Annotated in this window: 58 protein-coding genes and 2 pseudogenes (1 of these 60 cut by a window edge); 31 read left to right on the forward strand and 29 right to left on the reverse strand. The window is 65.1% G+C overall.

Annotation, left to right across the window (positions count from 1 at the left end):
* The 7 genes from PY310_RS16610 to PY310_RS16640 form a co-directional block, all read left to right on the forward strand.
* Window positions 1-180, forward strand: a 180-nt coding sequence (locus PY310_RS16610; protein ID WP_275215577.1) for a hypothetical protein, incomplete at its 5' end; no start/stop codon positions are given.
* Between the two features lie 143 nt (window positions 181-323).
* Window positions 324-524, forward strand: a complete 201-nt coding sequence (locus PY310_RS16615) for a hypothetical protein (RefSeq protein WP_275215578.1) — start codon at window positions 324-326, stop codon at window positions 522-524.
* 174 nt (window positions 525-698) lie between these two features.
* Window positions 699-1,052: a type II toxin-antitoxin system RelE/ParE family toxin gene (locus PY310_RS16620; protein WP_275215579.1), complete on the forward strand. Its 354-nt coding sequence runs from the start codon at window positions 699-701 to the stop codon at window positions 1,050-1,052.
* On the forward strand, window positions 1,052-1,357 hold the full coding sequence (locus tag PY310_RS16625; RefSeq protein WP_275215580.1) for a helix-turn-helix domain-containing protein: 306 nt from the start codon (window positions 1,052-1,054) through the stop codon (window positions 1,355-1,357). The genes PY310_RS16620 and PY310_RS16625 overlap by 1 nt, the downstream gene beginning before the upstream one ends.
* 793 nt (window positions 1,358-2,150) lie before the next feature.
* The gene (locus PY310_RS16630; RefSeq protein ID WP_275215581.1) at window positions 2,151-2,972 is read left to right on the forward strand and encodes an amino acid ABC transporter substrate-binding protein; all 822 of its coding nucleotides are present in this window, start codon (window positions 2,151-2,153) and stop codon (window positions 2,970-2,972) included.
* Window positions 2,973-3,008: 36 nt separating this feature from the next.
* Window positions 3,009-3,674 (forward strand): amino acid ABC transporter permease, encoded by a 666-nt coding sequence (locus tag PY310_RS16635; protein ID WP_414004280.1) that lies wholly within the window; start codon window positions 3,009-3,011, stop codon window positions 3,672-3,674.
* On the forward strand, window positions 3,661-4,446 hold the full coding sequence (locus tag PY310_RS16640; RefSeq protein ID WP_275215582.1) for an amino acid ABC transporter ATP-binding protein: 786 nt from the start codon (window positions 3,661-3,663) through the stop codon (window positions 4,444-4,446). Before PY310_RS16635 ends, PY310_RS16640 begins: the two co-directional genes overlap by 14 nt.
* Here PY310_RS16640 and PY310_RS16645 read toward each other — a convergent pair.
* A complete protein-coding gene (locus tag PY310_RS16645; protein ID WP_275215583.1) occupies window positions 4,443-4,589 on the reverse strand; it encodes an NAD(P)-binding protein in 147 nt (48 codons plus the stop codon). The two genes, PY310_RS16640 and PY310_RS16645, sit on opposite strands and share 4 nt — an antisense overlap.
* A gap of 154 nt (window positions 4,590-4,743) precedes the next feature.
* On the opposite strand from PY310_RS16645, the gene PY310_RS16650 reads away from it, so the two are divergent.
* Complete coding sequence (locus PY310_RS16650; protein ID WP_275215584.1) at window positions 4,744-4,866, forward strand: hypothetical protein; 123 nt, start codon at window positions 4,744-4,746, stop codon at window positions 4,864-4,866.
* A 205-nt stretch (window positions 4,867-5,071) separates the two neighbouring features.
* On the opposite strand, the gene PY310_RS16655 is transcribed toward PY310_RS16650, so the two are convergent.
* Together PY310_RS16655 and PY310_RS16660 are read right to left on the reverse strand one after the other, a co-directional pair.
* The gene (locus PY310_RS16655) at window positions 5,072-6,115 is read right to left on the reverse strand and encodes an LLM class flavin-dependent oxidoreductase (protein ID WP_275215585.1); all 1,044 of its coding nucleotides are present in this window, start codon (window positions 6,113-6,115) and stop codon (window positions 5,072-5,074) included.
* 46 nt (window positions 6,116-6,161) lie between these two features.
* Entirely contained in the window at window positions 6,162-6,836 is a 675-nt protein-coding gene (locus tag PY310_RS16660) for an NADPH-dependent F420 reductase (RefSeq protein ID WP_275215586.1), read from the reverse strand.
* A 96-nt stretch (window positions 6,837-6,932) separates the two neighbouring features.
* Between PY310_RS16660 and PY310_RS16665 the strand changes: the two genes are divergently transcribed.
* From PY310_RS16665 to arsA, 6 genes and pseudogenes are all read left to right on the forward strand, one after another.
* Complete coding sequence (locus PY310_RS16665) at window positions 6,933-7,436, forward strand: MarR family winged helix-turn-helix transcriptional regulator (protein ID WP_275215587.1); 504 nt, start codon at window positions 6,933-6,935, stop codon at window positions 7,434-7,436.
* 216 nt (window positions 7,437-7,652) lie between these two features.
* The gene (gene ppk2, locus PY310_RS16670) at window positions 7,653-8,588 is read left to right on the forward strand and encodes a polyphosphate kinase 2 (RefSeq protein ID WP_275215588.1); all 936 of its coding nucleotides are present in this window, start codon (window positions 7,653-7,655) and stop codon (window positions 8,586-8,588) included.
* Window positions 8,589-8,875: 287 nt separating this feature from the next.
* Window positions 8,876-9,184 (forward strand): hypothetical protein, encoded by a 309-nt coding sequence (locus PY310_RS16675; RefSeq protein ID WP_275215589.1) that lies wholly within the window; start codon window positions 8,876-8,878, stop codon window positions 9,182-9,184.
* A gap of 960 nt (window positions 9,185-10,144) precedes the next feature.
* Window positions 10,145-11,440: pseudogene (locus PY310_RS16680) on the forward strand (MFS transporter).
* Between the two features lie 192 nt (window positions 11,441-11,632).
* On the forward strand, window positions 11,633-12,025 hold the full coding sequence (gene arsD / locus PY310_RS16685) for an arsenite efflux transporter metallochaperone ArsD (RefSeq protein ID WP_275215590.1): 393 nt from the start codon (window positions 11,633-11,635) through the stop codon (window positions 12,023-12,025).
* Between the two features lie 8 nt (window positions 12,026-12,033).
* Entirely contained in the window at window positions 12,034-13,797 is a 1,764-nt protein-coding gene (arsA, locus tag PY310_RS16690; RefSeq protein WP_275215591.1) for an arsenical pump-driving ATPase, read from the forward strand.
* 112 nt (window positions 13,798-13,909) lie between these two features.
* Here arsA and PY310_RS16695 read toward each other — a convergent pair whose 3' ends face one another.
* From PY310_RS16695 to PY310_RS16705, 3 genes are all read right to left on the reverse strand, one after another.
* Complete coding sequence (locus PY310_RS16695) at window positions 13,910-14,395, reverse strand: GNAT family N-acetyltransferase (RefSeq protein ID WP_275215592.1); 486 nt, start codon at window positions 14,393-14,395, stop codon at window positions 13,910-13,912.
* A gap of 35 nt (window positions 14,396-14,430) precedes the next feature.
* Window positions 14,431-14,781, reverse strand: a complete 351-nt coding sequence (locus tag PY310_RS16700; RefSeq protein WP_275215593.1) for an ArsR/SmtB family transcription factor — start codon at window positions 14,779-14,781, stop codon at window positions 14,431-14,433.
* Between the two features lie 109 nt (window positions 14,782-14,890).
* On the reverse strand, window positions 14,891-15,631 hold the full coding sequence (locus tag PY310_RS16705; RefSeq protein WP_275215594.1) for an aquaporin: 741 nt from the start codon (window positions 15,629-15,631) through the stop codon (window positions 14,891-14,893).
* 45 nt (window positions 15,632-15,676) lie between these two features.
* Between PY310_RS16705 and PY310_RS16710 the strand changes: the two genes are divergently transcribed.
* From PY310_RS16710 to PY310_RS16725, 4 genes and pseudogenes are all read left to right on the forward strand, one after another.
* A complete protein-coding gene (locus PY310_RS16710) occupies window positions 15,677-16,351 on the forward strand; it encodes an arsenate reductase/protein-tyrosine-phosphatase family protein (protein WP_275215595.1) in 675 nt (224 codons plus the stop codon).
* Window positions 16,352-16,460: 109 nt separating this feature from the next.
* A complete protein-coding gene (locus tag PY310_RS16715) occupies window positions 16,461-16,883 on the forward strand; it encodes an arsenate reductase ArsC (protein ID WP_275215596.1) in 423 nt (140 codons plus the stop codon).
* A 69-nt stretch (window positions 16,884-16,952) separates the two neighbouring features.
* Window positions 16,953-17,159: a hypothetical protein gene (locus PY310_RS16720; protein WP_275215597.1), complete on the forward strand. Its 207-nt coding sequence runs from the start codon at window positions 16,953-16,955 to the stop codon at window positions 17,157-17,159.
* 153 nt (window positions 17,160-17,312) lie between these two features.
* A pseudogene (locus PY310_RS16725) lies at window positions 17,313-19,281 on the forward strand (APC family permease).
* A gap of 26 nt (window positions 19,282-19,307) precedes the next feature.
* On the opposite strand, the gene allB reads toward PY310_RS16725, so the two are convergent.
* Window positions 19,308-20,651: an allantoinase AllB gene (allB, locus tag PY310_RS16730; RefSeq protein WP_275215598.1), complete on the reverse strand. Its 1,344-nt coding sequence runs from the start codon at window positions 20,649-20,651 to the stop codon at window positions 19,308-19,310.
* Window positions 20,652-20,860: 209 nt separating this feature from the next.
* On the opposite strand from allB, the gene arr reads away from it, so the two are divergent.
* Window positions 20,861-21,280, forward strand: coding sequence for an NAD(+)--rifampin ADP-ribosyltransferase (arr, locus tag PY310_RS16735; RefSeq protein WP_419095509.1), 420 nt, complete (start codon window positions 20,861-20,863; stop codon window positions 21,278-21,280).
* Window positions 21,281-21,364: 84 nt separating this feature from the next.
* Here the strand turns inward: arr and PY310_RS16740 are convergent, their stop codons facing one another.
* The 14 genes from PY310_RS16740 to PY310_RS16805 all read right to left on the reverse strand — a co-directional run bounded on the left by PY310_RS16740 (window position 21,365) and on the right by PY310_RS16805 (window position 35,960).
* Window positions 21,365-22,285 (reverse strand): NmrA family NAD(P)-binding protein, encoded by a 921-nt coding sequence (locus PY310_RS16740; protein ID WP_275215600.1) that lies wholly within the window; start codon window positions 22,283-22,285, stop codon window positions 21,365-21,367.
* 127 nt (window positions 22,286-22,412) lie between these two features.
* The gene (locus tag PY310_RS16745; protein WP_342755758.1) at window positions 22,413-23,321 is read right to left on the reverse strand and encodes an NAD(P)-dependent alcohol dehydrogenase; all 909 of its coding nucleotides are present in this window, start codon (window positions 23,319-23,321) and stop codon (window positions 22,413-22,415) included.
* Window positions 23,322-23,729: 408 nt separating this feature from the next.
* A complete protein-coding gene (locus tag PY310_RS16750; protein WP_275215601.1) occupies window positions 23,730-24,470 on the reverse strand; it encodes an SDR family oxidoreductase in 741 nt (246 codons plus the stop codon).
* Window positions 24,471-24,523: 53 nt separating this feature from the next.
* A complete protein-coding gene (locus tag PY310_RS16755; protein WP_275215602.1) occupies window positions 24,524-25,558 on the reverse strand; it encodes an AAA family ATPase in 1,035 nt (344 codons plus the stop codon).
* A gap of 66 nt (window positions 25,559-25,624) precedes the next feature.
* Entirely contained in the window at window positions 25,625-26,392 is a 768-nt protein-coding gene (locus tag PY310_RS16760) for an SCO1664 family protein (RefSeq protein ID WP_275215603.1), read from the reverse strand.
* Window positions 26,392-26,946 carry a DUF3090 domain-containing protein gene (locus tag PY310_RS16765; RefSeq protein WP_275215604.1) on the reverse strand — a complete coding sequence of 185 codons (555 nt, stop codon included), beginning with the start codon at window positions 26,944-26,946 and terminating at the stop codon, window positions 26,392-26,394. Before PY310_RS16765 ends, PY310_RS16760 begins: the two co-directional genes overlap by 1 nt.
* A gap of 23 nt (window positions 26,947-26,969) precedes the next feature.
* A complete protein-coding gene (locus tag PY310_RS16770) occupies window positions 26,970-27,662 on the reverse strand; it encodes a histidine phosphatase family protein (RefSeq protein ID WP_275215605.1) in 693 nt (230 codons plus the stop codon).
* 110 nt (window positions 27,663-27,772) lie between these two features.
* Window positions 27,773-29,578 (reverse strand): glycoside hydrolase family 15 protein, encoded by a 1,806-nt coding sequence (locus PY310_RS16775; protein ID WP_275215606.1) that lies wholly within the window; start codon window positions 29,576-29,578, stop codon window positions 27,773-27,775.
* On the reverse strand, window positions 29,575-30,243 hold the full coding sequence (locus tag PY310_RS16780; RefSeq protein WP_275215607.1) for a hypothetical protein: 669 nt from the start codon (window positions 30,241-30,243) through the stop codon (window positions 29,575-29,577). Before PY310_RS16780 ends, PY310_RS16775 begins: the two co-directional genes overlap by 4 nt.
* Window positions 30,244-30,287: 44 nt before the next feature.
* Window positions 30,288-31,394 carry an enolase C-terminal domain-like protein gene (locus PY310_RS16785; RefSeq protein ID WP_275215608.1) on the reverse strand — a complete coding sequence of 369 codons (1,107 nt, stop codon included), beginning with the start codon at window positions 31,392-31,394 and terminating at the stop codon, window positions 30,288-30,290.
* Window positions 31,395-31,397: 3 nt separating this feature from the next.
* Complete coding sequence (locus tag PY310_RS16790) at window positions 31,398-33,188, reverse strand: thiamine pyrophosphate-requiring protein (protein ID WP_275215609.1); 1,791 nt, start codon at window positions 33,186-33,188, stop codon at window positions 31,398-31,400.
* 2 nt (window positions 33,189-33,190) lie between these two features.
* Window positions 33,191-34,846, reverse strand: coding sequence for a GMC family oxidoreductase (locus PY310_RS16795; protein ID WP_275215610.1), 1,656 nt, complete (start codon window positions 34,844-34,846; stop codon window positions 33,191-33,193).
* Window positions 34,843-35,496, reverse strand: a complete 654-nt coding sequence (locus PY310_RS16800; protein ID WP_275215612.1) for a gluconate 2-dehydrogenase subunit 3 family protein — start codon at window positions 35,494-35,496, stop codon at window positions 34,843-34,845. Before PY310_RS16800 ends, PY310_RS16795 begins: the two co-directional genes overlap by 4 nt.
* Window positions 35,493-35,960 (reverse strand): hypothetical protein, encoded by a 468-nt coding sequence (locus PY310_RS16805; protein WP_275215613.1) that lies wholly within the window; start codon window positions 35,958-35,960, stop codon window positions 35,493-35,495. Before PY310_RS16805 ends, PY310_RS16800 begins: the two co-directional genes overlap by 4 nt.
* A gap of 127 nt (window positions 35,961-36,087) precedes the next feature.
* On the opposite strand from PY310_RS16805, the gene PY310_RS16810 reads away from it, so the two are divergent.
* Window positions 36,088-36,588, forward strand: a complete 501-nt coding sequence (locus PY310_RS16810; protein WP_275215614.1) for a MarR family winged helix-turn-helix transcriptional regulator — start codon at window positions 36,088-36,090, stop codon at window positions 36,586-36,588.
* 128 nt (window positions 36,589-36,716) lie between these two features.
* Here PY310_RS16810 and PY310_RS16815 read toward each other — a convergent pair whose 3' ends face one another.
* The 4 genes from PY310_RS16815 to PY310_RS16830 all read right to left on the reverse strand — a co-directional run bounded on the left by PY310_RS16815 (window position 36,717) and on the right by PY310_RS16830 (window position 41,006).
* Window positions 36,717-37,712: an aldose 1-epimerase family protein gene (locus PY310_RS16815; RefSeq protein ID WP_275215615.1), complete on the reverse strand. Its 996-nt coding sequence runs from the start codon at window positions 37,710-37,712 to the stop codon at window positions 36,717-36,719.
* Window positions 37,709-38,782, reverse strand: a complete 1,074-nt coding sequence (locus tag PY310_RS16820; protein WP_275215616.1) for a glucose 1-dehydrogenase — start codon at window positions 38,780-38,782, stop codon at window positions 37,709-37,711. The genes PY310_RS16815 and PY310_RS16820 overlap by 4 nt, the downstream gene beginning before the upstream one ends.
* Before the next feature lie 135 nt (window positions 38,783-38,917).
* Window positions 38,918-40,381, reverse strand: a complete 1,464-nt coding sequence (locus PY310_RS16825; RefSeq protein WP_275215653.1) for a GntT/GntP/DsdX family permease — start codon at window positions 40,379-40,381, stop codon at window positions 38,918-38,920.
* Between the two features lie 79 nt (window positions 40,382-40,460).
* Window positions 40,461-41,006, reverse strand: a complete 546-nt coding sequence (locus PY310_RS16830; protein WP_275215617.1) for a gluconokinase — start codon at window positions 41,004-41,006, stop codon at window positions 40,461-40,463.
* A 179-nt stretch (window positions 41,007-41,185) separates the two neighbouring features.
* Here PY310_RS16830 and PY310_RS16835 point away from each other — a divergent pair, with 179 nt between their 5' ends.
* The 4 genes from PY310_RS16835 (at window position 41,186) to PY310_RS16850 (ending at window position 45,167) form a co-directional block, all read left to right on the forward strand.
* The gene (locus PY310_RS16835) at window positions 41,186-41,791 is read left to right on the forward strand and encodes a DUF1326 domain-containing protein (protein WP_275215618.1); all 606 of its coding nucleotides are present in this window, start codon (window positions 41,186-41,188) and stop codon (window positions 41,789-41,791) included.
* Entirely contained in the window at window positions 41,792-42,559 is a 768-nt protein-coding gene (locus tag PY310_RS16840; RefSeq protein ID WP_275215619.1) for a DUF2182 domain-containing protein, read from the forward strand.
* A 66-nt stretch (window positions 42,560-42,625) separates the two neighbouring features.
* Window positions 42,626-44,083: an MFS transporter gene (locus tag PY310_RS16845; RefSeq protein WP_419095513.1), complete on the forward strand. Its 1,458-nt coding sequence runs from the start codon at window positions 42,626-42,628 to the stop codon at window positions 44,081-44,083.
* A gap of 52 nt (window positions 44,084-44,135) precedes the next feature.
* Complete coding sequence (locus tag PY310_RS16850) at window positions 44,136-45,167, forward strand: NADPH:quinone reductase (protein ID WP_275215621.1); 1,032 nt, start codon at window positions 44,136-44,138, stop codon at window positions 45,165-45,167.
* A gap of 28 nt (window positions 45,168-45,195) precedes the next feature.
* On the opposite strand, the gene PY310_RS16855 is transcribed toward PY310_RS16850, so the two are convergent.
* Window positions 45,196-45,441, reverse strand: a complete 246-nt coding sequence (locus tag PY310_RS16855; protein WP_275215622.1) for a hypothetical protein — start codon at window positions 45,439-45,441, stop codon at window positions 45,196-45,198.
* A gap of 61 nt (window positions 45,442-45,502) precedes the next feature.
* Window positions 45,503-46,288 (reverse strand): isocitrate lyase/PEP mutase family protein, encoded by a 786-nt coding sequence (locus tag PY310_RS16860; protein WP_275215623.1) that lies wholly within the window; start codon window positions 46,286-46,288, stop codon window positions 45,503-45,505.
* 281 nt (window positions 46,289-46,569) lie between these two features.
* On the opposite strand from PY310_RS16860, the gene PY310_RS16865 reads away from it, so the two are divergent.
* The 5 genes from PY310_RS16865 (at window position 46,570) to PY310_RS16885 (ending at window position 51,833) form a co-directional block, all read left to right on the forward strand.
* Window positions 46,570-46,851, forward strand: coding sequence for a DUF3311 domain-containing protein (locus PY310_RS16865; protein ID WP_275215624.1), 282 nt, complete (start codon window positions 46,570-46,572; stop codon window positions 46,849-46,851).
* Complete coding sequence (gene mctP / locus PY310_RS16870; protein ID WP_275215625.1) at window positions 46,848-48,542, forward strand: monocarboxylate uptake permease MctP; 1,695 nt, start codon at window positions 46,848-46,850, stop codon at window positions 48,540-48,542. Before PY310_RS16865 ends, mctP begins: the two co-directional genes overlap by 4 nt.
* A 160-nt stretch (window positions 48,543-48,702) precedes the next feature.
* Window positions 48,703-49,377, forward strand: coding sequence for an acetate uptake transporter (locus tag PY310_RS16875; protein WP_275215626.1), 675 nt, complete (start codon window positions 48,703-48,705; stop codon window positions 49,375-49,377).
* 6 nt (window positions 49,378-49,383) lie between these two features.
* Window positions 49,384-51,363, forward strand: coding sequence for an acetate--CoA ligase (gene acs / locus PY310_RS16880; RefSeq protein WP_275215627.1), 1,980 nt, complete (start codon window positions 49,384-49,386; stop codon window positions 51,361-51,363).
* A gap of 338 nt (window positions 51,364-51,701) precedes the next feature.
* Entirely contained in the window at window positions 51,702-51,833 is a 132-nt protein-coding gene (locus PY310_RS16885; RefSeq protein ID WP_275215628.1) for a hypothetical protein, read from the forward strand.
* Window positions 51,834-51,859: 26 nt separating this feature from the next.
* On the opposite strand, the gene PY310_RS16890 is transcribed toward PY310_RS16885, so the two are convergent.
* The gene (locus PY310_RS16890) at window positions 51,860-53,155 is read right to left on the reverse strand and encodes an MFS transporter (RefSeq protein ID WP_275215629.1); all 1,296 of its coding nucleotides are present in this window, start codon (window positions 53,153-53,155) and stop codon (window positions 51,860-51,862) included.
* A 330-nt stretch (window positions 53,156-53,485) separates the two neighbouring features.
* Here PY310_RS16890 and PY310_RS16895 point away from each other — a divergent pair, with 330 nt between their 5' ends.
* Entirely contained in the window at window positions 53,486-53,911 is a 426-nt protein-coding gene (locus PY310_RS16895; protein WP_275215630.1) for an NAD(P)/FAD-dependent oxidoreductase, read from the forward strand.
* A complete protein-coding gene (locus PY310_RS16900) occupies window positions 53,902-54,063 on the forward strand; it encodes a hypothetical protein (protein WP_275215631.1) in 162 nt (53 codons plus the stop codon). Before PY310_RS16895 ends, PY310_RS16900 begins: the two co-directional genes overlap by 10 nt.
* Before the next feature lie 105 nt (window positions 54,064-54,168).
* Here the strand turns inward: PY310_RS16900 and PY310_RS16905 are convergent, their stop codons facing one another.
* On the reverse strand, window positions 54,169-54,709 hold the end of the coding sequence (locus PY310_RS16905; protein WP_275215632.1) for an MBL fold metallo-hydrolase. 860 nt of this gene lie beyond the right edge of the window; 541 of the gene's 1,401 nt are visible here — the last part of the coding sequence; its start codon lies beyond the right edge, outside the window; its stop codon occupies window positions 54,169-54,171.

Raw genomic sequence — 54,709 nt, forward strand, 5'->3', positions numbered from 1 at the left:
AAAGGCAGATTGGTCCAGTACGTCGGCCGGGTAATCCGGCCGTACCCAGGGAAAACTGTGGCGACAGTTCACGACTACTATGACGAATCAACACCCGTACTGGCCGCGTCCCTGAACAAGCGGGCTCTGGGCTACGTCTCGCTCGGGTTCCCTGATCCGCGCAAGCTCAAAAGCAGATAACATCGTCCCCAGGACCGTAGGCGGCGGTGTCTGCGTTGCCACAACTCCTCGGAACCGAATTCTCGAGAGGTCACCGTCGGGCAGCCGGACACGTCTCACGCCAGTGAACTACCCGATACCGCTTAGTATCATCGAACGTGGACATGAACCTGCGTGTTTCAGTCGACGGTGACTGCCGTCCGGATGAGCCTACTGCCAAAGCGCACACCTCCAGGTCGGCGCTTCTTGGCCAAGTTGCCGGTTCGGACGTCCAAGGTCACCGGCACAGGCAGGAAATCAGCGCGGGCCTGGACTTCGTAATGCGCCACGACGCCGGGCTGCTGAAGCGCGTGGAGGATGCCTGAGTTCTCGCTTCGAATACGACGACATCGTCGCCTTGCCAGATCTTCTTCTCTGCGACGCACTGCCTGGCCACAACCGTCATGGGTGTGACGGCTCGTCCCTACTGGACGTCCAACAAGTGGCGGCCGCAATATAGCACTTGAGTTGTAGAACACCTGAGTTGTATTATGGACTCGATGTGGAATGTTGACGTGGGATTAGTTGAGCCATGGTTGTTAGGTCTTGACGAAGACTCGTATGAGCAGATTATTGCTGCTTTAGAGCTTCTCGCCGAGCGCGGACCTCAACTTGGTCGTCCATTGGTCGACACGGTGGTTCGTTCACGGCATAAGAATATGGAGGAGCTGCGGCCGGGGTCGAGCGGGCGGTCGGAACTGCGAATCCTGTTTGCCTTTGATTCGGAGCGGCGGGCGATCCTGCTTGTCGCGGGGGAAAAGGCGGGCAACTGGAGCAAGTGGTACAAGACGAACATTCCGGTTGCTGATGACCTGTTCGATGATCATCTGAGGAATCTGAAAGGAGGGGCATAGTGGCGAAGTCCGTGGAGGAAGTACTGGCAAAGCGTCCGGTGGACCGGGCAGCTGTGAATGCCCACAAGAAGCGCATGGTCGATGAGGTCCGGGCCTACCGGCTTCGGGAGCTCCGCGAGGCCGCTGAACTTACGCAGGTCGAGCTGGCTGGGCGCCTTCATGTCAGCCAGAACAGGGTTTCCCGCATCGAGCACGGTGACATTGATCGTGCCCAGGTCGATACTTTGCGGAAATACGTCGAGGCGCTCGGCGGCCGGCTTCGTGTCGAGGTTGAACTCGGCGACGAACGAATCCAGATCGCCTGACGAAGCGACTTGGAGCGATCCGCGACGGCAGCCGTCTGCCCGGACAGCGAGGTCTAAAAGGTGGGAAAAAAGGGGTGTGCACAATGTGCACACCCTGGGGGTCGGACTGGGTCGTATATTGGCCGGATCGGGCCAAATTCAGCATGGTTACGGGAGTTCCCAGTGTTTGCAAGGGCCGGAGTCCGGTTCGAGTCCCAACTCGGGCACGCATAACCCCCTCCGTCAGAGGGGTTTTTGCTTTAATGTGTGGACATTGACCCTTCGCGGGTCCCTCTGGTCCCTCTGACGTTGGCCGCAGTCTGTTCCCTGGCGCCGTCGTCAGGGTCCTGGTGCTGTCCTCAATCGTCAAGGGTCCAATCAGTCCAGATGATGCTCGGAGACTGGGAAACCTAACGCCACGCCCTGAAGCATTCCACAAGAGCGGATTTCGGCATTTGCCTCCGGGCGAAAACATCCGATGCCGTTAGAAAACGTCCGTAAACGTTGGCCGCTAGGCCTCCTGGATGATGATTGGGTGGCAGGTGGGACGGTTGGTTGTCGTGCACGAGGCGAATGGTCCGCATGACCGGGATGCCGTTGCCGGCGGCGCATCAGCGGGAAACACCGATCGGCGGCCCCCGAACATTCGGAATCATTGAAACGCGGCAGTCGTCAAGGTTGTCTCAAACCAGGGCGTCACACTGGGTCATGTGCGGGGTGTATCCAGTCGTCGGCCTTGCTATCGTCAAAGGATATTGCCGCCGCGTGGCCAGGTGGCTGCCAACCCCCTTGCCGCCCTCGAAGAAGGACCTTCATGAAGCACATGCGACTTTCCGTAATCGGCCTCATCGCAGCTGCGGGACTAGCGCTGTCCGGATGCGGGTCGGCGTCCACGGGTCCTTCCAGTTCCGCGCCGGCAGGCGGAACTGACACGTCTTTGAGCGACGTGAAGAGTGCAGGTGTGCTTAAGGTCGGCACGGAGGGCACTTACAAACCCTTCTCGTTCCACGCCAATGGCAGCGGGGACCTGACGGGGTATGACGTGGAGATCATCACGGCCGTCGCAGGCAAACTTGGCGTCAAGCCGTCGTTCCAGGAGACACAGTTTGACGCCATCTTTGCCGGGCTCGAAGCCAAGAGGTTCGACGTCGTCGCCAACCAGGTTTCGATCACGGACGAACGCAAGGCCAAGTACGATTTCTCCACCCCATATACGGTGAGCACGGGCGTAATCGTCACCAAGTCCGACAACAACAGCATCAATTCCTTCGATAGCCTCAAGGGCAAAACCACGGCCCAGTCGCTGACGAGCAACTGGTACAAGCTTGCCCAGCAGAGTGGCGCCAACGTGCAGGCCGTTGAAGGCTGGGCGCAGGCGATCACGCTGCTCAAGCAGGGGCGCGTCGATGCGACCATCAACGACAAGCTCACGTATTTGGACCAGCAGAAGACCTCGCACGATGACAGCATCAAGATTGCTGCCGAGACCACGGACAAGTCGCTGAGTGCCTTCGCGTTCCGCAAGGGCTCAACCACACTGACGGACGCTGTCAATAAGGCGTTGACCGACCTGCAGACCGATGGCACCCTGACAAAGATTTCGCAGAAGTACTTCGACGCCGACGTCACCAAGTAGCGGGATGGTAGCCGTCGAAGAACGCTGCGCCAGACCATGACGATCAACTGGGAGCTCGTCTGGGGTTCCTTGGGACCCATTCTGACTGGCGCGATTACTGGCACGATTCCCGTGGCGCTGGCGTCGTTCGGCCTGGGCCTGCTGCTCGCCCTACTGGTGGCCCTGATGCGGCTAAGCCGCAATCCAGCCCTTTCCGCGATTGCGCGGATCTACATTTCCGTCATCCGCGGCACCCCTCTCTTGGTCCAGCTGTTTGTCATCTTCTATGGGCTGCCGTCGATTGGCATCACCATCAGTCCCTGGCCGAGCGCGATCATCGCTTTCTCACTGAACGTGGGCGGCTACGCCGCAGAGGTGATCCGCGCAGCCATTTTGTCCGTTCCCAAAGGACAGTGGGAGGCCGGACACACTATCGGCATGTCACGCCGCCAGTCGCTGGTGCGGATCATCCTGCCGCAGGCCGCGCGGGTGTCAGTCCCGCCCTTGTCCAACACCTTCATCAGCCTGGTTAAGGACACATCGTTGGCTTCGCTGATCCTCGTCACTGAACTGTTCCGCCAGGCACAGCAGGTTGCGGCTTTCAGTCAGGAATTCATGCTGCTGTATCTGGAAGCAGCCGTTATCTATTGGATAATCTGCCTGGTCCTCGCCGGCGGACAGTCTGTCCTCGAAAAGAGATTGGACCGCTATGTCGCCCACTGAGTCCAATCTCCCGGAAGCTGCCACCCTCCTGACTGTGCGTGGACTTCGCAAGGCATTTGGTCGACATGAGGTGCTCAAATCCATCGACATGGACGTACGCCGGGGCGAAGTGGTCACGCTGATCGGGCCGTCCGGTTCGGGTAAGACGACGGTCCTCCGATGCCTAAACGGCCTGGAGGTTCCCGACGGCGGTATCGTCGAGTTCGCCAATGACCTCACAGTGGATTTTTCGTTGCCGGTGCCGAAGAAGCAGCTTTCCTCCATGAGGGACCGCAGCGCAATGGTCTTCCAGCATTACAACCTGTTTCCGCACAAGACTGCCCTCGAAAACGTCATCGAGGGCCCGGTTCAGGTCCAGAAGCGCCCCAAGGCCGAAGCCATTGAAGAGGCCAGGGAACTGCTGGCCCGGGTCGGGCTGGCGGACAAGGAAGGCAGCTATCCCTTCGAGCTGTCCGGCGGCCAGCAGCAGCGTGTCGGCATCGTACGTGCCCTTGCCCTGCGACCGCAGCTCCTCCTGTTTGACGAGCCGACGTCCGCGTTGGACCCAGAACTGGTCGGCGACGTCCTGACGGTCATCAAGGAGTTGGCGGACGAGGGCTGGACCATGGTGGTGGTCACTCACGAACTCGCCTTTGCTCGCGAGGTCGCTGACGAGGTGATCTTCATGGCCGATGGAGTGGTCGTCGAACGCGGTCACCCGGACACAGTGCTACGCGATCCACGGGAAGAGCGCACCCGCCAGTTCGTGGACCGGCTTCTGAATCCGTTCTAACCACGGCGATCGAGACCGTCCTGGACGTGGAGGGCAGCTCCTGTGCGCCCGGTGTCATCCGAGCGTTCGAGCAGGGTGACGTGGACACCGGTCCTGGAGAGCGCCGATGCAGTCAGGACCTCTGCGAGGGTCGCGCCGACCACGGGGAGGCTGTGCAGACATCACGGCGCAGAATGGGTGGGCGGCGGGTCGGCGGCCGCAAGAAGCAACAAAAGCACGAGAGCCACGAGAGCATGGCCGCGCATGCTTTATGGGCACCCTTGGCCTACTTAGCCTGCTATTCATTATCGACCCCCTATGGTGAAGCCCCCAATGATGAGCTGCAGCAAAGAACTCCTCACGATTGATTCGGGCACGGGAACCGTGGACGCTTTCGGCGAGACCATGACCCGCCTGGGCACACAATACGCCCAGAACTAGCTCCGCCGCGGTGTCCGCGCCGTTTTCTTGCAGGCCGTAACGCACAGCCCGGCAGCCCATCGGTTGAGCTTTGGCGCGCCAACCGGGCGTCCCTGGCATCTATCACGGCGGCTGCGAGGAGACGGCCATGGACGCGGGGGGACTATCCAGTGATCCTTACAGGCTGGCTCCACGGTGCGATCCGGCACTGTCCGCCCGGTCATTTCTATGGCTTCTTTAGGAGGCGTTCGACGCGGGGTTTGACCTCGGTGGCGAGCAGGGTCAGGGATTCGAGGAAGTGGTCGTGGGGGAGGCTTCCGATGTCCATTTGGAGGAAGTGGCGCATGTGGCCCATGTGGCCGTGCAGGTCAACGATGCGTTGGGCGATTTCGTCGGGGTCTCCGACGTAGTAGGCGCCGGGGAACTCGGCCTGTGCCAGGAACTGGCGTTTGTCCGGGGCGGGCCAGCCGCGGAGTTTGCCCATCTCGATGTTGAGGTTGTACCAGCCGGGATAGAACCGTTCCAGGGCTTCCTTTTTGGTGGGGGCGATCAGGCCGAGGGTGGCCACGGAGACCTTGATGTCCTCCCCGGTGTGTCCGGCTTTCGCGGCGGTGGCCCGGTAGAGGTCTGCCAGGGGTGCGAACCTGGAGGGTGCCCCGCCGATGATGCCGTAGGAAATTGGCAGGCCGAGCTCCCCGGCGCGGACGGAGGATGGTGCGCTGCCGCCGGTTGCCAGCCAGAGGGGCAGCTTGCCCTTGACCGGGCGCGGCACCACGGCAAGGTCGTGGAGGGCTGGCCGGACGGTCCCGGACCAGGTCACGTTCTCGGTCTTGCTGTTGTTGATGGTCATCAGCAGGTCGAGTTTTTCGGCGTAGAGCCTGTCGTAGTCCTTGAGGTCGTAGCCGAACAGCGGGAAGGTCTCGATGGAGGATCCGCGGCCGGCGGTGATTTCCACCCGGCCGCCGCCGGAGACAGCGTCAGCGATGGCGAACTGCTGGAACACCCGGACCGGGTCATCGGTGCTGATGATGCTCGCGCCGCTGCCGAGCTTGATCCGCTTTGTGGCGGCCGCTGCTGCGGCAATCACGGTTCCCGGGGAGGAGGCGGGCATGTCCAGGGTGTGGTGCTCGCCGATTCCGAAGTAGTCCAGCCCGTTCTGGTCCGCGAGCACGATGGCCTCGTGGAGGTTGCGGATGGCTTCGGTGGTGGACCGGAGGCTTCCGTCGGGGTTTCGCTGGGTGTCGCCGAAGCTGTAGGCGCCGATTTCCATGGTTCTCCTAGATGCAGTGCTGGGGGCGGGTTTGTTGGGGCCGGAGTCAGAGGCGGACGGGTTCACGGTCCGCGGACAGGATGGACCGCAGCTGTTCCGCGGTGTGGCTGCCGTTGAAGATCTCGGTGCCGGGTTGGAAGCTGCGGCCGGCTTCCAGCGGCCCCGCATCCACCGCGTCGTAACCGATCCGGTTGATGAACCGGCTCACGAGGTCCTTCGCGCCTTGGTGATCACCGGCCAGGGCGAGGGCCCGCCGGCCTTCGTAACCGGGTTCCTGCCCGTCCACTTCGAGATCGTGGTAGCCGATGTGATTGAGCGTCTTCACAATGTTCGAGCCCGCCAGATAGTCCTGGACGATTTCGCTGCTCGTCCTGTCGTCGTTCTCGAAGTCGTCAATCTCGCCGTCCACCGGTGCCCAGTAGTTCATTGCCTCGATGACTGTCTTGCCGCCCAGGAGGTCAGGGTCGAGGGTGCGGCATTTGTGGAGCGGCACCGCCACCACCACGATGTCGGCATCGGCGGCCTCAGCAGCCGTGACGGCCACCGCGCCAGGGGTCATGATCTGCACCATGAGGGCGATATCCTCGGCTGGCTTGGAAGTGGCGACCATAACGCCGTAACCGGCCTTGAGAGCCTGGCGCCCGACGGCGGTTCCCACCCTTCCGGCGCCGAGGATCCCGATGGTCCGGGGTTCTGCCGAGTGATTCTGCGGAGCGCTCATGCTGCCGGTCCTTCCTATACCAAACTATGTTGTTTAACAGACTATATTCCCGACAGAACATCTGTACAACTTCACGGTTGACGGTAGGATGAGTGAATGACCGAACGCACGCAGACCCACCCCGGGAGCACCGTCACGGCCGTTCCGGGCGATCTGGGCTGGCATCTGGGAATGGTGCTGCGCGGTTACCAGACCCGTTTCGAGGACGCCGTTGATCAGATGCCCGCCGGCATCCGCGGCTTCCAGGTGCTCTCCGCCGTCGTACACAAAGACCCGCCGAACCAGCAGGCGCTCGGGGCGCACCTCGCCATCGACCGGACCGTCCTGACCTACTTGCTCGATACCCTGGTGGCCGCCGGCGTCGTGGAACGTGTCCCCGACCCGGCCGACCGCCGGGCCCGGAAGATTATTGCCACCGACGGCGGACGGGACATACTGGCTGCCTGCGAAGAGCGCGTGGCCGCGGCTGAGGCAGACCTCCTTGCCGGCCTGGAGCAGGAGGACGCCCAGACCATACGCATCCTGATTGGCCGGCTGGCCCGAAACGTCCACCGTGCACAGCCCGGGGCAAGCCCCTGCGAGGCCATGGATAACCTCTAAAACACAGGTGAACTGGCTATCCACAGTCGTTGCCCTTGACGCCGGAATCGTGGACCTGGAGTAGGCCGCCCCCGTAGCCCAGGCCTCCAATTGAGGGTTGAGCATGCTGACCCGATGGCATCAGTTACGACTGTGATGAGTCACGCCGGGCGACACACGGATGTAGAGCCGGCGATCTAAAACAAAGGCTTCGCAAGGCCAGAAAGGGGCCGATAAATGGCGCTGGAAGACGGGCAATGGACACCGGAAGATCAGGGTTGGGTGCGGGAGAACCTCCGGGAGGCGATCGACCATCTGGTGGAGTTGGGATACACGGTACGCGGCGGGCAGGGCGAAGACCCGGAGCTGATCCATCCCGGCGGTTCGGCGGTGGAGACGTGGCGGGAGGACTACCCGTACGACGCACGAATGTCCCGGGAAGAGTACGAACTGGAGAAATACCGGCTGCAAGTTGAGCTGCTGAAGTTCCAGTACTGGGGCCAGGACCTTGATCTGAAGCATGTGATCGTTTTCGAGGGCCGCGACGCAGCCGGCAAGGGCGGAACAATCAAGCGCTTCACCGAGCACCTGAATCCCCGCTCGGCCCGTGCGGTGGCGTTGAACAAACCATCGGACCGCGAACAAGGGCAGTGGTATTTTCAGCGCTACATCCAGCACCTGCCCACGGCCGGGGAGATCGTGATGTTCGACCGCTCCTGGTACAACCGGGCGAACGTCGAACGGGTCATGGGTTTCTGCACCGATCAGGAGTACAACACGTTCATGGACCAAGCGCCGCTCTTCGAGAAAATGCTAGTGAACTCCGGGATCCACCTCACTAAGTTCTGGTTCTCGGCGACCCGCCACGAGCAGCGCACCCGCTTCGCGATCCGGCAGATCGACCCGGTACGGCGTTGGAAGCTCTCCCCGATGGACCTGGCCTCCCTGGACCGGTGGGAGGACTACACAGAAGCCAAGGAAGCGACATTCCTCCGCACCGACACGGACCAATCTCCGTGGATCACCATCAAGTCCAATGACAAGAAGCGCGGGCGGATCAATGCCATGCGCTTCTTCCTCAACCAGTTCGACTATGAGAACAAAGACACCTCGGTGGTCTACGAGCCGGACCCTCTGATCGTCCGCCGCGGCCGCGACGCCGCCGGCGACTAAGATGCGAGGTCGTGGCAGTCACCTCCAAGTGGCTGCCTGCTCGGCGAATGCCAGCCCTGAACCCTGGACGTGGTGATCGTACGGAAATGAAACCGACCGGTTTTTCCCCATCAGCACCAAAGCGACAACTTCCGAGGTCGCCGCGAAGGGTGACGGAACGGAATGCGCCGACGCCGGCATCGCCGCAGGGTACCTGGCCACTTCGGCGCGCATGGAACGACTTCGTTTCCTAGCACCGGACCTATGCTTAGGTTAACGCTTATCCGTTCCGCCGAAGGAAAAATCGAATGTCTCGCATCATTTCGACCGGCCTGGCCAAGACCGGTCTCCTGCTCGGCTACAAGGTCGCCCGCGATACAGGCAACAGGCAGGCTGGCGGTGCCATTTTGGCAGCCTGCGGTTTGGCCGCGTTCATGGTTTGGAAAAACGACGCTGGCGCGGGCCGGGCTGCCGGTCTCACGGGCATGTATATTACGGCCTTTGGCGCGTCCCACCCCCTGGCGAAGAAGATCGGCGCATGGCCGGCAGTATTCACCGTCACCGGGGTCGTGGCGCTGGCCTCGATGATCTTTGGCGGGCCCCGCAAGGATTCCTAGTATTACGGGCTCGCTAGCTGCACTCAGTTAGCAGTTTGGTTACATCGACTGATGGGTGGTCGTCCTCCGAGGGCGCTGACTTGCGGTCCTCGAGGCGGCAGGGTCAGCTGGGCCGTTGGCGGTCCGTGCTCACTTTCCGGAGGCCGCAGGGCGGCCTTTCATATCGGAGCGAACTCCAGCGCCAGGCTCAACCGACCCACCCTGACGGCCCGTTTACACAGCTTGGATGGGGCGCGGAACTGGGCGCAAAGGAGGGTGTGCACGAAGTGTGGACAACATTCCTTCGCTGGTACCTTTTGACGCTGTCCGCGGTCTGCGCCAGGCGCCGTCGTGCCTGTTCGGTTGTGTGGGTGGCCGGGTTAGGGTCCTGGCTGCGTGGGCGGCTGCGGGCGACATGACTTCGCGGCCCGGATCGTAGGTTTCCTAGGACGTTCCGGTTTCAGTGGGAATGCCAGCTCCATCGGATGCCGTGCACAGTCATGATGACAGCCATGGATGGAGGCCAGAATCGCGTTCAGGCGTGAAAGTCAAGGGTGGAGCAGACGCCGGTTTGAGTCCTTGACAATTTCTATGACGTGCCTCACTCTGTTGCTTACTGCGAAACTCATTGCTCCATGCGGAACAAATCAAAGCGGTGCCCCGGTGGGTCGCGACCAGTCCCTGAAGCTTAGAAGAGTGCGGTATGCACCAATGCCACTCTTTGAACCTCGCTCCCAGGGAACGGCGCCACCTGTCTCGACGCATCGAACCTGCCAGCCCATGCCCGGTCAGGCGAGGCAAAACTGAGGCATCCGCAACACTCAGTAAAGGGATTACTTCATGACAAGCACACGTGACGTCAGCGCTGAAAAACGTAGCGAAAGCCCCAAGCCGACCGTCGAGACCTCCATATCAAAAGAGACCTGCTCCAAGTTCAAACGCCGCTTCATGGTGCGGCTTGTCGCCGTCTTCATCGGTGGGATGTTCCTCGACGGTTACATCCTCGGAATCATCGGCCCCGTCAGCGGGCTCATGCGGTCAGAGCTCCAGCTCGACGCACTATCTCTGGGCATGATCGCTGCTGGCCCGCTGGTTGGCATCTTCGTCGGCTCCCCGCTGGCCGGCTGGGCTACTGACAAGTTCGGACGCAAGCCCATGTTCCTCGTGGACATGGGCCTGTTCCTGGTCGCCTCAGGGGCGCAGTTCTTCGTAACCTCCGGCGACGGAGCCGTGATCCAGCTGGCCGCCATCCGGTTCTTCATGGGCGTCGCGATCGGCGGCGAGTACTCAATCGGTGGGCCATTGCTGTCATAGTTCTCCCCTCCAAAGCTCCGCGGGCGATTGCTCGGGCTGACTCTGATCGCCTGGTACGTCGGTTTCATGATGGCATTCATCATCGGCACGCTCCTGCACGACGCCGGCACCCCATGGCGCCTCGTAATCGGCACGAGCACGATACTCGCCTTCGTCCTGTTCCTCGCCCGCCTGGGCCTCCCCGAATCACCGAGCTGGCTCATTACGAAGGGACGGCATGAGGAAGCGCTCGCGATCGCACGCAGATATGTCGAATCGCCACAGATGCACGACAGCATCACGGGAGAAATGGATCTGAGGCTGATCCAGGAGGCCCAAGCCGCGCAGAGCGGGACCAAAGTCAAGGGCGCCTCCTTCGGAATGCTGTTCTCGAGGCAGTACTGGCGCACCACCCTCTTCACCTCAGGTTTTTGGTTCTGCGCGGTCACTCCCTACTTCGCAATCGCGACTTTCGCCGACGACGTGCTCAACCAATTCGGCTTCGGCGGCTGGACCGGTGGTGTCGGACTGTCCGCACTTGCGGCCGCCGGTGTTGTCACCACAGTACTTCTGATTGACAAGCTCGGCCGCCGGATCCTCACCGTGCCCGGGCAGTGGCTCTGCGCAGGCATCCTGCTGATCATCGGAGTCTGGGCAAACGCACCAGCGATCCTCGTGCTCGTTCTGTTTCTCGCTTTCTCCTTCTTCAATGCCAGCTACACCACGATGACCCAGGTCTATCCGGCCGAGGTGTTTCCTGGCCACCTGCGCGGCATCGGTATGGGCTTCGCCGCGGCCTTCAGCCGCAGCGGAGCCGCACTCGGCACCTTCGCCCTGCCATGGGCGATCAGCAACATCGGCCTGGGCCCAAGCATGGTCGTAGCCGCCGCCGTCGCATTACTCGGCGCAGTCCTCTCGCAATGGCTCGCCCCTGAGACGAAGGGGCGCACCCTCGCCGAAATCTCAGCAGACTTCTCGCACTGACACCGGCACTGCACGGTGCCAAATCGGGCGAAATTGTGCGCCCGGCTACGTCGCCTCCCCGCCTTTCATGTATCGATGAATGTCGATATGCTTAACGCTGATGATGTCCCTGCTCGGGGCCGACCGCCTGAATGGGTGGCACTCCGTGTTTCGCTGTCGAATCGAACCGCCATGAAAGCCAAGGAGAACACTATGCCTGCTATCCGCATCTACGAGTCCGCCCTCTGCTGTGACACCGGGGTCTGCGGTCCTGACGTGGACCAGTCCCTGGTGGAGGTAACCGCGGATGTGCGTCACCTCCAGGGCCTCGGAGCCGACATCGCCCGCCACAACCTCGCCAGCGAACCGACCGCCTTCGCAGAGGACGAAACGGTACGCGGCTTTATGCACGTGGTTGGATCCAAGGGCCTTCCGCTCACCATCGTCGACGGAGTCACGGTTGCCACCGGCACCTACCCCAGCAGGGAGCAGTTGCTGACGTTGGCCGGACTGGGCCAAGCCGCGGTTGAGCCGCAGTCCCGTCCGGAACTTGGCCTGACTGAAAAGTCCGGAGGCTGCTGCGGCGGCTCGACGAGCTGCTGCTAGGTCCCGGCATGAAGTTTCTCGAGAACTCGCCCCGGTTCCTGTTCTTCACCGGCAAGGGCGGCGTCGGCAAGACCTCCGTAGCGTGCGCATCAGCGCTGACCCTCACCAGGTCCGGCAAGAAAGTCCTGCTGGTCAGCACCGACCCCGCGTCCAATGTCGGGCAGGTCTTCGGCATGACCATAGGGAACACCGTCACACTGCTTCAGGATGTGCCGGGCTTATCGGCACTGGAAATTGACCCGGAGCAGGCCGCCGAGGCTTACCGGGAACGGATCATCGCGCCGGTCCGGGGCCTCCTGCCTGAATCTGAGCTGGTCAGGATCGCGGAGAGTCTCTCGGGCTCCTGCACCACGGAGATCGCTTCCTTCGATGAATTCACAAATCTGCTCGCCGACGACAGCTCCTACGGGGACTATGACCACATCGTCTTCGACACCGCCCCGACCGGCCACACCATCCGGCTCCTGCAGTTGCCCGGTTCGTGGACCGATTTCTTGGCCGCCGGCAAGGGAGACCCCTCCTGCCTGGGCCCCCTGTCCGGACTGGAAAAGCACAAGCAGGTCTACGCGAAGGCCGTCCAGGCCCTCACAGACCCGGCGCGGACCCGGCTTGTTCTGGTGGCCCGAGCGCAGACCTCGTCACTGAGCGAAATTGAGCGGACTTACCTCGAACTCAACCAGATCGGGATCGGGGGAGGGTACGTCGTCGTCAACGGCGTCCTGCCCGAAGTGGCGGGGGATGAGGATCTTGCGCAGGCGCTGCGCGCCCGGGAAGCGGCTGCCATCGCAGCTATTCCTGACGCGGTCGCCGGGCTGCCCCGCGATGTATTGGATCTGAAGCCGGGCAACATGGTCGGCATTGCGGCACTGGAATCCCTCTTCGCGGCCACGTCCGTCGCTGATATCACGGACGAAGCCACGCTGACCTCCGAGATTGAGGACGCCCCGCTGGCTGCCCTGGTGAACGAAGTGGAGCTCGACGGCCACGGCCTCGTGATGTGCATGGGCAAGGGCGGGGTCGGAAAGACCACGGTTGCGGCCGCCATCGCGGTCGCCCTGGCCAAACGCGGACATGTGGTCCACCTGACCACAACTGATCCCGCAGCCCACCTGACAGAGACACTCCACGGTTCCATCCCGCGCCTGACGGTTTCGCGCATTGATCCCGAAGCGGCCATCCAGGAGTACCGCCACCATGTCATGGAGACCAAGGGCCGGAATCTGGACGACGACGGGCGCGCTGCACTGGCCGAGGACCTTTTGTCGCCCTGCACCGACGAGGTGGCGGTGTTCCGGCAGTTCTCCAAGGTGGTCCAGGAATCCCGCCGGCACTTCGTGGTGATTGACACGGCACCGACCGGCCACACCCTGCTGCTCCTGGACGCCACCGGCTCGTACCACCGGGAAATCGCACGCCAAGTCGGGGACACTATGGGTTTCGTGACGCCCCTGATGCGGCTGCAGGATCCGGCACAGACCAAGGTCGTCCTCGTCACCCTGGCGGAAACGACGCCCGTGCTCGAAGCCGAAGAACTCCAGGGTGACCTGGAGAGGGCCGGAATCCACCCGTGGGCGTGGGTCATCAATAACTCGATTGCCGCCGCGCACCCGCAGTCCCCGTTCCTGCAGGCCCGCGCGGCGAGCGAAATGGAACAGATCACCAAGGTCCACACCCTGACGGACCGGACGGCGCTTATTCCGCTGCTGCCCGAAGAACCCACAGGCGAAAACAGGTTGTCGGCGCTGACCGCGCTCAGCTCACAGCCCGCCTGAGACGGATCCAGCCCCCGCCCACACACGTACTCGGCGTCGGACCCGCCGTCCTGCACTGAGTTTTCGTCGCCCGGTGAGTCCTTCGCCTTGCCGCCTGTTGGCAACACAAGAGCTAAGGGACCTGCGTGCGCCGTTCGATCAGGATGGTGTCCCGCCATTGCCCGGCGGCAGGGCCCTGGGCCATCCGGGCAATCTTTTCCCGCCGTCCGACCACCCTGAAGCCGTAGGCAGGGTGCAGCCTGAGGCTCGGCTCGTTCTCCGGGAAAACGCTCGCCTGGATGGTCCAGATGCCGTCCTCTTCCGTCGACGCGATCAACGCCTGGAGCAGGAGTGTTCCTATCCGACGGCCGCGGGCCGCAGCTGAAACGTAGACGGAGTGCTCCACGACACCGGAGTAGACGGGGCGGGAGGACACAGCGGAAACAGCAGCCCAGCCAAGAATCCCGTCGCGGGGCGCCTCAGCCACCAGGCGGTGGGAAGCAAGCCGCGAGGCATCGAAACCGCGCCAATCCGGTGCCTCGACCTCGAACGTGGCCTGGCCCGTTGCGATTCCCTCCATGTAGATCCGCCGGACCTCTGGCCAGTCGGATTCCCGCATGGGCCGGACAATAACGTCAGGGGCCGGATTCTGATTCACAGGGACGCCAGCAGGCCGGCCGTCTGCTCCAGGGCGCCGGGAACGAGGGAGTAGTAGGCCCATGTGCCGCGCTTCTCGCGATGCAGCAGGCCGGCGTCAACCAGAATCTTCAAGTGATGGGAGACCGTGGGCTGGCCCAGATCCAGTGCGTCGGTGAGATCGCAGACGCAGGACTCCCCGGACGCCTCGGCCTTAACCATGGAGAGTAGGCGGAGCCGGTTCGGGTCGGCCAGGGCCTTGAAGACCAGAGCTTTCTGCTTAGCTTCCTCGGCGCCGAGAACGGGCATTCCCGCAGGGGCGCAGCAGGATTCATCCGTGGCGGGTACGAGGACAGGCAGAGAGGTCATGTGACTATTATGCCTTGATATTGACAGTCATCAATATACTGCTACGTCAACGAGTGCCCTTTCGTACCCATCTCGACGGGACGGCAGGGTCGCCAGCAGCCGCCGAGCGTTACCGGTTGGCCGCTTCGGAACTTCGCGGGATAACGACGTCATCCGCGTTGCGGGAAGCGGTCGGGAACAGGATGGCGAGGAGGCCGACGCCGACGGCCGCGCCGACGAGCTGCGCGATGACGAAGCCGGGCACTGAGGCGGGTGCGATGCCGGCGAAGGTGTCACTGAAGATCCGGCCGACAGCCACGGCGGGGTTCGCGAACGATGTGGAGGAGGTGAACCAGTATGCGGCGCCGATGTAGGCGCCGACGGCGGGGGCTGCGAGGGCGCCCCGTTTGGTGGCGGCCAGGGCGAAAATCAGCAGCACCAGTCCTGCGGTGGCGACGACCTCGCCCAGGAGGTGCCCGCTGGTGGTGCGGTCCTTGACCGAGATCGAAGTGGCCACCTCGAACATGGCGTTCGCAATGACGCTTCCACTGATCCCGCCCACCGTCTGGGCAACTACGTAGGTGCCGAGGTCCGGCAGGGTCAGTCCGGTGCCGCTGCGCCGGCCCAAGACCCAATCCACCAGGGACACCACCGGATTGAAGTGGGCGCCGCTGACGGGACCGAGCACCAGGATCAGGACCGTCAGGCCCAGGACCGTGGCAGTGCTGTTCTGGAGTAGCTGCAGGCCAATGTCGTTAGGGGAGAGCTGCTCGGCGGCGATCCCGGAGCCGACAACGATCATCACCAGCAAACTGGTGCCGAGCAGCTCGGCGACGGCACGGCGCCATAGCGGCAGTTGTTGAGAAGTCATACCAACAGCTTGACGGAAAGAATTAACTCAGTCAAAATTGAATCAATGGATACTGACTCAGTTGGTGACTTCCGCGCCCGCGTCGCCAAACACGCGGCCCTCGCCGATCCCGCACGGCTGCGCATCGTGGACCTGCTGACCCTGAGCGACCTCTCCCCGACGGAACTGCAGGCCGAGCTCGGCATGCCCTCGAACCTGCTGTCCCACCACCTGCGCACCCTTGAAGCCGCGGGCCTGGCCACCCGCCACCGATCGGAGGCGGACAAGCGCCGCAGCTACATCCGGCTCGCGACCGGCGCTCTGGACGGGCTGACTCCCGGCCGTGAACACGGAGCCCGCCGCGTCCTGTTCGTCTGCACGCGCAACAGCGCCCGGTCCCAGCTGGCCGTCGCCCTCTGGAACCAGGCCAGCGGGATCCCGTCGATTTCGGCAGGAACGCACCCGGCCGAATGCATCGCCGGGGGCGCCTTCGAGGTCGCCCGCCGCCACGGCGTCCACCTTGCAGACGTTCCCCCGCGCCGCCTTGATGAAGTGGCTGTTGCTGGCGACTTCGTCGTAACCGTGTGCGACAACGCCCACGAGGAACTGTCCGGCCTCAAGGGCATCCACTGGTCCGTGCCGGATCCGCTCCGGCTGAATACGGAGGACGCTTTCGAAGACGCCTTCACCAACATCAGCCGGCGCATCAGCGACCTCGCCCCCCGATTGCACGCAGCCTAAACCTCACCGCCCCATATGTTGACAAGCATCAATGTTCAGTCGGTAAATGTGGTGCGGGCATGACCTCACCCCAACCGATCCACACCCAACTGATTCCAGGAGAAATACCGTGAGCACCGAAAACGCCAAGAAGCCTTCCGTCCTGTTCGTCTGCGTCCACAACGCCGGCCGCTCCCAGATGGCCGCCGCTTTTCTGACCACCCTCGGGGAGGGCCGGATCGAGGTCCGTTCCGCCGGATCTCAGCCTGCGGACACGGTCAACCCGGCCGCCGTCGAGGCCATGGCCGAGCTCGGCATCGACATGTCCGCTGAAATCCCGAAGGTCCTCACCACGGAGGCCGTGAAGGAATCCGACGTCGTTATCACCATGGGCTGCGGCGACACGTGCCCGATCTTCCCGGGCAAGCGCTACGAGGACTGGGAACTCGCAGACCCGGCCGGCCAGGGCGTGGACTCCGTCCGACCGATCCGCGACGACATCAAGGCCCGCATCGAGGAGCTCATTGCCTCCCTGACCCCGGCCGCCACGTAGGGTCGCCGGGATGAGATTGGCCCGCCCGGGCTCTGTCGTCGTTCGCTGACGTTCAGCTAGTCTTTTCCGATGGCTGACATGGAATTCAAGAAGCGCTTGGATCAGGTCGATGGGCTGTACAACGAGCTCTACGAGTTGCGGCAGCGTGGTGATGATGCCGGCAAGGAAGAAATTGTGTTGGCGGAGATGCGTTTGGATAACGCTTGGCGGGAGCTGTACGCCTTCATGGAGCTACCGCTTTCGCCAGATGCCCAGACAGGCGACATTTCCGAGTAACAAGGACTCCTGCGCGAGGCGTCCTGTCGTGCGACTGATGCCGACCCGTGCGGACTGAGCCTTACTCAACTCCTGGAGCGGCTACTAGAATTATGCGGATTACGTGCTTCAAATCCCCCTGGTCAAGTCTGAACCTCTGACAGAAAGACCGCCATGACGACCGCTTCTGGCCCCGGCACGCCGGCCTACGTTGCCCTGAAGCAGCGGGGCGCCGGGGACCGCAAGCCTCTGGTCCGCTGGTTGCTCGCCAACCAGGTCGCACCTGCCGGTCCCGAGGCCGAGGACGGCCACAGACCCAACGCCTGGTGGAAAGTCATGTGCCTGACCGGCGTCGACTACTTCTCCACTCTGTCCTACCTGCCCGGCATCGCCGCCCTGGCCCTCGGAGCCCTGTCCCCGCTAGCCACCCTGCTGATCGTGGCCCTGACGCTGCTGGGCATGCTGCCCATGTACCGCCGGGTTGCGCAGGAGAGCCCGCACGGGCAGGGCTCCGTCGCCATGCTGGAGAAGCTGCTGCCCTTCTGGCGCGGCAAGTTCTTCGTTCTGCTGCTGCTCGGCTTCGTCGCGACCTCGTGGATCATCACCATTACGCTCTCCGGCGCCGACGCCACGGTGCACCTGTTGGAGAACCCGATGATGCCGGAAGGCCTGAAAGGCAGCGCTGTGATCATCACCGTGATTCTGCTGCTGATCCTGGGCGGGGTGTTCCTGCTCGGATTTAACGAGGCCGTCGGCGTCGCCATCCCGCTGGTGGCCGTCTACCTGCTGCTGAACGCCGCCGTCGTCGCCGCCGGATTTGTGCACATCTTCTCCGAACCGAGCCTCATCTCCGGCTGGACCGACCGCCTGCTGGCCAGCTCGAGCGGCGGCCCCATGGAGCTGATCGGCCCGGCCGTCATCGCGTTCCCGCTTCTGGTCCTGGGCTTGTCCGGTTTCGAGACCGGCGTGTCCATGATGCCGCTAATCAAAGCCACCGGGGACACCCCGAAGGAGGTCATGGCCTCCCGGGTCCGGAACACCCGCAAGCTGCTCACCACCGCCGCCCTCATCATGAGCGTCTACCTCATGTCCACCAGCTTCCTCACCACGGTCATGATCCCGGCCAACGAATTCCAGGCCGGCGGCCAGGCCAACGGCCGCGCCCTGGCTTTCCTCGCCCATGACCTGTTCGGCGCCGGGTTCGGGACCGTGTACGACATTTCCAGCGCCCTGATCCTTTGGTTCGCCGGGGCGTCGGCCATGGCCGGACTGATCAACATCGTGCCCCGCTACCTGCCCGCCTACGGCATGGCACCGTGCCGTCCGCCCTGTGGTCATCGTCTATACGGTGCTGAGCATCGGGATCACCATCGCTTTCAAGGCCGACGTCAACGCCCAAGCCGGCGCCTACGCCACCGGCATCCTGGCCATGATGGTCTCCGGAGCTGTCGCCGTGACCGTCTCAGCTCTCCGGCGGCACAGTCGCGCCGGGACCATCGGCTTCGGCGCCCTGACCCTGGTGCTGCTGTATGCGCTGGGCGACAACGTTCTCGAGAAACCGGACGGCATCCTCATCTCGGGGTTCTTCATCGCCGGAATCATCGCGGTCTCGCTCGTCTCACGGGTCACCCGCTCCACCGAACTGCGCGTGGACACCATCGAGTTCGACGACGCCGCCCGCCAGTTCATCACCGATTCGATTGCCTTCGACGGCGAGTTGCACATCATCGCCAACAAGAAGCAGTCCGGTGACAAGGCGGAGTACGCCGAGAAGGAGTACGAACAGCGCGGGCTGAACCCCGTGCCGGGCCCCGCCGACGTCATCTTCCTGGAGATCGAGATCTCCGACCCCTCGGAGTTCAGCCACACTCTCCGGGTCGAAGGCACCGAGGTCGAGGGCTATCGCGTGCTTAGGGTGAAGTCCCCGGCAGTACCGAACGCGATCGCGGCGGTGCTGCTGGCCATGCGGGACTCCACAGGAGTAAACCCCCAGTGCTACTTCGAATGGTCGGAGGGCAGCCCGATCAACCACCTCATGCGTTACCTGTTCCTCGGCCAGGGTGACACGCCTCCGCTGGTGCGCGAAATCCTCCGTGAAGTCGAGCCTGAGAAGGACCGTCGGCCGGGGATCCATGTCGGGTGAGCATCCCTGCCGGGCCATGGCTTGCCTCAGATGCCGCCGCGGCGGATGAGCCTGCCAGTGGGGGTCTGGCCGTCCACCACTGCGCCGCGGAGGAACGTCTTCCGAACCACACCTGACAGGGCTTGGCCGTCGTATGGGGTGATGGGGTTCTTGTGCTTGAGCTTGGACACGTCCACCACGAAAGCCTCGTCCGGCGCGAAGACGGCGAAATCGGCGTCGTAGCCCAGCGCCAGCTGTCCCTTGTTGGTGAGGCGGGCCAGGGCGGCCGGCTTTTCCGCCATCCAGGACACCACCTGTTCGAGCGGGATACCGCGGTGCCGGGCCTCGGTCCAGATCAGGGACAGGCCCAGCTGCAGGGAGGAGACGCCGCCCCAGGCCACGGCAAAGTCACCGTTTTCCAGGTCCTTGAGGTCAAGTGTGCTGGGCGAGTGATCCGAAACGATGCAGTCGATGGTGCCGTCCTGCAGGCCCTGCCACAGGAGCTCCCGGTTGGATGCCTCGCGGATGGGCGGGCAGCACTTGTAGGCGGTGGCGCCGTCGGGAATTTCCTCGGCAGTCAGGGTCAGGTAGTGCGGGCACGTCTCCACGGTGAGCTTGACGCCGTCGCGTTTTGCGCTGGCAATCATGGGCAGCGCGTCCGACGACGAGAGGTGCAGGATGTGCGCACGTGCACCGGTCCAGCGGGCCCGTTCGATGACCTCTGCAATGGCCTTGTTCTCGGCGCCGCGCGGGCGGGAGGCCAGGAACGTGGAGTAGTGGTCACCGCCGGGGTGGGGTGCGCGGTCGATGGCGTGCGAGTCCTCGGCGTGGACGATCATGAGGGAGTCGAAGGACTTCAGCTCGGCCATGTCCTCCTCCATCTCGTCCGCATCCAGGTGCGGGAATTCGTCTACGCCGGAGTGCAGGAGGAAGCATTTGAAGCCGAAGACGCCCTCGTCATGCAGGGGGCGGAGGTCCGCCTTGTTGCCGGGAATCGCCCCGCCCCAGAACCCGACGTCGACGAAGGCCTGGTCCTCGGCCACCTCGCGCTTGAGCTTGAGGTTCTCCACCGTGGTGGTGGGCGGGACGGAGTTCAGTGGCATGTCGATGACGGTGGTGACGCCGCCGGCTGCCGCGGCCCGGGTGGCGGAGGCAAAGCCCTCCCACTCGGTACGGCCGGGCTCATTGACATGGACGTGCGTGTCCACCAGGCCCGGGAGCAGCGTCTCGTCGTCGGCCAGTTCGATCACTTCCACGCCGGCCAAGCCGTTGCCGAAGGGTTCGATGGCCACGATCTTGCCGCCGCGTACCCCTACTTCGCGTGGGGCGAGGCCGGCGGTGGTCAGGATGCGCTGGCCCCGGATGACGAGGTCAAAGCGGTCTTCAGACACGGAGGTCCTCCTTGGTACTTGCTGTGGCGGGCCTGGTGGCCGCCAGCTTCGCACTGCTCTGGGTGCCCAGCTGTTCCAGCAGGGGCCCTGCCTCTGCTATGCACCTGTTTACATCGGTTTCGAGTCCAGTCAAAGCGTAGACGTACGCCCCAGTGGGGAACACACATTTCGTGGCCGCTCGGAGGCCGCGGCGACGCCGTCGGATTAGGATGTACGGTGTGAATCAAGCGCTCGACGACGGGCCGTTCTATCACGGCACGAAAGCTGACCTCCGGGACGGTGACCTCCTGAGTCCCGGCTTCAGGTCGAACTACCGCCCCGAAGTGGTGATGAACCACATCTACTTCACGGCCCTTCCGAACGGCGCGGGACTCGCGGCAGAACTCGCTGCAGGCGACGGCGCGCCGCGGGTGTACGCCGTCGAGCCGACCGGCCCCTTCGAGGACGACCCGAACGTCACAGACAAGAAATTCCCGGGCAACCCCACCCGGTCCTACCGCAGCAGTGCCCCGCTCCGGGTCATCGGCGAAGTCACCGACTGGACACGGTTGGCACCCGAGGAACTACGGGCGTGGAAAGAACGCCTGGCAGCACTCCTTGGGGATGAACGAGGCGAAATTATCAACTGAAAGTAGGGCAAGCACCGCTCCGCCTTCGCCGCCCTGGAGCGTTGGGGCGCTGTTCGTTGACTGACTACCCTTGAGTGCATTGGATCAGTGACCGTCAGTTGTCTCCTTGAGGTGTACGTCGAGGACATCGCGGACTGAGGTCCAATCGTGTGGACCGTAGCGGTCGTTGTTGATGTGTTGGAGCTCGGCCTCGCCGTTGAACATGCTGACGAAGTACTGCATGCCCTGCCACGCGGGGAAGGCTTGGTCTTTGTCCTTCGACAGGTACCTGCCGATCCTGCTCATGGCCGCCAATGTGCCGGTGGTACCGGCCCATTGCAGGGAGAACGGTGTCTTCGTGAGTTCGGTCATGGTTCCGGCGATACTACGTGCGGTGACACGATCGCCAGCTATCTCGACGACGCGGGGAGCGTTCGCATCGAGGGCGGCAAGCGCGACAATGCGGGCGACGTCGTCCTTGGTCGTGAAGTCGAGAATCTGGTCCGGTGAGGACCAGAACAGGACGCGATGACGCTTAAACAGAATCATGGGCGCCTGACCGGTGAGCATGTCGGCGAACGCCCCGTTCAACACTGAAGTTACGCGAATGGGGGCGGCATCGAGGTCCGCGGCGAGCTCGCGACGGAGCTCGAAGTTGCGGTTGCTGCCGGGGGTGATCCGCCGGTAGTCCGCAGAATAGTCCGACGGGATGAACCGTGCCACCCCTGCTGCGACGGCGGCGGCGAGGAGCGCCCGCTGCGCATCGACGATGACCGGACGGGCACCGCTGACGGCTGAAATGACGGTGTCGACGCCGGACAGTGCTGAGGCGAGGCCGGCCCGGTCCGTGTAGGCAACCTCGTGGACCTCCACGCGATCGTCCCCGCCGTACATGCCATGGGCGGTCCCGGTCCCGGGGCGTGTCAGGACCCGGACGAGGGTGTCGTGGCGGAGAAGTTCGCGAACGATGCGGCGGCCGAGGTCACCGGTGGCTCCGGCGACGAGGACGGTGGCGGTAGTGATCATGTGCTCTTCTCTGTACGGTTTGTCGGTGCGGCGCCGAGCCCGATCCCGGCGCCGCATAATGCTGCGGCAAACCATTGGACCTTCGAGCGTCCTCTGGCGTCGGCTTTCGGTTAAGCTGTTTCAGGCTTCAGGGGACGATGACGGCCCGTCCCCGCAGCTTGCCCGCGTGCAGTTTCTCGTAGGCCTGTGGGGCGTCGCCAAGGGAAAAGACCTCCGTTTCCACCTTGACTGCACCTGAGCGGGCAAGTTCCAGAACTTCGAAAAGTTCTGACCGGTAACCCCAATAAGGGGCGCGGATGGAAGATTCAAAAGGCTTGTCCAGCATGCCCACAGGCAGCTGTCCCGAGCCGACACCTACGATGACCTGGTCCCCGCCGACGCGCACCAGCTTGCTGCCCAGGTCCAGGGTGGGCTGTGCGCCCACGAAGTCGAATACTGCCTGGACACCCCGGGAGAGGGTCAGTTGCTGGATCTTATCGACCGCGCCGGCGTCCGAGATGAAGGCATAATGGGCTCCGACCTCCTGGGCCAGGCTGAGCTTCTCTTCATTCAGGTCCAAAGCAATGACGGTGGCCGGGGTGATAGCCCTGAGTATCTGGATGGCGACGTGGCCCAGGCCGCCGGCGCCGATAACGACGGCTACCGAACCCGGCACGAGCTTTCCGAGCGACGCTTTGATCGCATGGTACGGGGTCAGCCCCGCGTCGGTGAGCGAGACATTCTGCACCGGATCAAGGTCGCCAAGGGGCACCAGGTGGCGCGGGCTGTCGATAAGCATGTACTCCGCCATCGACCCGGGGGATCCGAGGCCCGGCGGGGTGATGCCCAGGCGGGCGGCGTTCTCGCAATAGTTCTCATGACCCTGCGAACAGGCGTAGCAGTAGCCACAGCCCCAAGGCCCGTAGACCGCCACGGACTCACCCACTTCCAGGCCGACCGCACCCTCACCCAGCTTGTCCACGACGCCGGCGCCCTCATGGCCCAACGTCATCGGCAGCGGGTAGCTGGCGCGGTACACATCCTCCGGCAGACCCATGACAAACTCATCCGAGTGGCACACACCGGCCGCCGTGACCTTCAGCCGGACCTGCCCGGGCCGGGCTCGGGCATGTCGACTTCAACAACCTCCGGGGGTGCGCCTATCGCACGGTACTGAAGGGCCTTCACGGTTTCTCCTTTGTCGTCGCGGACGTAGTGCCCCCACTCTAAGCAGAGGGCCTGCGATTCCGCAGCCCGTACTTAGCTCTCAACTGGAGGTACCAGCGACAAATAAGGGCTCAATCTGACCCGCAGCTACGAAATCAACGCCGAATACCGTCAACACCTGGACCGGCGCAGCCCTCAAGCCAGACAAGAGCTGCTGACCGGTCCATGCCGAAACGCCGGAGTGGTCACGTGGCGGCCTGAGAATGAAGCGGGCAGCGCTGAAGGGCGGACCGCATGTCTAGAAAGGCAGGTGGAAGCCGCCGTTGGAGTGCAGGAGCTGGCCGTTAATCCAGCCTCCGCGCTCGGAGAGCAGGAAAGACACGAGGTTCGCCGCGTCTCCTTGGGTGCCGAGCCGGCCCAGGGCGGTCTCCCGGCTCAGGGCCTCCCCGGCTTCCGGATTGATCCATCCGGTGTTTACCGGACCGGGATTAACGAGGTTTGCGGTGATACCCAGGTGCCCGAGCTCTCCAGCGGCGGCGATCACGATTCGATCAAGCGCGCCCTTGCTTGCTCCGTAAGGAAGGTTGTGAGTTGTGTGGTCACTCGTCAGGGCCACGATCCGGCCCAGGCCGGGAGCCGAGGCGTACTGCTGCGCGAACGCCTTGATCAGGAGCCAACTGGCACGCGTGTTGACCGCAAAATGCCGGTCAAAACTCTCGACTGACGTGTCCAGGATGCTGCTGTCGACGGACAGGGCGTGGCTGGCCACGAGTGCCCGGACGGGCCCGAACTGCGCTGCAACCGCCTGCATCAATGTCTCGGGAGCCGACGGGTCGGCGAGGTCAGTGTCGGATGTAAAGGTCTTGGCCCCGAGTTCTTGCAGCTCGAGGGAGAACTCATCGACGAATCCACTGTCCGGACTGTGGTTCGCGAAGGCGATGTCCCACCCGTCCGCAGCAAGCCGGCGGGCGATCTCGGTGCCGATCGAGATCTTGCGTCCGACCCCGGTAATCAAGACAAGGGGACGCGGCTCAGTCATCCGTTGATCCTATGCCATCCGCGAAGCCAGGACCGGGCCCAAACGGACATCGGTCAGACCTGCCACCGCCACCAGCGTGACCGCTCGGGTTCGGGCGTCGGTTCCGGTTCCGGCTCCTCACCCAGGGCCAGCGCGGCCTCGACAATGTCGTCCGCGGTGAGCGTCATGACGGCCTCACGATCGAGCGCGTCGAGACTTTGTTCCTTGTCGAGTGACAGCCGCAGGGCCTGGCGGTTGAGCGCTTGTTCGAACAGGGTGCGGGCGAACCGTGCGTTGCCGGAGTCCTCGCCGGCGTGGAGACCGGTGAAGATGCGGCGCAGCATCTGGTCCGCGTCGGGCTCCAGTGTGTACTCGTGCTGGGCCAGCATCTGATGGAAGATCGTCTGAAGTTCGTCGACGGAGTAGTCGGGGAACGTGATCTCGCGGGCGAACCGTGAGCGCAGTCCGGGGTTTGAAAGCAGGAAGGACTCCATCAGCCGGGGGTACCCGGCCACGATCACGACCAGGCGGTGGCGGTGGTCCTCCATCCGCTTGAGCAGGACCTCGATGGCTTCGGGGCCGAAGTCCATCCGGCCATCCTCGGGAGCCAGCGCGTAGGCCTCGTCGATGAACAGGACACCGTCCAGCGCACGCCGGATCACCCTGTCCGTCTTGATGGCGGTTGCGCCGACGTACTGCCCCACCAAGCCCGAACGGTCGACCTCGACGAGGTGGCCTTTCTGCAGCAGTCCAACCGCACGGTACATCTCGGCCAAAAGCCGCGCCACAGTGGTCTTGCCCGTGCCCGGGTTGCCGAGGAAGACCAGATGCTGTGATGTGGCTACTTCCGGCAGGCCGTGCGCCTTACGGCGGGCCTGGACCTGGAGCAGTGCGACGAGGGCCCGCACCTGTTCCTTCACGGACTCCAGTCCGACCAGCGCATCGAGCTCGGCCTGCAGCTCGGACAGCGGCCGGGCCGGCCCGGGCCTCGCGCCGATGAGATCGCCGACCAGATCGTCGACGCGCTGCGAACCGGGCAGCTTGAGTTGATCGGCCAGATGGCCGATGGTTTCGCGCAGGTCATCGAGCGGATTGCGGCTGGCAGCCATGCATCAACTGTAGTACTCCATTCCCCACAGGGATGGGCGTGGCCTCTTGCGGTGGCCGTAAATGTCCTAGAACAGCGGCCAGGGCACCGCAGACATCTCGCCGCTCGGAGCCGGAAACCGTCCTGCCAGCCGAAGGCGGGCGCAGCGCGTGGCGAGCGATGCGATTTCTTCGGCACTGAGCAGGTCCGCCAGGTTCCGGCCCAAATCGCCGCTCAGTCCTTCGATGACACGGTCGATGCCATCGCGTTCCTCGTCCGTGAGAGCGTCCCCCAACCATCCCCACAGCACCGTGCGCAGCTTGTGGTCACGGTGGAAGGTGAGCCCATGGTCCACCCCGTGCCGGTGTCCGCCCTGCATGGCAAGGATGTGATCGCCTTTACGGTCGGCGTTGTTGACGACGACGTCGAAGACCGCCATGCGTCTGAGCGCCGGAGAGTCCTCGTGTATGAGGGCGACCATCCGCCCATTCTCATCCTGACCTTCGAGGACCTGCTTCCAGCCGGTCTCCGGTACGTGTTCCGACGCAACGAGGTCCACCGCGCTCTGCTCGGGATCTGTCTCCTGCCACAGCTGCACCATCCCTTCGCCGAACGGACCATCGCGCAGCCAGGTGCGAGGCACCACGTTCCATCCGAGGGCCTCCGAAACAAGGAAGGCGGCAACCTCCCGGTGGGCAAGGAAGCCGTCGGGAAAATCCCACAGCGCTTTCTCCCCGGCTATCGGCTTATAGACCACCGTCGTGTCCCCGACGCTGCCCAGGAAGGTCGCATTCGACGCTGTCGTTATGCGCCCGGTGAGCGTCAGCTCGGCGTTAAGCAGGTCAGGTGCCGGCATCAGTCTTCAGGCCGGGTGCAGACGTGCCCGTCGGCGTCCACGGGGTAACCGCAGAGCGGGCACGCGGGACGCCCGGCGCCTACTACCTCACGCGTGCGCTTAGCGAAGGCGCGGGCAGTGCCAACCGGCATCCGCACCAGCAGCATCTCGGGCACCTCGGCATCGTCCCCATCCAACGGTTCGTTGTTCTCATCATCGTCGACCTCGGCGATCGGGTAGGCCTCTATGACCACCTGCGCCGTCGTCGGGTCCCAGCCCAAACTCATGGCGCCGGTTCGAAACTGCTCCTGAACGGCCTCGAGCTGGTCATTGTCAACGAGTTCAATGGGGGTACTGGTGGGGACGCTGTGGGGGTTGCCTTCGACGGTGAGCAGCTGGTCGAGGATTTCGTCGATTTTATCGGCGAGCAAAGCCGACTGCTGCTTCTCCATGGCGATGCTGACGATCTGGGTCCCGGCCCGCACCTGCAGGTAGAACGTTCGGGCCCCCGGAAGACCAATGGTGCCGACGACGACCCGATCAGGCCAGGCAAACTCATGAACACGTGTAGGCATGTCAGTATTTTAGGCCATGAGATTCATGGTGCCGTGTGTCCAGCCCCGCCGCCCACCGGCGCGTCGCCGGAGCGGGTGCCGTTCGAGAGCCACGAAAGATCACCCGCGTCGGTGTTGGTCGCGTGGACGCTCGGCCGACCAGCGCCGTAGCGCACGATCGAAACGGAGGCGGGGCCCACGTTTATACGCTGGAACAGGTCAAGGTGCATGCCGAGCGCGTCGGCGAGGATTGATTTGATGATGTCGCCGTGACTTACCGCCACCCATACGGCCCCCGGCCCAAACTCGGTTTCGAAGGCCGCATCGTGGCGTCGAATTGCCGCCACCGACCGAGCCTGCATCGCGGCCATGGATTCACCGCCGGGAAAGACGACCGCGGACGGTTGCGACTGCACCACCGGCCACAGATCCTCGGTGGCGAGATCGCTGAGCATGCGGCCCTGCCACTGGCCGTAATCGCATTCGGTGAGATCGGGATCGACCGGCGCGTACGGTGTGCCGCCCTGGCGATCAAGGATGAGCCGGGCGGTCTCCTGACAACGCTCGAGGGGGCTCGACACCACCCCGACTACCGGCACGACCGCGAGCCGGTCCCCAGTCAGCGCCGCCTGGTCGCGCCCGATCTCGTCGAGGTTGACGCCGACGGCCCGGCCGGCCAGAAGCCCGGTGGCATTGGCTGTGGTGCGGCCGTGCCGCACGAGAATAACTGTCGCCATGCACCAAGCCTAACCAACCGCTCAACGCCGCTGCGCCACCGGCTCTTGCGTCGAAGAGGCAGATAAGCAACCGGGCTGAACGCCGCGGCGGCGCGGCGCTGGCACCCAAGTTAGTGCTGACCCGCCTCGTGGGTCCGGACGGGGGTGTTGCTGTGGTGGGGGCCGTGGCGCAGCTGGAGGGCGCAGTGGATGAGCGGGAAGTGGCTGAAGGCCTGGGGCGTGTTGCCCAGTTGCCGTTTGTTGCGGGGGTCCCATTCCTCGCTGAGCAGGCCCACGTCGTTCCGCAGTGTGAGCAGGCGTTCGAACAGGTCCACGGCTTTGTCCCGGCGCCCGATACCCACGAGTGCATCGGCGAGCCAGAAGGAACACGCGAGGAAGACGCCTTCGGTGCCCGGCAGGCCGTCGTCGCTGGCTTCCGGGCGGTACCTGAGTACGAACCCGTCCCGGGTCAGTTCCCGCTGGATCGCCTCGACGGTGCCGGCGACGCGGGGGTGGCCGTGGGGGAGGAACCCGACGCGGGGGATCAGCAGCAGGCTGGCGTCGAGTTCGGTGCTGCCGTAGGACTGGACGAACGTGTTGCGCTTTTCATCGAAGCCGTGGGTCATGACGTCGTGGTGGATCGTCTTCCGTAACGCGGCCCAGCGGTCCGCGGGGCCGGGAAGGCCGGATTCCCGGACGGCCTTGACCATCCGGTCCGCCGCGACCCAGGCCATGACCCGGGAGTGGGTGAATTTGCGGCGGGGGCCCCGCATTTCCCACAGCCCGTTGTCGGGCTGGTCCCACTCTCCTTCCAGGTATTCCATCAAGGCCACCTGGATGTCCCATGAATCGTCAGTGGTGCCGGGATCCGCGGCGCGGGTGAGGGCCAGCCCGTCCAGGACCTCGCCCCAGACATCCAGCTGCAGTTGCGGGGCGGCGGCGTTTCCCGTGCGGACCGGCCTGGAGCCTTCGTACCCGGCCAGCCAGGGCAGTTCGGCTTCGGGCAGCCGGCGTGTGCCATCCAGGCCGTACATGATCTGCAGGTCTGCGGGGTTTCCGGCGACGGCGCGCAGCAGCCACTCCCGCCATGCCGCAGCTTCGTCCTTGTAGCCGCAGGCGAGCAGGGACTGCAGCGTCAGGGTGGCGTCCCGCAGCCAGCAGAAGCGGTAGTCCCAGTTGCGGCTGCCGCCGGGATCCTCGGGCAGGGAAGTGGTGGCGGCGGCAACGATGCCCCCGGTGGGGGCGTAGGTCAGGGCCTTGAGCGTGATCAGGGACCGTTCCACGGCGTCCTTGTAGTCCCCGGCCATGCTGTTCCGGCCAATCCATTGTTCCCAGAAAGCCTGCGTGGAGGCCAGTGCTCCTTCGGGGTCGGTCCGGTCCGGAACCGGTTTGTAGCTGTGTGCCCACCGCAGGACAAACGGGATCCGGTCTCCGGCCCTGACCGTGAACTCGCTGACGGTGCGCATATCGCGGCCCTCCAGCGGGGCGGGCGTGCTGAGGTAGGCGGCGTCCGGGCCGGCGACGGCACTGATGCCGTGGTCCATGCGGCGGACCCATGGCACGATGCGGCCGTAGTCGAAGCGCAGGCGTAGTTCCCCCTGCATGGGAACGCTGCCTTTCAGGCCCTCCACGATGCGCACCATGTCCACCGAATCGTCCCGGGCCGGCATGAAGTCCGTGACCCTGACACTTCCCTCGGCAGTGTCCCATTCCGTTTCCAGGATCAGCGTGCCGGGCCGGTAGCGCCGGCGGGTGCAGTTGCCGGCGCCCGTCGGGGCCAACAGCCAGCGTCCCGCTTCAGGGGTGTCCAGCAGCGCCGCGAAGCAGGCCGGTGAGTCGAAGTTGGGCAGGCACATCCAGTCGACGGACCCGTTGCGGGCCACCAGGGCCGCGGTGTGCAGGTCGCCGATGATCGCGTAGTCTTCGATTCCTGTCATTTATCCCTCCCGGTTCCCGGGGCTAATACCGTGTGTTCGGCCGCCCGTGTGTTCGGCCGCCGGGTGTTACGCCGTACGGTGTTACGCCGCCGGGCAGTCACCGCCCGGACCACCGCAATGCCCACGAGGACGGCCGCACTTGCCGCTGCCACGGCCGGCATCTGCCGCGCCGTGCGGGTGCTTTCCATCACCGCCCGGGCGTCCGGACCCGGCTCGGATGTTCTCCCGGTGACCTCACTGTCATCCAGCTCCCAGGCGGAGGCTGGAGGAAAGGTCCCGGCGGGCAGCTTTTCGTTCCGCAGTTCCCGCCGCGAGGCCAGGCGCTCCCGGACTTCGGGATTCGGTGCCGTCACGGCCGTGTCTGCTGCCAGGGCGGCGGGGAGGTCGATGATATAGGGCTCGCCGTAGAACGCCGCGGAAGCCACCGCGTCCAGCCACGTATTGGTGGGGGCAGTGACGCCGCTGCGCGAGAACCCGGATTCCAGCATGTCCCGGATCTCGGGCAGGCTCCTGCCCTCAGCTTCCCGCGTGACCTCGAAAATTACTGACTGCAGCAGCACTTTCTCTTTCGCGCCGTGATCCTGGGCGCTGGGGTCCTGGCCTGTGGGGTCGGGGTCAAGCGGTTTGGCGCCGGCCGGGTTCACGCTGTCTGGGGTGGTGCTCATGGGCTTCCTTTCAGTCCTTGCTGTTGTCCATGGCTTCCTGATTCTCACCGGACCCGGTACTGGCGGGCGTCAGTACTGCGGAAGGACAACCCGTTGCCGGGGGACTTTCCGGGCCGTACCCACCCGCCGTCGGGGTCAAGCGTGCCGTCAAAGAAGAGGTTTTCGATCCGGACGTGGTCGTGGAACCATTCCAGGTGCCGGAAGTTGGGAGTGGCGGCGGCGACGGCGGCGCTCAGGTGGGGTGCGCAGTGCCCCGAAACGTCCAGGCCGTGCGCCGCAGCAACCGCGGCGACGCGCAGCCATTCGCTGATCCCGCCGCACCTGCTGACGTCCGCCTGCAGGCAGTCCACCGCGCCCGCGCCGCACATGCGCTGGAAGTACTGAAGGCCGGTGCCGTACTCACCGGCTGCCACGTCGGCGTCGACGGCGGCGCGTACGGTCCGCAGCCCGGCGAGGTCGTCGCTGGACACGGGTTCTTCGAACCACGTCACGTCTTCATCCGCAACCTCGCGCAGCACCCGGACCGCCTGCTTGACGGTGTAGCCTCCGTTGGCATCCACGAACAGTTCGGTGCCGGGCCCGACGGCGGCACGTGCCTGCCGGATGCGGTCCAGGTCCCGTGCCACATGGGTTCCGCCGTCCTGCCCGATTTTGATCTTCACGCGCGGGATGTGCAGCTCCTGGGCCCAGCCCTGGAGCTGCTCCCGCAGCTGGCCTTCGGTGTAGGTGGTGAACCCGCCGCTGCCGTAGACGGCAACCCGGTCACGGACTGCGCCGAGAAGCTTGTGCAGCGGCACCTCCAGCAGCCGGGCCTTCAGGTCCCACAGGGCACAGTCGACGGCGGAAACAGCGTAGGACGCCATCCCGGTCCGGCCGGGATTGCGCACCGCCCGGGCCATCGCTGCCGCTGCGGCCGGCACGTCCAAGACATCGATGCCCTCGACGGCGGGGCCGAGCAAACCTTCCACCAGGGCGGCGGCCGGGGCCGGGGCGTACGTCCAGCCCAGGCCACTCTTCCCGCCGCCGTCCGCTTCCACCAGCACCAGGGTGGTGGAGTCCCAGCTGTAGGTGCCGTCCGCTTCGGGCGCGTCGGTGGGCACCGTGTAGGCGCTCGCCCGTACGGCGGTGACCGGGGTGGAGGCAGCCGGCACCGGTCAGCCCTCCTTGTGCGGCAGGAATTCCTGAAGCTTGGTCTTGACCCCTTCCTTCACCACACCCCAGGCGCTGTCATCGCCCTTGATCATGGCTTCTGCCGTCTTCCGCGCCTGCTCCAGGGTGGCATGCGGCGGAATCGGCGGAATGTCAGGGTCGGTGCGGACGTCCAGGACGGTGGGCCGGTCCGCGGCGAGAGCCTTCTCCCAAGCCGGCCCGACGTCGTCGGGATCCTCCACGTGGAGGCCCTGCAAACCCAGGCTTTCGGCGAAGCCCGCGTAGTCGACGTCGGGCAGGGCCTGGGACTCACGGAAGGCGGGCACCCCGCCCATGGCGCGCATCTCCCACGTGACCTGGTTCAGGTCGTTGTTGTGCAGGACAGCCACCACCAGCCGAGGATCGTCCCATTCCCGCCAGTAGTGTTTGACCGTGATGAGCTCAGCCAGCCCGTTCATCTGCATGGCACCGTCACCGGCGAAGGCGATGGCCGGCCGGTTGGGGTAGGCGAACTTGGCACCGATCGCGTAGGGGACGCCGGGCCCCATGGTGGCCAGGTTGCCGGACAGCGAGCCCCGGACGCCGTCCCGGAACTTCAGCTGCCGCGCATACCAGTTTGCCGAGGAACCGGAGTCCGCGCTGAGCATCGCGTCCGCGGGCAAGCGTGTGGACAGCTCCGCGAACAGCCGCATGGGGTTGACCGGGTTGGCGCTGACCATGGCTTCGTCGTGCATGGTTTCCCACCAGCGGCTGATGGCTGACTCCAGGTTCTCCTGCCAGGACCGGTCCTGCTTACGGTCCAGGTGCGGAATCAGGGCACTCAGGGCGTTGGCTGCGTCCGCGATGATGTTGTATTCGTTCGGGTAGCGCAGGCCAATCATTGTGGGGTCGACGTCGATCTGCACGCCGCGGGCCTGACCTGGTTCGGGCAGGAACTGCGTGTAGGGGAAGCTGGACCCCACCGTGAGCAGGGTGTCGCAGTCCCGCATCATTTCATAGCTGGGGCGGGTGCCCAGCAGCCCGATGGAGCCGGTGACGTAGGGCAGGTCATCGGGCAACGAGTCCTTGCCCAGCAGGGCCTTGGCCACCCCCGCTCCCAGCAGTTCGGCCACCTCCCGGACCTCAGCGGCAGCCCCGCGGGCTCCCTGCCCGATCAGGATGGCCACCTTCGAACCCTCGTTCAGGAGCTGCGCCGCCGCCCTGATGGCCTCACCGTCCGGCTGGATGTCCGGCCACTGGACGCCGACGCTGGATGGGACCATCTTGAACTCGTGGGTGGGGGCGGCGTACTCGAGTTCCTGCACGTCTGCCGGAATGATTACCGCCGTGGGCGCCCGCCGGGCCTCGGCGATCCGGATGGCCCGGTCGATGACGTTGGGCAGCTGCTGGGGAACGGTGACCATCTGGACGTAGTCAGAAGCCACATCCTTGAAGAGGGTCAGCAGGTCAACCTCCTGCTGGTAGGAGCCACCCATGGCGCTGCGTGCGGTCTGTCCCACGATGGCCACCACCGGTACGTGGTCCAGCTTGGCGTCGTAGAGGCCGTTGAGCACGTGGATCGCCCCGGGGCCGGAGGTGGCCATGCACACGGCCACCCGGCCGCCGAATTTGGCGTACCCCACGGCCTCGAACGCCGCCATCTCCTCATGCCTGGCCTGGATGAATTTCGGCTGGTTGTCCGCCTTGCCAAAAGCGGCCAGGATGCCGTTGATGCCGTCTCCGGGGAAACCGAAGACTTTGTCCACACCCCACTCACCCAGCCGGGAGAGCAGGTAGTCGGCCACTGTGGTTGCCATGATCAGTCTTCCTTTGCGCTCATCGGGGCGCCGCTGCGGGCGCCTTGGATCAGGACACGGGCGGCGCGGGCCGCCAGCGCCATGATGGTCAGGGCCGGGTTGGCGCTGCCCTGGGTCGGCAGCACGCTTCCGTCCGTAACCAGCAGGTTGGGCACCGCGAAACTGCGGAGGTTCCGGTCCACCACGCCCGCGTCCTCTGTTGCGGCCATTCGGGCGCCGCCCACCAGATGTGCGTAGCGGTTGATGGTGATGACCTCCTCCGCCCCTGCCGCAGCCAGGATTCGTTCCATGACCTGCTGCGCGGCGGACATCAGCTGCCGGTCGTTGTCACACTGGCTGTAGCTGAAGCGCGCAACAGGGATGCCGTGCCGGTCCGTCTCCTCCGCCAGCGTCACCCGGTTTCCCTCGAGGGGGAGGAATTCGCACAGGGCGCCCAGGCACGCCCAGTGCGGGTAGTCGGTCATGTAGCGGCGCAGGGCGGGGCCCCAGTGCCCCTGGGCGGCAACGTGCTCGGCCCAGGTAATGGGCAGCGGGGACACGCTCTGGATGGAGAACCCCCGTTTGTAGGGCTTCCCCGGGTCCGTTTCGTAGAAGTCCTCTGTGCTGACCTCCGGGGGAGGGGCCTTCCACATCCTCACTTCGGCCTGGAACCGGCCCGCGGTTTGCGGGGCACCCTGGACCATCAGGTACCGGCCCACCTGGTCGAAGTCGTTGCACATGCCGTCCGGGAAACGGGATGAAACGGAGTTCAGCAGCAGCCGTGGTGTCTCAATCGAGTACCCGGCCACGGCCACCATCCGGGCCCGCTGGAACTTCGTTATCCCGCCCTGAACGTATTCGACGCCGGTGGCCCGTCCGGTCCGTTCGTCAAAACCGATCCTGGTGGCCATCGAATCCGCGCGGATCTCGGCCCCGTGTGCCAGGGCGTCCGGGACATGCGTGATCAGCGGGGAAGCCTTGGCGTTGACCTTGCAGCCCTGAAGGCAGAAGCCGCGGTAGATGCAGTGCGGGCGGTTGCCGAAGCGGCCGTTCGCGATGGCCACCGGCCCCACCTTTGCCGTGATCCCGCAGGCGTTGGCACCGCGCAGGAACAGTTCGCCGTTGCCGGACACCGGATGCGGCCGGTGCGGGTAGCCGTGCGGGTCACCCCACGGCCAGTGTTCGCCGGCGACGGGCAGCTCGGCCTCGATGTCCTCGTAGTACGGCCGGAGCTCGGCGTAGTCCAGGGGCCAGTCGGCGCCCACCCCGTCCGCACTGAAGGTCCGGAAATCGCTGGGGTGGAATCGCGGCGTGTAGCCGGCGAAGTGGACCATGGACCCGCCCACCCCGCGGCCCGAATTGTTTGACCCGAGCGGCACAGGGTCCGTTCCCGTGATCACACGGGGTTCGGTCCAGTACAAGTGATGGGACCCGGCTTCGTCGCTCACCCAGTCCCGCTCCGGTTCCCAGAACGGACCGGCCTCCAGGGCCACGGCCCGCCAGCCCCAGCGCGCCAGACGCTGCAGCAAGGTGGCGCCGCCTGCTCCGCAGCCGACAATAGCGATGTCCACCTCATCGGTTTCGCTGTAACGCCGCATGTCCGCCCGCAGCCGCAGGTTGCTGCCCGGCCCTGCGGGGAGCAGCCACGCCGATTCGTTGCGCTCGCGGACCCTGTTCATTGCTCTGCCCCACGGGTGGAGCTGCGGGCCGGGTCGGCATCCGGGCGGACATCCCGTACCTCGAACGGCTCCAGCCGGTCCACGCCCAGGTTCTTGTACCCCCTCGGATACGCCGGCCCGGCGAATCCGATTTCGTCCCAGGCCAGGGGATGGGAGTAGAAGGCGGTGCAGGCGTACCGGGTCCAGAGGCTCCACACCCGGTCTGCCGGCAGGCCGTGCCAAAGCTCCTGGTGCAGGTCGCAGACGTCCTGCAGGAGTTGGGCCTGCTCAACCGGGTCCAGCAGCGCGAACGTGCAGCCTGCGCGGGAGCCGGCCTCGCGGTCCAACGCAGCCAGCGTGGCCCGCCACGCCTCGCCGTCGCGCGGCATGTTGTCATAGTGCCAGCCATCGGTTTGTTCCTCCGCCAGGCGGGCGTCCACCATGTTCACCACCGGCACGCGCGGTTCACCCCGCTGGGCCAGCAACTGGTCGAAGAGGGCGCGCCCCGCGGCCTCTTCCGCAGGCGTAAAGAAGCGGACGTCCGGTGGCCGGCCCAGGCGGGATTCGACGACGGCGGCCGTGGTCCGGTCCCAATGGTCCGCCTGGGCAAGGGTGCTGAAGCCCGGGTAGCGTCCGCCGCCGTCGGGCCGTTCCAGCGGCAGCCGGCTCACGGCTCGCGCCTGAGGACCGAGGCCAGGAGGCCCATCCCACCCACCAGGGTGACCAGCAGCGGCGCGAACAGGGGCGGGCCCATCTCCAGGTTGTAGCGCAGGTTGGACAGGCCGCCGGGCTTCTGCCGGATCCCCCGCAGATGCAGCCAGGTTCCCTGCAGCCCGTTGGCGATGATGGCCGCGCTCGCCAGCGGCAGTGCGGTTTTGGCCATGCCCCGGCTGAAGACACCCGCCACGCCCGCGGCGGCACCCACCGGGCCCAGGACCACGGGGACCCACATCCACTTGTTGCCGAAACTGGCTTTGTCATGTTCAAGGTAGATTTCCGCCGCCGTGACCAGGGCGCCGGCCGCCGTCAGGCCCGAGAGGGAGCGTTCGAACCGGCCGGTCTGCACGTTCCGGATGAGCCGGTCGATGCCGTGGACCGTGCCGGTGACCGGATCCGTTGGTTGTCTGGTCTTCATGATGCTCCTTGTCCGCGGGGCCGGCCTCCTGTTGGGGGTGCCTGCCCGCTCTGCCGTGGCGTCCGGTACTTGGCTTGACTCCGCGCAACCTTTGCAGTCCGGTAACTAACCGGGGAAACTAATGCGTATGGACACACCTGCCGCATCGGAAACCCCCAGGGCGCCGGGAAGCCGGGAAATTGAAGCAGTGCTGGCTGCCGCGGACGTACTTCTGCGGGTCGTGGCCAGTTCGGTGGCCGAGGTGGAAGACATCGTCAACACGCCGCAGTTGCGCGTGCTGGTCCGTATCCACGTCCTCGGGCCCCAGAACCTGGGCGGCGTGGCCGCCGAACTGGGCGTCCACGCTTCGAACGCCACCCGCATCTGCGACCGCCTGGTGGCGGCGGGCCTGCTTGAACGCCGCGAGGATCCTGCGGACCGGCGGTACATCGTCCTGGAGCTGACCGGGAAGGGACAAACCCTGGTCAACACCGTGCTGGAGCACCGGCGGCAGGCCATCGCCGACGTGATTTCGCGGATGCCGGCCGGGCGCCGCCCTGCACTGGCTGCGGCGATGGAGGCCTTCGCCGCCGCCGCCGGGGGCCACGGGACGTCCGACGGCCGTTTTACGCTGGGGGCCGGCGCCTGAACGGGCCGGGACCGGGAGTGGCAACCCATACCTCCATTGAACGGCGGTAATTGCGGTGACGCAATAGTTGGCGGAAAGCACCGGAATGCTTGGGCTGCCACGGCGCCGGGTGCGCTGTTCATGTCCGTTCAGGTCCCTTGCCGCGGAGTGATGCCCCACTGACCCGTATGGGACTGCCCGGCATGGAGGGTGATCAGCCCTTCGCCCGAATTGAACGCGTCCGGAGCGCATGTCATTGGCTCGACGCCCAGGCCTGTCCGCCGCCGGTCGGGCTGGGGGAGGGTGTCCCCGGTGAAGATCTCCAGGTACGGGTACGTTTCGTCCGCCCAGAGCTCCACCGCCGCGGAGCTGTCGGGCCGCACGAGCCTCACCCGCGCCCGCCCGTCCGCGTCCCGGATCAGGTCCGTATAGGCGACGTCGATGTGCCGGGCGCCGAGCTGCCGGAGCTCACGCAGGTCATACTCCGTGCCGTCCACCCGCTCATGGCCCGTCGGAATGCCCCGGTCATCCACTGGCAGGAAGGTCCGCCCCGGCACCTCGACCAATCCCGCGTCGATGGTCCCGCCCGCCAGTCCCAGGCTCAGGTAGGGGTGCGCCCCGGTGCCAAAGGGGCACGGGTCCGGGCTCCGGTTGGTGACTGTCGTGCGCACGCTCAGCCCGCCGTCGTCGAGCCCGTAGTCCAGGCTGCAGTCAAGCACCCATGGCCACCCCTGGCAGGAATGCAGCGTGTAAGCGAAGGAAATGCTGTCCTCCGATTGTTCCCGGACCTCCCAGTTCCGCCAGCGGGTAAGCCCATGGATGGCCCCGCTTTTCTCCGGCTCGCTGAGGTCCAGCTGATAGGTGCCGCCGTCCCACTCATACCTGCCGTTCCTGATCCGGTTGGGCCACGGAATAAGGGATTGTCCCCTGGCTCCCGTGCACATCTCCTCAGGACCGTATCCGTCCAGGAGGGGGCGTCCGTCCAGGAAATACCCGCGCAAAGCCCCGCCGACCTCCGTCAGCTGTGCGCTCTGCCGGCCGTGCCGGATTTCGTATTGCCGGCCGGAGGGGAGCAGATGGCCGCTGTTCCGCTCTGGCCCCTGCCGGGGCTTGGCGGGGGAGGAGGTCCTGGCTTCGGGGTTCATGACTGCCTCTTTACAGTGCCGCCGTCCGCCTGGATTTCCAGGACCACCTTGACGTCGTGGGGATGGTGGTCGAAAGCCCCGGCGAAGTTGCCTAGCGGCACGCGGCGGGTGATGAGCCGCCGCAACCAGTCCGTGTCAGCAGCTGCCAGCGCCTTGGCGCCGGCGTCGTAGTGGCGCCGGTTGGCGTTGACGCTGCCAAAGACCACGCCGTTCATCAGCACCTCCTCGCGGTTCAGGGCGCCTACATCAACCCCTGTCCGCTTCCCGGTGCCGGAGACGCCGGTCAGGCACGTAATCGCGTCCTGGGCGCGGCAGCGCAGCGCATCGAGCACCACGGCGGTAACGCCCGTGCATTCGACCGTGACATCCGGTTTGAGGCCGGAGTCGGGAAGGGACTCGCTGTGATAGGTGGCGCCCAGATCCCGGACCAGCCCCGGTTTCGGGCCGTCCGTGACGACGTCGAAGACATGGACGTCCAGGCCCTGCTGGACACCCAGGAGGGCCGCAAGCAGGCCAACAGGTCCGGCTCCGGTTACGACAGCCAGGTGGGGATCGAAGTAGGCGCGCTGCCCGATCCGGCCGATCTGCTCCCAGGCTTTGGCCACGATGGTGGTGGGCTCCAGCAGCACGCCTGCCTCTTCCATCCCCGCGTCCAGTTTCACCATGGCCTGCGGTTCTGCGCGCCACCGCTCCCGGGCAAACCCGTCCCGGCCTTTGATGCCGTGCTCGGTGTACTTGCCGTTCAGGCACATATCCCACTCGCCGGCAGCGCAGGCTTTGCACGGTTCAGGGTCCGGCCGGCGGACAATGCCCACCACCAGGTCCCCTTCCGTCAGGCCGGAGTCCCGGGGAGCCTCCCGGACCCGGCCCAGGTTTTCATGGCCAAGAACCAGGTAGTCCTGGCCGGGCGGAGCCTCCCCGTACGCCGCCGCGATGATTTCGGTGTCGGTGCCGCACAGGCCAACGGCGAGGGCTTCAACCAGGACCGGCCCCTGGCTGTCCGGTGGTTCCGGGATGCCGCGAAGCTGTAGTGAGTCCTTTTTCCCCGGCGTAACCGTCAATGCTTGCATGTGCTTCTCCTTCAAGCGAAGGGTCATCTACCGCCAGTCTCCCGCGATATTTGCGTTAGCGCAACGGAATTTTGTGCGAGTCTGCCGCGCACGACTGGGAACCGGTCCGTGACGGCCGGGCTGGGCGTGTCTTGTCTAAACGACAGCGGCCAGCAGCAAGGTGAGCACGAACCCGACGATGGAGATCAGCGTTTCCATGACGGACCAGGTCTTGATCGTTTGTCCTACGGTCAGCCCGAAGTATTCCTTGACCAGCCAAAAACCCGCGTCGTTGACATGGGAAAAGAACAGCGACCCGGCACCAATGGCGAGCACAACGAGCGCTATTTGAGCCGGAGGCAGCCCGGTTGCCACGGGCGCGATGATGCCTGCCGCCGTTACCGTCGCTACCGTTGCCGAACCTGTTGCCAGCCGAATGAGCACAGCGATGATCCATCCCAGCACCAGGGCGGACAGGCTGGCTGCCACGGCGATCTTGGCGATGGCCGTACCGGTGCCGCCGTCGACCAGAACCTGCTTGAAGCCGCCGCCTGCGCCGACGATGAGCATCACCCCGACAATCGGCAACAGGCTCTGGCCGATCTTCTTCGTCAGAACCGACGCCGAGAAGCCCACCCTTGTGCCGAAGGTGACCATGGCCAGGAGCACCGCCACCAGCAGGGCAAAGACCGGATCGCCGATGAAGTCCAGCAGCGGCCGCAGCGGGTCGCCTTTGTCCATCCAAATGTCCGCCCCGGCTTTGATCAGCATGAGCACCAGCGGGGACAACAGGGTCACCAGGGTCCAGGCGAAGGATGGACTGCGGGTGGCGTCGGGATCCTGAGCCTTGGCCAGGGGCGCGTCACCACCCCGCGGATCACCCCGGCGCGGACTGGCGGGTTGAGCACCCGAAACTGGAAGCTCCGAATTTTGTGCGTTGCCGCCGGCACCGACTGTCACGGCCAGTCCCGCCCCGGCGGCACCAATGGGTACCAGCCGTGCGGCAAGACGGCCAAACAAGGGACCGGCGATAATGACGGTTGGAACCGCAATCAGGAGGCCGAAGGCAAGGGTCACACCGACGTTGGCGTGCAGGATGCCGATCGCGGCCAAGGGGCCCGGATGCGGCGGGATGAATCCGTGGAGCACAGACAGGCCTGCCAGGGCCGGAATGCCGAGCAGCATGGCCGGCCCCTTGGAACGGTGCACGGCCAGCATCACAACCGGTATGAGCAGCACCAGGCCGATCTCGAAAAACATGGGGATGCCGATGATGCCGGCGATCAGCGCCATCTTCCAGGGCAGCGTTGCCGGCCGGCCGTGGAGGAGGGTATCCACGATCTTGTCCGCCCCGCCGGAATCTGCCAACAGCTTGCCCAGCATGGCTCCGAGTGCGATGAGGACGCCGACGTAGCCAAGCACACCGCCGACCCCGTTTTCGTAGGAGGTGGTCACTTTGTCCAGCGCAATGCCGGAGGCGATGCCCACGAAGAGCGCCCCAATACTCAGGGCCAGGAAAGCGTGCATTTTCGCCCAGACGATCAGCAGGACAACAATCGCAATGCCGATGGCTGCAACGACAAGAACCTGGGTGTCATGGCCGTTCCATGGCTGGTTCATGAGGTCCGTGGTGCTGTCTGTGGCGACCCGGGTAGCGGGCCCGACGAGGCTGAGGCTTCCGTTCATGGCGCTCCTCCGTTCAGCTCGGTTTCAGGCCGAGCTGATCGATGATTTGTTGGGCAATCACTCCGGGATTCGGTCCGACATCGACGCGGATTCCGGGCTCATCCTGGGTTAGCTCCTCGAGGTCGGCGAACTGACTCGACAACAGGCTCGCGGGCATGAAATGCGCGTGCCGCCCGGCCAGCCGCTCGCCGATCGTTGTCTCGGAGCCGGACAGGAAAACGAAGACGACGCCGGATCGCCGCCGGTTAATGATCTTCCGGTAAGAGCGCTTGAGCGCCGAACACGTGATGACCCCGTTTTCCCCCTGATCCAGCCTCCGCTCGACCCAGCCGGCAACCTTCTCCAGCCACGGATATCTGTCTTCATCCGTCAGTGGATGTCCTGCGGTCATCTTCTCGATATTTGCGCGGGGGTGCAGCGCATCGCCTTCTTCGAAGGCCCAGCCCAGCCGGCCGGCAAGGAGTGCGCCAACGGTGGATTTGCCGGACCCGGAGACGCCCATGACAACCAGTACCACCGGTTCAGCCAGGGGAGCCGTCGGCGCGACGCGCGGGTCCATGGAGCCATCTTGGCAGCACCGGAGCCCGGGCGCCAGAGCACAGGTCCATGCCATCGGCACGGACCTGGCAACCGTGGGTCACTGCGCTTTTAACCTGGTCGCCTCCTGCCGTTGACTCTGTTCAGAGCCGCGAGGAGACTTTTATTTCGGGGGGGGTGCCTCGTCGAAAGGAGCCCCAAATGCCGTGGCATGTCGAGGGTACCTATTTTGAGAATTGCAATTGCGACATGGCCTGCCCGTGCACCCTTTCAGGGCTAACGGCACCGGCCGACAACGAACGCTGCAACCTGGCCCTGGCCTTCCATGTCGAAACCGGCGAAGTGAACGGTGTCGAGGTGGGTGGTCTGACGGTCTGCGTTGTGGCCGATACTCCTGCCCTGATGAGTGATGGGGGCTGGAAAGTCGGAGTTCTGATGGACGCCGCAGCCTCGGCTGAGCAGGCCGAGGCGCTCGGTGCGGTCTTTGGCGGCCAGCTCGGCGGACCGATGGAAGGCCTCGCCCCCTTGATCGGCGAAATGGCCGGCATGGAGTCCCTAAAAATGGCCTACACCGACGACGGGCGTATCCACCAGGTCCAGGTTGGCAGTGCCGTGGACATAGTGGTGGAGGACTTTGTGTCTCCACTGGATTCCACAGGACAAGGCGTGAAAGTCAGTGGCGTCGGGTTCCCGGCAGACACCCTGGCTGCCGGCACCTCCAGCACCGCCCGCGTCGACGTGTTCGGAATGACGTGGGACAACAGCGGGAAGAACTCCTACTCCGCCCCCTTCGCCTGGTCCGCTTAAGTGCCGGGCAGGGCCGGCCTTTCAGTCAGCCACCATGCAGCCGAGGTGGCGCTGATCGGTTGCGCCGCCCTGGCGTGGTATCTCACGGTCTCGGGTTTGGCGGACATGTCCGCGGGCCCGGGGACCATGGGGCTGGAGCTTTGGGGATTCCTCGGGGTTTGGACACTGATGATGGCAGCCATGATGTTGCCATCGCTGGCGCCTCTCACATCCACTTACCTGAGGACCATCCGTGCCGTCCGCAGCCCTCGGACCCGGGGCATCCGGACCACGGGCCTGGTCCTTGGTTACCTTCTGACGTGGATCGGATTCGGCGTGATCGCCTACGCGGCCGCAGCGCTGGCTGCCCTGTTGGCTCAGGATGCGCCGGACGCCGCCCCGTGGGTGGGAGCCGCGGTCCTCGCGGTGGCCGGCGCCTACCAGTTGACCCCGCTGAAGGATTTCTGTCTGAGGCACTGCCGGTCGCCCGTTGCATTCCTGTTGCACGTGTCAGGGTACAAGGGCCGCCTGCGGGATGTCCGCGTTGGTCTTTACCACGGCGTGTATTGCGTGGGCTGCTGTTGGGGCCTCATGGTGGTGCTGGTTGCGGTCGGCGTGATGAACCTGGCATGGATGGCGGTGCTCACGGGAGTGATTTTCCTGGAGAAGACATGGAAATATGGTCCTGTCCTCAGCCGCATCACTGGCGTCTCACTGATCGTTTTCGCGCTCTTCGTTCCGGCGCACCCGGAGCTCCTCCCCGGGCTCGTCATGTCCGCGCCCATGTGAACGAGGCACTATGAGGTAGGCGCACAGCGCTTTGTGACGACGACGGGATGAGAATACGTGACGACAATGCCTGCAGAGGGGGTCGGCTTCCGCTCGAAGCGCGGTCCCGTACTGATTTCCCTGATGCTTTCTACGGGCCTGGTGGCGATAGATGCGACGATCGTCGCGACGGCGGTGCCGTCGATCGTGCACGACGTTGGCGGGTTCACGTCTTTTCCGTGGCTCTTTTCTGCTTATCTCCTGGCCCAGGCGGTGTCGGTGCCCGTCTACGCCAAGCTCTCCGACGTCGTCGGCCGTAAACCCATCATCCTGATCGGGATCGGGCTCTTCCTGCTCGGTTCGGTCCTCTGCGGCTTGGCGTGGAGCATGCCGGCACTGATCGCATTCCGCGTCCTGCAGGGCCTGGGGGCGGGAGCAGTCCAGCCGATGGCGATCACCATCGCCGGCGACATCTACACGTTGACCGAGCGGGCGAAGGTGCAAGGCTACCTGGCGAGCGTCTGGGCGGTGTCCTCAGTGGTGGGCCCGACGCTCGGCGGCGTGTTTTCCGCGCTGGGCATGTGGCGCGGGATCTTCCTCGTGAACATCCCGCTGTGCCTCCTGGCGGGGTGGATGCTGATCCGAACCTTCCACGAGAACGTTCAGCGCACCAGTCACCGGATTGACTATCCGGGAGCAGGCCTGCTCACCGCCTCCCTGACACTGATCATTCTTGGGGCGCTCGAAGGCGGACAGGCGTGGGGCTGGACCTCCGCCATCAGCGTTGCGGTGTTCACCGGCGGCGCACTCCTTTTCGCCGTCTTCATCCTCGTCGAACGGAAGGCCGCGGAACCGGTCCTCCCCGCGTGGGTCATCTCCCGGCGACTGCTGGCGACGACGGCATTGATCTCTTTCGGCGTTGGAGCGGTCATGCTTGGCCTCACCTCGTACGTTCCCACGTTCCTCGAAGGTGCCCTCTCCACCTCCCCGGTCCTCGCCGGGCTCGCGCTGGCAGCCTTGACGATCGGCTGGCCAATCAGCGCGTCCCAATCGGGCCGGTTTTACCTTCGGCTGGGGTTCCGCAAGACCGCGATGATCGGCATTACCATCACGGTCATCGGTACGGCGGTCCTTGCCCTCACCGCCTCCGCACCCAGTGTTCTCCTGGTGGCTGCGAGTTGCTTCATCGTCGGGCTGGGACTGGGGCTCGTGGCCACCCCAAGCCTCATCGCCGCCCAGTCCAGCGTCGACTGGAATGAGCGTGGAGTCGTAACCGGGACGAATCTCTTCGCCAGGTCGATCGGCAGTTCCATCGGCGTCGCAGTTTTCGGGGCGGTCGCCAATGCGATCTTCGCGGGCACTCCCGGCGGCCACACGGACCCGCACACGGTCGTCGCTGCCTCCGGGGCTGTCTTCCTGGCCGTCCTCGCGGCCGCCGTTCTGACGGTGGTGGCCGTTATCGCGATGCCCGGCTCGGGCAAAAACCGCTCCAGCACCGACGCTCCGAGGGCCTCCGAGCACAGCCCGGCATCCTCCCCGGATTAGGACAGGACCATACCGGGGGAATTTTCGGTCCGCGTCTGCGTTGGGTCTGGGTATGAAAGCTATCGTTTACCGGACCACCGGCGATCCGTCTGTCCTTGAGCTCGTTGACCGCGGGATCCGGAATCCGGAGCACGGGGAGGTGCGGGTGCGGATCATGGTCTCCGGGGTGAACCCCACCGACTGGAAGTCACGCCGCGGCGCCAAGGCCGGCGAGCCTCTGCCCTTCGCGGACATTGTGCCCAATCAGGACGGCGCCGGCGTTGTGGATGCCGTCGGACCCGGCGTCGGGCACCTCCACCCCGGCGACAGGGTATGGCTGGCCCTCGCTGCCTACCAGCGCGCCGACGGCGGGACAGCGCAGGAGTTTGCCGTGTTGCCGGCCGAGCGGGTCTTTCCGTTGCCGGAGCATGCCGGGTTCGACGTCGGCGCAAGCCTGGGCGTTCCGGCGATCACCGCGCACCGGGCCCTGACCGTCGCCGAGGACGGCCCGCGCCGGCTGCACCCGGGAGCATTGGACGGCAAGATCATTCTTGTCGCCGGAGGGGCCGGTGCCGTGGGCCATGCGGCCATCCAACTCGCCAAGTGGGCCGGCGCCGTTGTGGTCACGACCGTCAGCGGTCCGGCGAAGGCTGCGCTGGTCACGGCTGCCGGTGCCGATCACGTCATCAACTACCGGGAGACCGACGCGGCCGCGGAAATCCGCCGGATCGCTCCCGACGGTGTGGACCAGATCGTGGAGGTGGCACCCGCGCAGAACGCCGACCTCGACCTGGCCGTGATCCGGAACCGCGGCTCTGTCGCTGTCTACGCCAACAACGGGGGCGACCAGCTGATCCTGGACATCCGCAGGCACTTCAGCCTCAACATCCGCTACCAATTCGTGCTGCTCTACACGGTTGGCATGGCGGCGGTGCACGCCGCCGCCGAGGACATCAATGCGGCCATCACCGACGGCGCCCTTCCGGTAGGGGAGGCCGCAGGCCTGCCGCTGCACCGCTATAGCCTGGCCGATACGGCGGCGGCTCACGCGGCGGTGGAGGACAGCATCGTCGGCAAGGTGCTGATCGATGTGGCAGCGGGCTAGCCGGTAACACCGGGCGGGCGGAAGCGCGCTACCCGCCTGCCTGGCCGTTCAGGGGCCCGGCCAGCAGGGATTCGATATCCCGGGCTGTGGCGTCAAGCCTGGCGATGGTGTCGCGCTGGATGGCCTGGAAGTATTCGGCATCGGACTCGCCGTCCTCCACCCAGTTCTCGTCGCCCAGCGACTCCATCGCTCGGCGGGTGTTGGCGGTCGCCGTCCTGATGTTCTCCAGCATCGTCTGCAACCTGGTCACGGTGGCGGGGTTCTCGTCATTCATGGTGTCCTCCTTGATGGGGCGGGTCCTGGGCAGGACGCAGGCGGGTTCGAGCTGACGATCGCTAGCCCGTGTTGTGTTGGCTGAAAGAGGCCAGCCGCGACTGCATCTCCCAGTACGGTGTGGCGGCCGGCGCCGGCTTGCCCTCGCGCAGGGCATTGACCGCGTTCACCGCAGCATCAACTGCCGCCCGGTAGGGAAGGGAGCCGGAACTGACGCGCCGAACTCCCAGCTCGCCGAGCTCAGGAACAGTCAGCGAAGGATGTGCCAGCACATTGACGGGCAAGCCAATACCTGCGGTGATGGCTCTGATGTCCTCCGGAACCACAAGTCCCGGGACAAAGATCCCGTCCGCCCCGGCGTCGGCATAAGCACCTGCCCGCAGCAGGACGGCCTCCACGGTGGCCTGCTCGCCGAACCATATGTTGTCCACTCGGGCATTGATGAACACAGCCGGGCTGCGCCGCCTGACAGCGGCAATCTTGCGGGCGAAGGCTGCCGGATCGACCAGGTGCCCGGCGGTGCTGTCCTCGAGGTTGATCCCGGCCACGCCCAGGTTGGCCAGGTGGGCCACAAACTCCGCAACCTCAGCCGGGTCATCGGAATATCCGTCCTCAACGTCTGCGGTGATGTGGACAGGCAGTCGGCACAGCTGTGCCGCGAGCGCTGCGGTCGCCGCCTTGCTGGACCGGCCCCCGTCGGGCAGACCGGCACTTGCAGCAATGCCAAAGCTGGTGGTGCCGACGGCCGGGAAGCCCGCGGCAGCGAAGGCCAGGGCGGATCCCAGGTCCCACGCGTTGGGCAGCAGCAGCGGCACCGCAGCGGTGTGGAGATCCCGAAACGTCGACATTTTCGTTCCCGTCCCTAGCCATCCAAAGAGGGGTGAATACCGATTCAGTCTACAAACGTGGCAGACCGGCGCAAGGGACCGGCGGTCGCCCGAGGCTGGAACCGGGTTGGGCCCATGCGCCCGGCGGAACCACAGCAAAACAGGGCGAATTACCCTGTTGGATGGCAGGCCGGGTGCTTATCCTGTCAGGTAAGGACCGCCGCGACACGCGGTCCTGAGGCCGCCGGCACGTCCCGGGAAGCCTTCCCGCTCCGGTGGCCCGTCTCGATGAGGAGGCGTCGATGTCCACTCCTGATGTGCCGACACGCGGGCCGGCCAGACCCGGTCCCTATGTCATCGCGGGGATCCTGCTGATTATCGCCATCGCGGTGCCCCTGTTCGTACCTGCATATGCCCTCGACGAGCCGCGTTTGGCAGGCATGCCGTTCTTCTACTGGTACCAGATGATGTGGATTCCGGTCACTGCGGCCCTGGTGGGAGCATCGTACTGGCTGGTCACCAAGGAAGACCGCCGTCGCCGTGAAGCGGTGCGCAGCGCCACGGGTGCCGGGGAGAAGCCATGAGCACCGTCACTGTGCCGTTCGCCGTTCCTGACCGTCCCGTGAGCGGCGTTGCCCTCACCATTGTGATCATCCTCTTCGTTCTTGTGGCTGCGTTGGGGTTCGTTGCGGCGCGCTGGCGCCGTGAAGAGGCCACCGGGCTGCACAGCCTGGACGAGTGGGGCCTTGGCGGCCGTGGTTTCGGTACCTGGGTGACCTGGTTCCTGCTCGGCGGCGATCTCTACACGGCCTACACCTTCGTGGCAGTACCGGCTGCCATGTGGGCCACCGGAGCCGTGAGTGGCTTCTTCGCGGTTCCGTACACGATCGTGCTGTATCCGATCGTGTTCCTCCTGATGAGCCGCTTGTGGTCCGTCTCGCACCGGCATGGCTTCGTCACACCGGCCGACTTCGTGGGCGGCCGCTACGGCAGCAAGGCTCTCTCCCTGGCCGTCGCCGTCACCGGCATTGTCGCCACCATGCCCTACATCGCATTGCAGCTGGTCGGCATCAAGGCAGTCCTGACGGTCCTTGGCCTGGGCAGTGCGGAGAACCCCTTGCTGACGGACATGCCGCTGATCATCGCCTTCGTGGTGCTTGCCGCCTACACCTACACGTCAGGCCTTCGTGCCCCTGCCCTGATCGCTGTGGTGAAAGATCTGCTGATCTACCTGGCAGTGATCGTTGCGGTCATTTACCTGCCCATCAAGTTCGGCGGCTGGGGAACAATTTTCGACGCCGCCCAGGCCAAGTTGGGTGCCGTCAACCCGGCCACCGGCAAACCCGCCGGTGTCTTCATTCCCGGGGCCGGAAGTTACTCCGCCTACTGGACGCTGGCCTTGGGCTCGGCCCTGGCGCTGTTTATGTACCCGCATTCCATCACCGGCGTGCTGGCGACCAAGAGCAGGAACACCATCCGCAAGAACGCCGCGGTGTTGCCGTTGTACTCGCTCATGCTGGGATTCCTGGCGCTGCTGGGCTATGCCGCGATTTACGCCGGCACCAAACCCATTGACCTGAACGGCGCCGTTAACCCGCAGCTGGTGGTTCCGCAACTGTTCCTGGACCACTTCCCGAGCTGGTTTGCCGGCATAGCCCTTGCCGCCATCGCCATCGGCGCCCTGGTCCCTGCCGCCATCATGTCAATCGCCGCGGCCAACCTGTTTACCCGCAACATTTACAGGGATCTGATCAGGCCCGACGCCGAACCCCGGCAGGAAGCCAAAGTCTCCAAAATCGCTTCCCTGGTTGTGAAGTTCGGGGCATTGATCTTTGTCATCGCCATGGACCAGTCCGCCGCCATCAACATGCAGCTCCTTGGCGGCATCTGGATCCTGCAGACCTTCCCGGCAATCGTGGCGGGGCTGTATACGCGCTGGTTCCACCGGTGGGCGCTGTTCCTCGGCTGGGCGGCCGGAATCATTTACGGCACCATTGCGGCTTACAACGTGGTCAACCCGGTCACAAAAGCCCACTTCGGCGGCTCCATCGCAGCGATCCCCGGCACCGACGTCCAGGTCTACATTGCCGTGGTGGCCTTCGGGATAAACCTGATTGTTGCCGCCGTCCTGTCCGTGGTCTTCCGTGCCATCAAGGTCCCAGCCGGTGTCGACATCACCCGCAGTTCGGACTACGGTGCCGACGAAAACGATCCGAAGGTCGCTGAGATCCAGCGCGACTACCCCCTCGGCGAACCCGGCGCCCCGACCTTCTGACGGGATTGAGCCGGCTACCGGCAACGACGAGGTATGTGAGCTACATCACAGAACGGTGCGATCCAAATCACAAACATTGCCGGTTTAGGCCTTGTGCGCTCAGGAGTAATCTGGTATGCATCACCAGCAATGGGGCTGGTGCTGACCAAGGAGTCGTGTCATGAGTGTCGAATCAAGCTCCACGGCGGGGATCGTTCCGGCGGCCACCGGTCGCAGGGCCGAAAATCCCGTAGCAGCCAAGGATATGGGTATTTCGCCACAGGCTAGCGTCAGTCCACCCTTTGCCGATCCGGCAGCGTTGGGCCTGGGCGCGTTCGCGATGACGACGTTTGTCCTCAGTGTCATCAACGCCGGGCTGATTCCCAAAGACGTCGAACCGGTGGTCCTGGGACTGGCACTTTTTTACGGCGGCCTGGCGCAGTTCGCCGCCGGAATCTGGGAATTCGCAAACCGAAACGTTTTCGGCGCGACAGCCTTCTGCTCATATGGAGCGTTCTGGCTCTCCTTCTGGTTCTTGAGCCAGTTCAGCGCTGCCGGCCTTCCGGCCGCGGACGCCGGCAAAGCGGTGGGCCTCTACCTCCTGGCCTGGGCGATCTTTACGGCTTACATGACCGTTTCGGCATGGCGGGTCAGCACAGGCGTTTTTGCCGTCTTCGTCTTCCTGACCCTCACCTTCATAGCCCTGTTTCTTGGTGCCTTCGCCGGAGCAACGGGTATGACGGTGCTGGGCGGCTGGCTCGGAATCGTGACAGCGCTGATTGCCTGGTACTGCTCCCTTGCGGTGGTGGCTAACGCCACCTACAAGCGCACTGTCCTTCCCGTGGGACGACGGTGACAGGCCATGGTCGCAGAGCCATCAGAAACGGATGAAACCATCGCAAACCTGCTGCACGAACAGCGGCGCTTCCCGCCGGAAGCCAGCTTTGCCGCGCAAGCCAACGCCACGTCGTCGGACTATGAGGAAGCTGCCGGCGACAGGCTGGCGTTCTGGGCGCGGCAGGCGGACCGGCTGGACTGGTCCCAAAAGTGGAGTGAGGTCCTGGACTGGTCGAATCCGCCGTTCGCCAAATGGTTCGTCGGAGGCAGGCTCAATGCAGCCTACAACTGCCTTGACCGGCACGTAGCTGCCGGCCGCGGAGAGAAGGTCGCCTACTACTTCGAAGGTGAAGTCGGAGACACCCGCACCATCACGTATGCCCAGCTCACCCGGATGGTCTGCCAGGCAGCAAACACGCTGACCCGGCTGGGAGTCATGCCGGGAGACCGGGTGGCCATTTACATGCCGATGATTCCCGAAACCGTGGTGGCGATGCTGGCCTGCGCCAGAATTGGAGCACCGCACACAGTGGTGTTTGGCGGGTTTTCCGCGGACGCGCTCCGGACCCGGATCCACGACTGCGACGCGCGGATCGTCATCACCTCCGATGGCGCCTACCGCCGCGGCAAGGCCACCGGTCTCAAGTCCGCCGTCGACGAAGCCCTGCTGGACTGCCCGGACGTTCGCAACGTCCTGGTGGTCCGCCGCACCGGGCAGGAGATCGATTGGACGCCAGGCCGGGATATATGGTGGCACGAATCGGTTGAACTCGCTTCCACGGAACATAACGCTGAAGCCTTCGACGCCGAACATCCGCTGTACGTCATGTACACATCGGGCACCACGGGTAAGCCCAAGGGCATCCTGCACACCACCGGCGGCTATCTCACGGGGTGCGCCTATACCCACTGGGCGGTCTTTGACCTCAAGGCGGAGTCCGACATTTTCTGGACGGCCGCGGACATCGGCTGGGTGACCGGGCACAGCTACATTGTGTACGGTCCCCTGGCCAACGGCGCCACCTCCGTGCTGTACGAAGGCACGCCGGACACCCCGCACCAGGGCCGGTGGTGGGAAATCATCGACAAGTACAACGTCTCGATTCTCTACTGCGCCCCGACTGCCATCCGGACCTTCATGAAATGGGGCGCCGGGATACCGGCCAAGTACAGCCTCAGGAGCCTGCGCCTGATCGGGTCCGTGGGAGAACCGATTAACCCGGCGGCCTACATGTGGTACCGGGAGAACATCGGTCACGGCCAAACGCCGGTCGTGGACACCTGGTGGCAGACCGAGACCGGAGCCATCATGATCAGTCCGCTCCCCGGAGTCACAGCAGGCAAACCGGGTGCCGCCATGAGGCCGTTGCCCGGCGTCGCGGCGGACGTCGTCAATGACGCGGGCACCCCGGTTGAAAACGGCTCCGGCGGCTACCTGGTCCTGACCGAGCCCTGGCCGTCCATGCTGCGCACCATCTGGGGTGACAACGACCGGTACGTGGACACGTACTGGTCACGGTTCCCCGGGCTCTACTTTGCCGGCGACGGCGCCAAAAAGGATGACGACGGGGACATCTGGCTCCTCGGCCGGGTGGACGACGTCATGAACGTGGCCGGACACCGGCTTTCGACCACAGAGATCGAATCGGCGCTCGTCGCGCATCCGAAGGTGGCCGAAGCGGCCGTCGTGGGTGCGCTCGACGAGACCACCGGGCAAGCCATCGTCGCCTTCGTCATCCTCCGCACCGAGGCTGGCGACGGTGGACCGGAGGTTGTGCAGGAGCTGCGGGAACATGTGGCCAAGGAGATCGGCAAAATCGCCAGGCCCCGTCAGATCATGGTGGTGGCCGAGCTGCCCAAAACCCGGTCCGGCAAGATCATGCGCCGGCTCCTCAAGGACGTCGCGCAGGACCGGCCGATCGGAGATGTCACCACGCTGGCAGACTCCTCCGTCATGGACCTGATCAAGGCTGGCATGCCGGGAGGGGCCGGCGGCCCGCACTAAACCGGTCAATGGAGCACTCGCCCTGGGGACCCGGATCATTGCGTGCGGGCACAGCCTTCGTCAGCGGATGGTCCCCCGGGGTGGCCGCTTTGGTGGGAAAGAGCTGCCGGCAGCTCATGCACGCAGCGCCGGTAAACAGATAGGCTGCCAGCGTTCCTGGGCCGGTGGATGTTGCGATCACCAGCCCGGTCAGGCCGATCAGGGGCCATCGGGTGTCGCAAACCGTGGCTTCGGCTCCGATTGGAGCATCAAGATAGCTGCCGACTATTAGGCCGGCCAGAAGCGAGCCGGCCGCGACAATGCCCGTATTCCTCCACCCGGCACCGGTAGAGCCCGCCATGCCGTTCATCGACATGACAACAGCGGCTGCGGCCGCCGCCGCGACCCCTGCGGCCGCCGCCGCGACCCCTGCGGCCACCCAGCGGACCGGCCTCCAGCGTCGCAGCAGGTCGAAGTCGCCGCTGAGCTGATGCTTCGCTACGGTCCTTGCCTGATCCTAGGGGTGCACGGGGTTCGGGGGCGTCATTGAGCGGCGGGCGTGCAGGGCGGTCCAGATGAGGACCGCACCCACCAGGGCCATGGCCAGGAATGCCAGCCCGGAGTAGCCCATTGATGCAAGAACTGGGCCCGCCAGTGCTCCGCCGATTGCCCCTGCGGCATTCATGCTGAGGTCCGAGATGCCCTGGATGGCGGGCCGGTCCTGGATGGGGACGGATTCGGCGACCATGGCGGAGCCGGCCACGACCGCAGCTGACCATCCGAGTCCGAGCAGGACAAGGCTGACCGTAACGCCGGTACGGGAGTCCGCCGCGAACCCGGCGATTACCAGGGAGGCCAGGAGCATGCCCTGGCCCAGGACTATGACGCGCACCCTCCCGACTTTGTCCGCCAGCCAACCGAACACGGGGGAGAGGGCATACATGCCCGCAATGTGCAGGCTGATGGTGAAGCCCACGATCACCAGGCTTGCTCCGTGTTCGCGCAGGTGGACCGGTGTCATGGACATCAGCGACACCATGGTGGCGTGGCTGAGTGCGACGGCGGCCACCGCGTAGCGCGCACCTGCGTTGCTGCGCAGTACCAGTGTTCCGCTCTGCGGCCGGGGGGCCTTGACGCTGGTGTCGCGCAGCGACATCGCAGTAAGCAGCGGGTCCGGGCGCAGCCCGGTCAGGTACACGAGGGCGGCGGCCAGCTGTGCGGCCACAGAGAAGGCGAAGGCGCCCGTCAGAGGAGGGAAGCCAAGCGCTGCACCCACGACCTCGCCCGGACCGAAGAGGTTGGGGCCAAGCACTGCCCCGATGGTGGTGGACCAGACGACGACGGAAAGATCCCGCGCCCTGGTGCCGGACCGGGCAAGGTCGGTGGCAGCGAACCTGGCCTGCAGGTTGACCGCGGAACCCGCCCCCAGCAGCATCAGTCCCAGCAGCAGCAGGGGAAAGACCGACACCCACGCCGACGTGATGGCGATCGCGGCGCCGGTTCCGGCGATGAGCGCGCCGGTAGACAGCGATATGCGCCGTCCCCGGGCGCCCGCGAGCCGGGCGAGGGGCACGGCAGCGACCGCGGCCCCGAGGGTGCTCATCGTGGCGGCCATGCCGGACCACGCCGGCGATCCGGAAAGCTGTGCCGCGAGCAAAGAGCCGAGGGATAGTGTGGCTCCCATGCCGATACCGCCGAGAATCTGGCCGCCGACCAGGACGGAGAGCACTTTGCGTTGAGGCGGTGCGCCGCTCGCTGGGCTGGCCAGGGATGCGGGGGACTGGGGTCCTGTCGACCCGGGTACAGATGGCATTCTGACAGTCTCTCAGATACCCCTAAGGGTATGCAAGGACTCCTTTTTCGAACGCCTGTGCCCGCATTTCCGGGCGGTCGCCCTACCGTCCGAACAGCTTCGCGAAGAAGCCCTTGCCGGTCGATGTCTCCTGTTCGTGCCCGCTGCAACGCTGAGAGGCCGGAACCCCGCGCATCACCTGGTCAACGTGCTGGCCGCAGCCCGCCCACGTCGTCTTCTGGCACTTCTTGCATGTAACGGCACGGCACATCGAATGGCTCCCTTAGCTGGCTGGATGGTCTTAACAGTATACCCCCTGGGGTATCTAAGTTCCGGCCGCAAGCCTCCGTCATGCCCCAAGGTGTTGCCTGGATTAAGGACGCCGCGACGGACATTGACCCCGAGATCCGAAGTGTTGCGCTCTCCTCCGGCGGTTCCGTCACATATGACTATCTGGTGGTCTGTCCGGGAATCCAGTTGGACTGGGACAAGATCCCCGGCATGGCCGAAGCTATGGAATCCCCGGCGGCGTCCAGCAATTACCGTTACGACCTGGCGCCCAAGACCTGGGACATGATCCGGAACCTGAAGTCCGGGACGGCCGTCTTCACCCAGCCCTCGGGACCGATCAAGTGTGCCGGCGCCCCGCAGAAAATCGCCTGCCTGGCCGCCGACTCCTGGCGCAAGCAGGGGGTCCTGCGGGACATCCGGGTGGTCATGGTCCTGCCAACGCCGGGCATCGCTACCCGGAAATCAAACAGGCCCCCGTGCTGGTGAAGAACCTGCTGGCTGAATTCGACCACACACTCCAGCCAGCCCCCAGCATCCCCTTCATCGACACCACCAAGGAACGCAGCGACATGTGGCTGCTCAAGCGTTACGGCTTGCCGTTCATGTACTGGAACCTGATCCTCAAGGGCCGCGCCTGAGGCTCCCGAAGCATCGGCCCTGAAGACAGCCCGTGGCCCGGGACAGTGCACCATCCCGGGCCGGCGGGGTAGGTCGCCACCTTCGAAGGAGGTGACGGCACCGGGTTAGGCGGCGGGGACGCTGTTCTGCCGGGCGTTCCAGGCGGCGTAGCTGCCGTCGAGTTCGACGACGTTGTACCCGGCGCGGCGCAGGGCGCTGGCGGCGACGGAGTTCCGCACACCGGACTGGCAGTAGGAGACGATGGTGCCGCCGTCGGGCAGTTCGTCCAGGTGCCACATGACGCGGCCGCCGCTGAGCTGGTGCGAGCCGGGGATGTGGCCGGCCTGGTGCTCGGTTTTGTTCCGGACGTCCAGGACCATGGCGGCGTCGAACGTCTCGAGTTCCTCGGGCTGGATCAGCGTGGGGGTGAAGCCGGGCAGCCCCTCGATGCCGGTGACGTACCCGGCGACGTTATCGATGCCCACCCGGATCAGGTGGTCCCACATCTCCTGCGCGGCGGCCTGGCCGGGGGCCAGGAGCACCAGCGGATTCGTGTCCGTCTCGGGGTTGACCACCCAGGCGCCGTAACTGGCCACGGACTTGCCGGCCGGGACGTTCAGGGACCGGGCCACGGTGCCCTGATGGACCTCGGTGTTGGAGCGGGTG

This window comes from Pseudarthrobacter naphthalenicus (assembly GCF_029076445.1).
GTDB classification, from domain to species: Bacteria; Actinomycetota; Actinomycetes; order Actinomycetales; family Micrococcaceae; genus Arthrobacter; species Arthrobacter naphthalenicus.

Excerpts from the sequence above, each read along its gene's own strand:
- PY310_RS16615 (WP_275215578.1), top strand. The coding sequence starts at position 324 with ATGAACCTGCGTGTTTCAGTCGACGGTGACTGCCGTCCGGATGAGCCT.
- PY310_RS16620 (WP_275215579.1), top strand. The coding sequence starts at position 699 with ATGTGGAATGTTGACGTGGGATTAGTTGAGCCATGGTTGTTAGGTCTT.
- PY310_RS16630 (WP_275215581.1), top strand. The coding sequence starts at position 2,151 with ATGAAGCACATGCGACTTTCCGTAATCGGCCTCATCGCAGCTGCGGGA.
- PY310_RS16635 (WP_414004280.1), top strand. The coding sequence starts at position 3,009 with ATGACGATCAACTGGGAGCTCGTCTGGGGTTCCTTGGGACCCATTCTG.
- PY310_RS16640 (WP_275215582.1), top strand. The coding sequence starts at position 3,661 with ATGTCGCCCACTGAGTCCAATCTCCCGGAAGCTGCCACCCTCCTGACT.
- PY310_RS16650 (WP_275215584.1), top strand. The coding sequence starts at position 4,744 with ATGGTGAAGCCCCCAATGATGAGCTGCAGCAAAGAACTCCTCACGATT.
- PY310_RS16655 (WP_275215585.1), bottom strand. The coding sequence starts at position 6,115 with ATGGAAATCGGCGCCTACAGCTTCGGCGACACCCAGCGAAACCCCGAC.
- PY310_RS16660 (WP_275215586.1), bottom strand. The coding sequence starts at position 6,836 with ATGAGCGCTCCGCAGAATCACTCGGCAGAACCCCGGACCATCGGGATC.
- PY310_RS16665 (WP_275215587.1), top strand. The coding sequence starts at position 6,933 with ATGACCGAACGCACGCAGACCCACCCCGGGAGCACCGTCACGGCCGTT.
- ppk2 (WP_275215588.1), top strand. The coding sequence starts at position 7,653 with ATGGCGCTGGAAGACGGGCAATGGACACCGGAAGATCAGGGTTGGGTG.
- PY310_RS16675 (WP_275215589.1), top strand. The coding sequence starts at position 8,876 with ATGTCTCGCATCATTTCGACCGGCCTGGCCAAGACCGGTCTCCTGCTC.
- arsD (WP_275215590.1), top strand. The coding sequence starts at position 11,633 with ATGCCTGCTATCCGCATCTACGAGTCCGCCCTCTGCTGTGACACCGGG.
- arsA (WP_275215591.1), top strand. The coding sequence starts at position 12,034 with ATGAAGTTTCTCGAGAACTCGCCCCGGTTCCTGTTCTTCACCGGCAAG.
- PY310_RS16695 (WP_275215592.1), bottom strand. The coding sequence starts at position 14,395 with ATGCGGGAATCCGACTGGCCAGAGGTCCGGCGGATCTACATGGAGGGA.
- PY310_RS16700 (WP_275215593.1), bottom strand. The coding sequence starts at position 14,781 with ATGACCTCTCTGCCTGTCCTCGTACCCGCCACGGATGAATCCTGCTGC.
- PY310_RS16705 (WP_275215594.1), bottom strand. The coding sequence starts at position 15,631 with ATGACTTCTCAACAACTGCCGCTATGGCGCCGTGCCGTCGCCGAGCTG.
- PY310_RS16710 (WP_275215595.1), top strand. The coding sequence starts at position 15,677 with ATGGATACTGACTCAGTTGGTGACTTCCGCGCCCGCGTCGCCAAACAC.
- PY310_RS16720 (WP_275215597.1), top strand. The coding sequence starts at position 16,953 with ATGGCTGACATGGAATTCAAGAAGCGCTTGGATCAGGTCGATGGGCTG.
- arr (WP_419095509.1), top strand. The coding sequence starts at position 20,861 with ATGTACGGTGTGAATCAAGCGCTCGACGACGGGCCGTTCTATCACGGC.
- PY310_RS16740 (WP_275215600.1), bottom strand. The coding sequence starts at position 22,285 with ATGATCACTACCGCCACCGTCCTCGTCGCCGGAGCCACCGGTGACCTC.
- PY310_RS16745 (WP_342755758.1), bottom strand. The coding sequence starts at position 23,321 with ATGGGTCTGCCGGAGGATGTGTACCGCGCCAGCTACCCGCTGCCGATG.
- PY310_RS16750 (WP_275215601.1), bottom strand. The coding sequence starts at position 24,470 with ATGACTGAGCCGCGTCCCCTTGTCTTGATTACCGGGGTCGGACGCAAG.
- PY310_RS16755 (WP_275215602.1), bottom strand. The coding sequence starts at position 25,558 with ATGGCTGCCAGCCGCAATCCGCTCGATGACCTGCGCGAAACCATCGGC.
- PY310_RS16760 (WP_275215603.1), bottom strand. The coding sequence starts at position 26,392 with ATGCCGGCACCTGACCTGCTTAACGCCGAGCTGACGCTCACCGGGCGC.
- PY310_RS16765 (WP_275215604.1), bottom strand. The coding sequence starts at position 26,946 with ATGCCTACACGTGTTCATGAGTTTGCCTGGCCTGATCGGGTCGTCGTC.
- PY310_RS16770 (WP_275215605.1), bottom strand. The coding sequence starts at position 27,662 with ATGGCGACAGTTATTCTCGTGCGGCACGGCCGCACCACAGCCAATGCC.
- PY310_RS16775 (WP_275215606.1), bottom strand. The coding sequence starts at position 29,578 with ATGACAGGAATCGAAGACTACGCGATCATCGGCGACCTGCACACCGCG.
- PY310_RS16780 (WP_275215607.1), bottom strand. The coding sequence starts at position 30,243 with ATGAGCACCACCCCAGACAGCGTGAACCCGGCCGGCGCCAAACCGCTT.
- PY310_RS16790 (WP_275215609.1), bottom strand. The coding sequence starts at position 33,188 with ATGGCAACCACAGTGGCCGACTACCTGCTCTCCCGGCTGGGTGAGTGG.
- PY310_RS16795 (WP_275215610.1), bottom strand. The coding sequence starts at position 34,846 with ATGAACAGGGTCCGCGAGCGCAACGAATCGGCGTGGCTGCTCCCCGCA.
- PY310_RS16805 (WP_275215613.1), bottom strand. The coding sequence starts at position 35,960 with ATGAAGACCAGACAACCAACGGATCCGGTCACCGGCACGGTCCACGGC.
- PY310_RS16810 (WP_275215614.1), top strand. The coding sequence starts at position 36,088 with ATGGACACACCTGCCGCATCGGAAACCCCCAGGGCGCCGGGAAGCCGG.
- PY310_RS16815 (WP_275215615.1), bottom strand. The coding sequence starts at position 37,712 with ATGAACCCCGAAGCCAGGACCTCCTCCCCCGCCAAGCCCCGGCAGGGG.
- PY310_RS16820 (WP_275215616.1), bottom strand. The coding sequence starts at position 38,782 with ATGCAAGCATTGACGGTTACGCCGGGGAAAAAGGACTCACTACAGCTT.
- PY310_RS16825 (WP_275215653.1), bottom strand. The coding sequence starts at position 40,381 with ATGAACCAGCCATGGAACGGCCATGACACCCAGGTTCTTGTCGTTGCA.
- PY310_RS16830 (WP_275215617.1), bottom strand. The coding sequence starts at position 41,006 with ATGGACCCGCGCGTCGCGCCGACGGCTCCCCTGGCTGAACCGGTGGTA.
- PY310_RS16835 (WP_275215618.1), top strand. The coding sequence starts at position 41,186 with ATGCCGTGGCATGTCGAGGGTACCTATTTTGAGAATTGCAATTGCGAC.
- PY310_RS16845 (WP_419095513.1), top strand. The coding sequence starts at position 42,626 with ATGCCTGCAGAGGGGGTCGGCTTCCGCTCGAAGCGCGGTCCCGTACTG.
- PY310_RS16850 (WP_275215621.1), top strand. The coding sequence starts at position 44,136 with ATGAAAGCTATCGTTTACCGGACCACCGGCGATCCGTCTGTCCTTGAG.
- PY310_RS16855 (WP_275215622.1), bottom strand. The coding sequence starts at position 45,441 with ATGAATGACGAGAACCCCGCCACCGTGACCAGGTTGCAGACGATGCTG.
- PY310_RS16860 (WP_275215623.1), bottom strand. The coding sequence starts at position 46,288 with ATGTCGACGTTTCGGGATCTCCACACCGCTGCGGTGCCGCTGCTGCTG.
- PY310_RS16865 (WP_275215624.1), top strand. The coding sequence starts at position 46,570 with ATGTCCACTCCTGATGTGCCGACACGCGGGCCGGCCAGACCCGGTCCC.
- mctP (WP_275215625.1), top strand. The coding sequence starts at position 46,848 with ATGAGCACCGTCACTGTGCCGTTCGCCGTTCCTGACCGTCCCGTGAGC.
- PY310_RS16875 (WP_275215626.1), top strand. The coding sequence starts at position 48,703 with ATGAGTGTCGAATCAAGCTCCACGGCGGGGATCGTTCCGGCGGCCACC.
- acs (WP_275215627.1), top strand. The coding sequence starts at position 49,384 with ATGGTCGCAGAGCCATCAGAAACGGATGAAACCATCGCAAACCTGCTG.
- PY310_RS16885 (WP_275215628.1), top strand. The coding sequence starts at position 51,702 with ATGCCGTTCATCGACATGACAACAGCGGCTGCGGCCGCCGCCGCGACC.
- PY310_RS16890 (WP_275215629.1), bottom strand. The coding sequence starts at position 53,155 with ATGCCATCTGTACCCGGGTCGACAGGACCCCAGTCCCCCGCATCCCTG.
- PY310_RS16895 (WP_275215630.1), top strand. The coding sequence starts at position 53,486 with ATGCCCCAAGGTGTTGCCTGGATTAAGGACGCCGCGACGGACATTGAC.